General features: G+C 64.9%; 37 protein-coding genes and 1 pseudogene. 19 read left to right on the top strand and 19 right to left on the bottom strand.

From position 1 onward, the window contains the following. Positions 1 to 152: 152 nt before the first annotated feature. Both pabB and VNC39_RS14720 read right to left on the bottom strand, forming a co-directional pair. Positions 153 to 1,484, bottom strand: coding sequence for an aminodeoxychorismate synthase component I (gene pabB / locus VNC39_RS14725; RefSeq protein WP_325400404.1), 1,332 nt, complete (start codon positions 1,482 to 1,484; stop codon positions 153 to 155). A gap of 57 nt (positions 1,485 to 1,541) precedes the next feature. Continuing rightward, complete coding sequence (locus VNC39_RS14720) at positions 1,542 to 2,735, bottom strand: GGDEF domain-containing protein (protein ID WP_325400403.1); 1,194 nt, start codon at positions 2,733 to 2,735, stop codon at positions 1,542 to 1,544. Between the two features lie 569 nt (positions 2,736 to 3,304). On the opposite strand from VNC39_RS14720, the gene VNC39_RS14715 reads away from it, so the two are divergent. Continuing rightward, positions 3,305 to 3,514: a dodecin gene (locus VNC39_RS14715; protein WP_325400402.1), complete on the top strand. Its 210-nt coding sequence runs from the start codon at positions 3,305 to 3,307 to the stop codon at positions 3,512 to 3,514. A gap of 148 nt (positions 3,515 to 3,662) precedes the next feature. On the opposite strand, the gene VNC39_RS14710 is transcribed toward VNC39_RS14715, so the two are convergent. The 3 genes from VNC39_RS14710 to mscL form a co-directional block, all read right to left on the bottom strand. Further along, entirely contained in the window at positions 3,663 to 4,925 is a 1,263-nt protein-coding gene (locus VNC39_RS14710) for a type III PLP-dependent enzyme (RefSeq protein WP_325400401.1), read from the bottom strand. Between the two features lie 462 nt (positions 4,926 to 5,387). Continuing rightward, positions 5,388 to 6,128: a response regulator transcription factor gene (locus VNC39_RS14705; RefSeq protein WP_325400400.1), complete on the bottom strand. Its 741-nt coding sequence runs from the start codon at positions 6,126 to 6,128 to the stop codon at positions 5,388 to 5,390. Positions 6,129 to 6,379: 251 nt separating this feature from the next. Then, positions 6,380 to 6,838, bottom strand: coding sequence for a large conductance mechanosensitive channel protein MscL (gene mscL, locus VNC39_RS14700; RefSeq protein ID WP_325400399.1), 459 nt, complete (start codon positions 6,836 to 6,838; stop codon positions 6,380 to 6,382). Between the two features lie 227 nt (positions 6,839 to 7,065). Between mscL and VNC39_RS14695 the strand changes: the two genes are divergently transcribed. Both VNC39_RS14695 and VNC39_RS14690 read left to right on the top strand, forming a co-directional pair. Beyond that, positions 7,066 to 7,455: a hypothetical protein gene (locus VNC39_RS14695; RefSeq protein ID WP_325400398.1), complete on the top strand. Its 390-nt coding sequence runs from the start codon at positions 7,066 to 7,068 to the stop codon at positions 7,453 to 7,455. Positions 7,456 to 7,506: 51 nt separating this feature from the next. Then, the gene (locus VNC39_RS14690; RefSeq protein WP_325400397.1) at positions 7,507 to 8,463 is read left to right on the top strand and encodes an acetyl-CoA carboxylase carboxyltransferase subunit alpha; all 957 of its coding nucleotides are present in this window, start codon (positions 7,507 to 7,509) and stop codon (positions 8,461 to 8,463) included. A gap of 49 nt (positions 8,464 to 8,512) precedes the next feature. Here VNC39_RS14690 and VNC39_RS14685 read toward each other — a convergent pair whose 3' ends face one another. Further along, positions 8,513 to 8,935, bottom strand: coding sequence for a hypothetical protein (locus VNC39_RS14685; RefSeq protein ID WP_325400396.1), 423 nt, complete (start codon positions 8,933 to 8,935; stop codon positions 8,513 to 8,515). Between the two features lie 112 nt (positions 8,936 to 9,047). Here VNC39_RS14685 and VNC39_RS14680 point away from each other — a divergent pair, with 112 nt between their 5' ends. The 6 genes from VNC39_RS14680 to VNC39_RS14655 all read left to right on the top strand — a co-directional run bounded on the left by VNC39_RS14680 (position 9,048) and on the right by VNC39_RS14655 (position 16,751). After that, positions 9,048 to 9,929, top strand: coding sequence for a glycine--tRNA ligase subunit alpha (locus VNC39_RS14680; RefSeq protein ID WP_325400395.1), 882 nt, complete (start codon positions 9,048 to 9,050; stop codon positions 9,927 to 9,929). Then, positions 9,922 to 11,922, top strand: a complete 2,001-nt coding sequence (gene glyS, locus VNC39_RS14675) for a glycine--tRNA ligase subunit beta (RefSeq protein ID WP_325400394.1) — start codon at positions 9,922 to 9,924, stop codon at positions 11,920 to 11,922. The genes VNC39_RS14680 and glyS overlap by 8 nt, the downstream gene beginning before the upstream one ends. Before the next feature lie 11 nt (positions 11,923 to 11,933). Further along, positions 11,934 to 14,603, top strand: coding sequence for a pyruvate, phosphate dikinase (ppdK, locus tag VNC39_RS14670; protein WP_325400393.1), 2,670 nt, complete (start codon positions 11,934 to 11,936; stop codon positions 14,601 to 14,603). Positions 14,604 to 14,823: 220 nt separating this feature from the next. After that, positions 14,824 to 15,660, top strand: a complete 837-nt coding sequence (locus VNC39_RS14665; protein WP_325400392.1) for a universal stress protein — start codon at positions 14,824 to 14,826, stop codon at positions 15,658 to 15,660. Between the two features lie 71 nt (positions 15,661 to 15,731). Continuing rightward, positions 15,732 to 16,148, top strand: coding sequence for a GNAT family acetyltransferase (locus VNC39_RS14660; RefSeq protein ID WP_325400391.1), 417 nt, complete (start codon positions 15,732 to 15,734; stop codon positions 16,146 to 16,148). A 174-nt stretch (positions 16,149 to 16,322) separates the two neighbouring features. Next, positions 16,323 to 16,751 carry a CHRD domain-containing protein gene (locus VNC39_RS14655; RefSeq protein ID WP_325400390.1) on the top strand — a complete coding sequence of 143 codons (429 nt, stop codon included), beginning with the start codon at positions 16,323 to 16,325 and terminating at the stop codon, positions 16,749 to 16,751. Between the two features lie 63 nt (positions 16,752 to 16,814). On the opposite strand, the gene VNC39_RS14650 is transcribed toward VNC39_RS14655, so the two are convergent. The 3 genes from VNC39_RS14650 to VNC39_RS14640 all read right to left on the bottom strand — a co-directional run bounded on the left by VNC39_RS14650 (position 16,815) and on the right by VNC39_RS14640 (position 19,776). After that, positions 16,815 to 17,393, bottom strand: coding sequence for a YqaA family protein (locus VNC39_RS14650; RefSeq protein ID WP_325400389.1), 579 nt, complete (start codon positions 17,391 to 17,393; stop codon positions 16,815 to 16,817). A gap of 239 nt (positions 17,394 to 17,632) precedes the next feature. Then, the gene (locus VNC39_RS14645; RefSeq protein ID WP_325400388.1) at positions 17,633 to 19,060 is read right to left on the bottom strand and encodes an ATP-binding protein; all 1,428 of its coding nucleotides are present in this window, start codon (positions 19,058 to 19,060) and stop codon (positions 17,633 to 17,635) included. Beyond that, positions 19,057 to 19,776, bottom strand: a complete 720-nt coding sequence (locus VNC39_RS14640) for a response regulator (protein WP_325400387.1) — start codon at positions 19,774 to 19,776, stop codon at positions 19,057 to 19,059. Before VNC39_RS14640 ends, VNC39_RS14645 begins: the two co-directional genes overlap by 4 nt. Before the next feature lie 305 nt (positions 19,777 to 20,081). On the opposite strand from VNC39_RS14640, the gene VNC39_RS14635 reads away from it, so the two are divergent. Further along, the gene (locus VNC39_RS14635; protein WP_325400386.1) at positions 20,082 to 21,203 is read left to right on the top strand and encodes a type III PLP-dependent enzyme; all 1,122 of its coding nucleotides are present in this window, start codon (positions 20,082 to 20,084) and stop codon (positions 21,201 to 21,203) included. 29 nt (positions 21,204 to 21,232) lie between these two features. Further along, positions 21,233 to 21,934, top strand: a complete 702-nt coding sequence (locus tag VNC39_RS14630) for a dienelactone hydrolase family protein (RefSeq protein ID WP_325400385.1) — start codon at positions 21,233 to 21,235, stop codon at positions 21,932 to 21,934. Between the two features lie 150 nt (positions 21,935 to 22,084). Here the strand turns inward: VNC39_RS14630 and VNC39_RS14625 are convergent, their stop codons facing one another. From VNC39_RS14625 to VNC39_RS14615, 3 genes are all read right to left on the bottom strand, one after another. After that, positions 22,085 to 24,250 (bottom strand): RNA degradosome polyphosphate kinase, encoded by a 2,166-nt coding sequence (locus tag VNC39_RS14625; RefSeq protein ID WP_325400384.1) that lies wholly within the window; start codon positions 24,248 to 24,250, stop codon positions 22,085 to 22,087. Between the two features lie 145 nt (positions 24,251 to 24,395). Further along, complete coding sequence (locus VNC39_RS14620; protein WP_325400383.1) at positions 24,396 to 25,064, bottom strand: chromosomal replication initiator DnaA; 669 nt, start codon at positions 25,062 to 25,064, stop codon at positions 24,396 to 24,398. Beyond that, positions 25,061 to 26,167, bottom strand: coding sequence for an AI-2E family transporter (locus VNC39_RS14615; protein WP_325400382.1), 1,107 nt, complete (start codon positions 26,165 to 26,167; stop codon positions 25,061 to 25,063). The genes VNC39_RS14620 and VNC39_RS14615 overlap by 4 nt, the downstream gene beginning before the upstream one ends. A gap of 127 nt (positions 26,168 to 26,294) precedes the next feature. Between VNC39_RS14615 and purM the strand changes: the two genes are divergently transcribed. The 3 genes from purM to VNC39_RS14600 all read left to right on the top strand — a co-directional run bounded on the left by purM (position 26,295) and on the right by VNC39_RS14600 (position 28,167). Next, a complete protein-coding gene (gene purM, locus VNC39_RS14610) occupies positions 26,295 to 27,332 on the top strand; it encodes a phosphoribosylformylglycinamidine cyclo-ligase (protein WP_325400381.1) in 1,038 nt (345 codons plus the stop codon). Continuing rightward, positions 27,329 to 27,916, top strand: a complete 588-nt coding sequence (gene purN, locus VNC39_RS14605; protein WP_325400380.1) for a phosphoribosylglycinamide formyltransferase — start codon at positions 27,329 to 27,331, stop codon at positions 27,914 to 27,916. Before purM ends, purN begins: the two co-directional genes overlap by 4 nt. An 83-nt stretch (positions 27,917 to 27,999) precedes the next feature. Continuing rightward, positions 28,000 to 28,167 carry a hypothetical protein gene (locus VNC39_RS14600; protein WP_325400379.1) on the top strand — a complete coding sequence of 56 codons (168 nt, stop codon included), beginning with the start codon at positions 28,000 to 28,002 and terminating at the stop codon, positions 28,165 to 28,167. Between the two features lie 148 nt (positions 28,168 to 28,315). On the opposite strand, the gene VNC39_RS14595 is transcribed toward VNC39_RS14600, so the two are convergent. The 7 genes from VNC39_RS14595 to VNC39_RS14565 all read right to left on the bottom strand — a co-directional run bounded on the left by VNC39_RS14595 (position 28,316) and on the right by VNC39_RS14565 (position 36,537). Then, positions 28,316 to 29,110, bottom strand: a complete 795-nt coding sequence (locus VNC39_RS14595; protein ID WP_325400378.1) for a S49 family peptidase — start codon at positions 29,108 to 29,110, stop codon at positions 28,316 to 28,318. Between the two features lie 199 nt (positions 29,111 to 29,309). Beyond that, complete coding sequence (locus tag VNC39_RS14590) at positions 29,310 to 30,521, bottom strand: cyclopropane-fatty-acyl-phospholipid synthase family protein (RefSeq protein WP_325400405.1); 1,212 nt, start codon at positions 30,519 to 30,521, stop codon at positions 29,310 to 29,312. Between the two features lie 264 nt (positions 30,522 to 30,785). Then, a complete protein-coding gene (gene rplI, locus VNC39_RS14585) occupies positions 30,786 to 31,349 on the bottom strand; it encodes a 50S ribosomal protein L9 (RefSeq protein ID WP_325400377.1) in 564 nt (187 codons plus the stop codon). A 13-nt stretch (positions 31,350 to 31,362) separates the two neighbouring features. Next, positions 31,363 to 31,638 carry a 30S ribosomal protein S18 gene (gene rpsR, locus VNC39_RS14580; protein WP_325400376.1) on the bottom strand — a complete coding sequence of 92 codons (276 nt, stop codon included), beginning with the start codon at positions 31,636 to 31,638 and terminating at the stop codon, positions 31,363 to 31,365. Next, on the bottom strand, positions 31,638 to 32,111 hold the full coding sequence (rpsF, locus tag VNC39_RS14575) for a 30S ribosomal protein S6 (RefSeq protein ID WP_325400375.1): 474 nt from the start codon (positions 32,109 to 32,111) through the stop codon (positions 31,638 to 31,640). The genes rpsR and rpsF overlap by 1 nt, the downstream gene beginning before the upstream one ends. Before the next feature lie 350 nt (positions 32,112 to 32,461). Next, a complete protein-coding gene (locus VNC39_RS14570; RefSeq protein WP_325400374.1) occupies positions 32,462 to 35,002 on the bottom strand; it encodes a bifunctional acetate--CoA ligase family protein/GNAT family N-acetyltransferase in 2,541 nt (846 codons plus the stop codon). Beyond that, positions 34,999 to 36,537 (bottom strand): acetolactate synthase large subunit, encoded by a 1,539-nt coding sequence (locus VNC39_RS14565; protein WP_325400373.1) that lies wholly within the window; start codon positions 36,535 to 36,537, stop codon positions 34,999 to 35,001. Before VNC39_RS14565 ends, VNC39_RS14570 begins: the two co-directional genes overlap by 4 nt. A 158-nt stretch (positions 36,538 to 36,695) precedes the next feature. On the opposite strand from VNC39_RS14565, the gene VNC39_RS14560 reads away from it, so the two are divergent. The 5 genes and pseudogenes from VNC39_RS14560 to VNC39_RS14540 form a co-directional block, all read left to right on the top strand. Further along, positions 36,696 to 38,195, top strand: coding sequence for a replicative DNA helicase (locus VNC39_RS14560; protein ID WP_325400372.1), 1,500 nt, complete (start codon positions 36,696 to 36,698; stop codon positions 38,193 to 38,195). 205 nt (positions 38,196 to 38,400) lie between these two features. After that, positions 38,401 to 39,477 carry an alanine racemase gene (alr, locus tag VNC39_RS14555; protein WP_325400371.1) on the top strand — a complete coding sequence of 359 codons (1,077 nt, stop codon included), beginning with the start codon at positions 38,401 to 38,403 and terminating at the stop codon, positions 39,475 to 39,477. Beyond that, a complete protein-coding gene (locus tag VNC39_RS14550) occupies positions 39,474 to 40,259 on the top strand; it encodes an MlaE family ABC transporter permease (protein WP_325400370.1) in 786 nt (261 codons plus the stop codon). Before alr ends, VNC39_RS14550 begins: the two co-directional genes overlap by 4 nt. Beyond that, positions 40,256 to 41,026 carry an ABC transporter ATP-binding protein gene (locus tag VNC39_RS14545; protein WP_325400369.1) on the top strand — a complete coding sequence of 257 codons (771 nt, stop codon included), beginning with the start codon at positions 40,256 to 40,258 and terminating at the stop codon, positions 41,024 to 41,026. The genes VNC39_RS14550 and VNC39_RS14545 overlap by 4 nt, the downstream gene beginning before the upstream one ends. A 169-nt stretch (positions 41,027 to 41,195) precedes the next feature. Further along, a pseudogene (locus VNC39_RS14540) lies at positions 41,196 to 41,296 on the top strand (IS1595 family transposase); the annotation flags it as partial.

The following is a 41,296-nucleotide window of genomic DNA, read 5'->3' as shown; positions in this document are numbered from 1 at the left end:
AGGCAAGGGAAGCAAGCACTACTTTTTGTGAACAAAAAGTAGCAAAAAAACTTTATTATGCTGGGCCATGGGCGTTGGCCCCGACACAGCCCATGGCCCAGCACAAACAAAAGTTTTTGGTGCCGCTTTTTTCAAAAAGCGGCTGCTTTCTTTCATTCGTTGCCAGCCGCCAGCAAGGGCGCCGCTTTCAGCCGCATTTCCGCATATTCGGCCGCGGGGTCGCTGTCCCACACAATCCCACCGCCGGCCTGGGCGAACAGGGCCTCCTTGGTGGCAACGATGCTGCGGATCATCACCGAGCTGCCCATTGCGCCGTCGAAGCCGAGCCAGGCGAGCGTGCCGCAATAGGCGCCGCGGGCGGCGGTTTCGATTTCGTCGATGATCTGCATGGCGCGATATTTCGGCGCGCCGGTGATCGACCCGGCGGGAAAGCTGGCCCGGAGCAGATCGATGGCGCCGAGGCCGGGCTTGAGCCGGCCTTCGACGACCGACACCAGATGCTGGGCGCTGGCGAAACGCTCCAGCGCGCAGAGCGACGTGACTTTCACGCTGCCGGTGGCGCAGACGCGGCCGAGATCGTTGCGCATGAGATCCGCGATCATCAGGTTCTCCGCGCGGTCTTTGGGCGATCGGCTGAGTTCCTGGCCCAAGGCTTCGTCCTCGTCCGGGGTCGCACCGCGGCGAATCGTGCCCTTGATCGGCCGGGTTTCGACCCTCCCGTCCGGGGCAAGGCTGAGAAAGGCCTCGGGCGAGGCGCTGATGATCGCCACGTCGTCGTCGCAGCTCAGAAAACTGGCGAACGGCGCAGGGCTGCGGCGGCGCAGCGCGGCATAAAGCCCGGCGGCGGAAAATTGTGCGGGGCGGCGCGCCCGGAAGCGGTGCGTGAGATTGGCCTGAAAAATATCGCCGGCGCCGATATAGGCCCGCACTTGCTCGACCCGCGCGCGATAGCCGGCTTCGGTCCATTCCGGCTGCCAGTCCAGCGCCACGGCCGGCGGCAGTTTCGCCGGTCGCGCCAGTCGTGCCGCGAGTGCCGCGAGGCGCTGGGCGGCGGGCGCGCCCGGCCGGTCATGGCCGATGAACCAGAGGCGGCGGCTGCGATGGTCGAAGCCCAGCACGGTGTCGTACAGGCCGAACCAGGCATCGGGCAGGCCCGCCATGCGCGGATGGCGGGTGGCGATGCCCGCCGCGGCGACGCCGAGCTCATAGCTGAGGAACCCGACCGCGCCGCCGATGAAAGGCAGTGGCGCGGTGGCCAGGGGGCGCGCCGGGCGGTGGCGGTCCAGCCAGGCGGCGAGGGGGATGAAGGGGTCGCCGGACCCGGCGGGGAGGCTGAGGATCGAGACCGGATCCAGGCAGAGATAGGAGATGCTGGCGCGCGGATCGTTCGTGGCCGCGCTGTCGAGAAACGCCACATAAGGCTCGCCGGCGCAGGCGGCGAAGCTGTCGAGGGGGGCGCGCCAGGGGAGCTCGGTGACCAGCATCGGCCCCCGTTTCGCACAATTGCGTAGGGCGATCCATCGGCCGCGGGCCGCGGCAGGTCAGGGGCTGGCGGGGAGCAGTTCCGGACGCTCCTGGAAATCCGCCGCGTGGCAGGCCCGGTCGCGCCCCTCTTTTTTGGCGCGGTACAAGGCCCGGTCGGCGGCTTCCAGGAGCGCGGTTGCGGTCATCTGGTCGGCCTCCGGCGTCAGCCAGGCGACACCCACGCTGACGGTGACGAAACCGTTCGGCCGCCTGGCATGCCTCAGCCGCAGGTCGCGCACGGCCGTCAGCAGGCGCGTGGCGACCACGTGCGCCGCGCGGGCGCCGGTGTTGGGCAGCAGAATGGCGAATTCCTCGCCGCCATAGCGGCCGACCATGTCGCCCGGCCGGCAGGTCGCCAGAAACACGTTGGACAGCGCCCGCAGGCACTTGTCCCCCGCCGGATGGCCGTAGAGGTCGTTATAGCCTTTGAAATCGTCGGCATCGATCATGATCAGCGCCAGGGTGCGGCCATTTTTGACGGCCCGGTCGAAATGCCGATGCAGGCTTTCCTCGAAATGCCGCCGGTTGGCGACCCCGGTCATGAAGTCGCTGCGCGCCGCCAAATGGTGCCGCCGATCGGAGACTTCCTTGCTCAGCGCGATCAGGCCCAGGCCGAGCAGGATGGTGAAGACGAGGACATCGATCATAACCGGTACGGCGCCCGGCATGTGCAGGAAGGGCGGGTTGCCCGAATGGGCGTTGCCAAGGTCCATCCGGACGCGGCTCACGGCCATCAAAGCCTGGAGCGCGTACAGGCCCAGCAGCCAGCCGCGGATGCCGAGCGCGCCCAGGCGCATCAGCCAGATCTCGCGCATGGTCAAGAGAATGAGTGTCACGACGTAGAGCCCCGAGATGCCGATGCGCAAATCCATGTTGTCGCGGAGCTGAGGGGTCAGGCACACCACGCCCCAGGTCACGATAGGTGCCAGGGCCACGTCGAAGCGGGCCGGGCGCATGCGCAGGGTACGGCAGCCGGTCCAGATGGCCCCATAAAAGGCGAACACCAGCGCATTGCCGATGATGATGGCGGGTAGGAAGGGCAGGAGTGCGCGGCTGACCAGGCCGAGACAAGACAGCAAGCATGCCGCCGCGATCCACAAAATCGCCTTCTGGCCGCGATCCTGCAGCCAGATCGGCACACAGGCGATGCTCATCACCGACAGTACCAAGAGCGTGGCGAGAAGCAGCGTTTTCGGATCCAGGGTTATCATCGTCACTATCTACCAATCAGTCCCGACCTGGAACCGAAATTTTTCATAAAGCTAACGAAACGTTATGTCACGTTAATTCTTTTGAGGTTCTTTTGTGGTCTATGCGTTTGGTCAAGTCATTTTAATTTTTTCCGCTATTTTGCTTGATATTCTATTATGCATTGTTAATTTATTGCGACATTGGCGTGGTCGCCTTGTCTTGGGGCTCTCGTGTGTAGTGCATCATGTGGGGTACGGGAAGGAAAACTTCCTGGTTATTGTTTGATTTTTCTTCAGTGTGGATGAGGTTTTATATAGAAAAAATATCGAAGATAATTATTTCGAATGAAGAATATTACATTTCTATTTGCGGTGGTTGGCGTGATGGTGCGGAAAATTTTTGGTTGTCTTCTGGGTTGTTGGTGTGAATCAACTTATGCGTGAAGCACGATTTTTTGATGTGGCGGGTTTCTGTTTAAAAATGAACGGTGTGGAGCTAATCAAGTTGCAGGTTCTTGTCTTTCGAGGGGCTGCCCGGCATGGTGGCCTGTCTTGCCTGTCGCGACCGGATAACTCGAGGAGAATCCGCTATGTCCCAACATGTTTATAAAAAAATCGAATTGGTCGGCTCGTCGTCGGAGGGGATCGAAGAGGCGATCAGCAGCGCCATTTCCCGTTGCGACGAAAGTGTGCGCAATCTGCGCTGGTTTGAAGTAACGCAGATTCGCGGTGAAATTGCCGGTGGCAAAATCGCTTATTACCAGGTGGCGCTCAAGGTCGGCTTCACCTTGGACGAATAGGCTCATTCATATGGCGTGAGCCAACATCACCCGGCCGGCTCGACTCATGCGGCCCTGCGCGCAGGCATGGGGGCGGCGCGCCATGGCCGATAACCGCGGTGATCGAGCGGCGCGTCGCCAACAACCGAGGCCTCACGGGGGCGTGGTGTCAGGCGGCGCGGGCGATGGCTGATTCCACGGCCTCATAGCCGGCGGTTTCCAGCATCGCCGGATCGGACACTTCCACCAGCGTCGCGCGGTCGAACCCGTTGAACGCCGTGCGCAGGCAGGCGCCGTAAGCGCCGAGCTGGCCGATTTCGATCCAGTCGCCTTCGGCCACATCGTCCGGCAACATGAACGGGCCGCGCATCACGTCGAAAGAATCGCAGCTCGGTCCGAACAGGCCGAACGCGGCGAGCGGTGCTGCGCCGGCCTCATGGTTGGCGCGGAGCAGCTTGGTGGGGAAGCGGAAGCCGAGCGCCCCGGCATCGGCGAGTGCGCCGTACACGCCGTCATTCACATACAGCATGTTGTGTTTGCGCAGCTGTACCTGCACCACCACGGACCCGCCACCGGCCACCAGGGCGCGGCCGGGTTCGGCCCAGAGTTTCACGCCGCGCAGGCCGAGCTGCTCGAACGACGCGGCGATCTCCGTCATGAAAGCGCCGAGGGGCGGCGGGGTTTGGTCCGGATAGGCGACCGGAAATCCGCCGCCGACATCGATCACATCCACCGGCACACCGGCGCGCTGGATGGCCAGCCCGGCCAGGGCCATCGCGTCGCGCCAGGCCAGCGGATCCAGGCATTGCGAGCCGACATGGAAGGCGATGCCGAGCCGGCCGGCCACCGGCCGCGCCGCCTGCAGCAGCGCGACCGCGCTGTCGAGCGAGGCGCCGAACTTGCTGGAGAGATCGATCGCTGCCTTGGTTGCGGGCAGGGCCAGGCGCACGAACAGGCCCGGCCGGCCCGAGGTCGTGCATTCGCCGGTGATCTCAAGGATTTTCTGCAATTCGGCCGCGGAATCCAGCACGAAATCGCGGACGCCGTGGACCAGCCAGGCTTCGCGGATCGCCGCGCGGCCCTTGACCGGGTGCATGAAATGAATGTCCGCGTCGGGAAACAGGCGGCGTACCAGCGTGACCTCGGAGATCGAGGCGCAGTCGAAATGCCGAACTCCGCCGGCCCAGACGGCGCGCAGGACCGCCGGCTCCGGGTTGCATTTCACCGCATAGAGCACGTCGCCGGGGAAGGCGGCGATGAAGGCGGCGGAGGTGGCGGCGATCACCTCCGGGCGCAGGCAGTGCAAAGGTACTTCGGGGCGGAGCCATTTCACCATGTCGGCGACGCAAGGCCGCGCGCTCGCGGTGTCGGGTCGAAGCGAGATGAAATGGTGCGGCGGACGCACGGTTTCGTATTTCTGAATCAGGCTCATGGCAAAAAATCCTCGCAAACCCTCGGCCGGCCGGTGCCAGGCCGCGACATGTCTAGAATATGGGAACAGCCGCGCGTCAGCTCAGGCTGTGCCGCGGTGTCTCGGATATGCGCGGACTTCGCATCGATAACGTCCGGTCAACCAACATAGCCGTCTCCCAATTGATCCCGGTCCTGCGGACCGACCCTCGACCTACCAGGATGCGTCTCGTCGTTGCTGTACCTCGGTCGCCCAGGTTCGCGGCACGTGCGATGCATCAAGCTTTCCGTGAAAGCCGAAGCGGACTTAGGGCAGTTTTGTTTCGATGTGATACGTTAAAAACTCATAGCGGAGGCCGAATTTTTGGGGCACTCGGCGCCTCCGGTCGCGAGGCTGCCGGGCCGCCGCGCGGCGATCCTTCAGGCGCGCCGGCACACAGGGATTGCCAGGCCGGGCGGGGCTGGAAGGCTTGCGGGACGGTGCCTAGGCGATGGCCCGAAGCGGTTGGGGCGCCGGCAGGGGATGACGCGCCTTTTCGCGTCTGGCATCCGGTTGATGGTCGATCACCATATAGCCGCGGCCCCAATTGGTCTCGATGAAATCGTCGACGCCGAGCGATTGCAGCTTCTTACGGATCTTGCAGATGAAGACGTCGATGATTTTCGGGTTCGGTTCGTCGAGCCCGCCATAGAGATGGTCGAGGATCACTTCCTTGCTGAGGACCGCGCCTTTGCGCAAAGCGAGGATTTCCACGATCTGATACTCTTTTTTGGTGAGCGTGACCGGCTTGCCGTTGGCGTAGATCTTTTTCGCGTTCATGTTGATTTCGACGGCGCCGATGCGCAGCGCGTTGTCCTGGAAGCCGTGGCTGCGGCGAACCAGATTTTGCACTTTCATGAAAATTTCTTCGTGCGACAATGCGTCGACGATCAGATCGTCCGCCCCGGTCTGGAGCACGCGCAAGCGTGCGGCTTCGGTCATATTGCGGGTGATCGCGACCAGTGGCGCGCGCACGCGGGTCTGGCGCAGATTCCGCACGAGGTCGAGTTCGCCCATCCGCTGCTCGGACAAGCGCAGCAGGATTACGTCGTACTCATAGAACTTCACCAGATCGAGCGCCTCGTCCACGTCGTGTGTCTCATCGACGACGGCCAGACGTGAACGCAGGAACGGGGTCAACGGGTCTTTTTTGTTGGATATTGCTTCAAAAGAGAGAATTTTCACATCAGCCTCCGTTTTGTTAATGCAACGATACAACTCGGAGGGGTGGGCGTCAATCATTTTGCGCTAGAATCGCGTGTCGCGTGCAAAAATTAAGAATATATCGCCGAAATTTATCGCCTTTAGGTTGCGCCGCGCCGATGCCGCCCGGCGGGCCAACGCGCGCATCGTCACGATGCGCGCGTTGGCCCGAATTTCTGTCTCCATTTCAGCTCGTTGCGTCGAACCGCGTGGCTGGGGGCACGGCGCCGGGATCAGGGGCGGCTGGTCTTGAGCAGGTCGCGAATTTCTGTGAGCAGGGCTTCCGTCGGCGTGGGCGCCACGTCGGCGGGCGGCGGCGCCTTGTAGAGCTTCTGGAGCAGCCGGACCATCCAGAAGATCGCTGCGGCGATGATCAGGAAATTGATGACCGCGTTCAGGAACACGCCGTAATTGACGGTTACGGCGCCGGCCTTCTGCGCTTCCGCCAGGGTCGGCTCCACCGCGCCCCGCAGCGTGATGAAATGATTGGAAAAATCCACGCCGCCGGTGAGCAGGCCGAGGAGCGGGGTGATGAGGTCTCTGACCAGGCTGTTGACGATGCCGGTAAAGGCGGCCCCGATCACCACGCCGACGGCCAGATCGACGACGTTGCCGCGCAGGATGAAGGCTTTGAAATCGTCGAACCAGCTTGGTTTGGACAGAGCGAACCGGGTGTGCAGCAAATCTGACATGTCGGTCTCCTTGGGAAAGCAGCCTCTGTTGGTCGGTGGTGCACGGCCGCGTTGTCGGGCGGCCGCTGACATTTGCATTTAGCCCATTCATCGCCCTGAGGAAGGCTCCGGCCTAACTTTCGGGCGTCCGATCGCCGGCATTGTGCCGGTCGGCGCGCCGGACGTGATAGCGCTTGCCCGGCGCGGCCACGGTTTGGGAAAAGGGAGCGGCAAATGAGGAGAGTGCGATGCGGAGCGGGATTCTAGTCACTGGTCTGGCCCTGCTGCTGGCGGGGTGCGGCTCCGGGACCGGGCGGCTTTCCGGAGGTGCTGCGGGCGGTGCCGCCACCGGTGCGGTCATCGGCCTGGTCGGCGGGCCGATCGGTGTTGTGGTCGGGGCCGGCATCGGCGCCGGGGCGGGCGCCATGACCTCGAGCAACACCACGCCCAAGCAGGTCGATCTCGGCCCGCCGCCGTGGGAGCGCGGGCAGGCGCAGGCTGAGGCCCGCCCGGAGCGGGCTGCACAGGCCGCTCCGGTGGAGGCGCCGCCGGCCCAAACCGATCCGTCCGCGCCGATTCAACCGCGGCCGGATGCGGCGCAGCCGGTTCAGGCGCAGTCGCTCCCGCCGCCGCGTTAGCGGGGCCGGGCGGCTTCCTTCCGCGAAGATATGTGCTAAACGCCGGGACCCATGCGCCAATTTCTGGAATTCGAAAAACCCGTCGCCGAGCTCGAAAGCAAGATCGAGGAATTGCGGCGCATGTCGTCTCCCGGCGAGATCAACATTGCCGACGAGGTGGCGCGGCTTTCGGCCAAGGCCGACAGCCAGCTGCGCACCCTCTACGCCAGGCTAACCCCGTGGCAGAAGACTTTGGTGGCAAGGCATGCGGAGCGGCCGAAGGCGGCGCGGGTCATCGCCGCGCTGATCACCGATTTCACGCCGCTGGCCGGTGACCGCGCCTTTGCCGACGATGCCGCGATCATCGGCGGCATGGGTCGTTTTCGCGGGCAGCCGGTGATGGTGATCGGCACCGAGAAGGGCACCGATACCGAGAGCCGCATTAAATATAATTTCGGCATGGCCAAGCCCGAGGGCTACCGCAAGGCGCGGCGGCTGATGGAACTGGCCGGACGCTTCAATCTGCCGATCCTGACCTTCGTGGATACGTCCGGGGCGTTCCCCGGCATCGAGGCCGAGGCGCGTGGCCAGGCCGAGGCCATCGCCCGCGGCATCGAGGCGTGCCTGTCGGCGCCGGTGCCGCTGATCGCAACGATCATCGGCGAGGGCGGGTCCGGCGGCGCCATCGCGCTCGCCGCCGGCAACGCCGTGCTGATGATGGAGCATGCGATCTATTCGGTGATCTCGCCCGAGGGCTGCGCCTCGATCCTGTGGCGCGACGCCGCGCAGGCGCCGGTGGCGGCCGAGGCGATGCGCCTCACCGCGCAGGATCTGCGCCGGCTGGGGTTGATCGACGAGGTGGTGGCCGAGCCGCTTGGCGGCGCCCATCGCGACCCGGAAACAGCGATCGCCAATCTCGGCAACGCCCTCGCCCAGGCCCTGGAGCCGCTCAAATTCCTGGCCCCGGAATCGCTGCGCGCCCGCCGCCGTGAAAAATTCCTCGCCATGGGCAGGCTCGGGCTCGGCTGAGGATGAGAAAAGGGCCGCTTTTTGAAAAAAGCGGCGCAAAAACTTTTTGTTACTCCGGGCCGGTGGCGGTGAAGGCGGCGCGGGCCAAACTGTCCCGTTTCGAGCGGCCGTTGAGCAGGCCGATCGCGGCCACCAGGCCGAGCGCCAGACCGATGATGCCGGTGGCGGCGTTGTACTGCATCACCGCGGTGATGCCGACGGCGATCGCCAGCATGCCCGGCCAGCGCCGGCCGAAAGCGAAACCGACCGAGCCGCAGAGCAGTGCCGCCCAGCCGAACGCCTGCTGATATTGCAGCCACATCAAGGCGGCGCGGTGCGCGCAGAATACCGGCGCGTTCGCGGCGCTACACAGGCCGATGGCCATGAGCGGCACGACCGCAAGCTTGCGGAATGCAAACATGCCGCCGCCGATCAGCGCGAGCAGTGAGAGCCCCATCCAGTCTTCCGCGCGCGGGCGGATCAATTTCCTCATACGCGGCGCTTCCTCACTTCTCGTCGGGACGTCGAGCTTGCGGTGGTTGCTCTCGGTCGTCCAGGGCCGTATTGCTGCAATGCATTACGTTTCAATCAGTATTACACGGTTCATGACAAGCCACACCAGCAAGAAATCTGCCAAAAGTTTTCAGGATATCATCCTGACCCTGCACAATTTCTGGGCGCGCCAGGGCTGTGTGATCCTGCAGCCCTATGACGTGGAAATGGGGGCCGGCACCTTTCACCCCGCCACCACTTTGCGCGCTTTGGGGCCCAAGCCATGGCGCGCGGCCTATGTGCAGCCTTCACGCCGGCCGTCGGATGGGCGTTATGGCGAGAATCCGAACCGGCTGCAGCATTATTACCAGTATCAGGCGCTGCTGAAGCCGAGCCCGGACAACATCCAGGATCTGCTGCTGGAGAGCTATGACGCCATCGGCATCGACCGCAAGCGTCATGATATACGCTTCGTCGAGGATGACTGGGAAAGCCCCACGCTCGGCGCCTGGGGGCTGGGCTGGGAAGTGTGGTGCGACGGCATGGAGGTGACGCAGTTCACCTATTTCCAGCAGGTCGGCGGCATTGCCTGCGTCGCCCCCTCGGCAGAGCTCACTTACGGGCTGGAGCGGCTGGCGATGTATGTGCAGGGCGTCGAGAACGTGTACGATCTCGATTTCAATGGCGCCGGCGTGACCTATGGGGATATTTTCCGCCGCGCCGAGCGCGATTACAGCAAATATAATTTCGAGCTGGCCGATACCGCGATGCTCATCCGGCATTTCGAGGATGCCGAGCGCGAATGCGCCGCCCTGGTGGCGGAGCGCGTGGCGCAGCCGGCTTATGATCAGTGCATCAAGGCGAGCCACGCCTTCAACCTGCTGGATGCGCGCGGCGTGATCTCGGTGGCCGAGCGCGCCGCCTATATCGGCCGGGTGAGAAACCTGGCGAAGGCATGCGCGGAAATCTGGTTGACGGGCGAAGAGAATGCTTGAGTTTTTCCTGGAACTTTTTTCGGAAGAGATCCCCGCCCGGATGCAGGCGCAGGCGGCGTCCCAGCTTGCCGCCCTGGTTGCGGAAAGCCTCGCGCCTTTGAAACCTGCCGCCGCGCAGATTTATTACGGCCCGCGCCGGCTGGCCTTGCGCCTGCACGTGGCGGCGGAAGTGCCGGCCGCGCAACTTTCCGAACGCGGCCCTCGGGCGAGCGCGCCGGAGCAGGCGCTGGCCGGCTTCCTGCGCAAGCATAATGCAACCAAAGACCAGCTGGTTCAGGACGGCGATTTCTGGGTGCTGAACAAGAGCGTGCCGGCCATGTCCGCGCGCGAATTGATTTTCTCCGGGCTCCCGGCGGCGCTGGCGAAACTGCCCTGGCCGAAATCCATGCGCTGGGGTTCCGGCGGCGAATTCACCTGGGTCCGCCCGCTGCGCCGCATCGTTTGCCTCCTCGATGGCGAGATTGTTCCCTTCCAGCTCGGCCCTGTCACGGCGGGCAACGAGACCGAAGGCCACCGCGTGCACGCGCCGGGCGCCGTCGCGGTGTCGTCCGCCGCCGACTGGGAGCTGAAATTGCGCACGCATCACGTCATCGCGGACGCGACGGAGCGGCGCAAACTCATCGAAGCAGGCGTCGCCGCGCAGGCGGCGGCGCGCCAGCTCAGCGTCGCCGAGGATGGCGCGCTGCTCGATGAGGTGACGGGGCTGGTGGAATGGCCGGTGCCGCTGGTCGGCCGGATCGACGATGATTTCATGGATCTGCCGCCGGAAGTCCGCGAGCTCTCCATGAAGATCAACCAGAAATATTTTGCCTTGCGTGATGCAGGCGGCCAGCCGGCGCCCTATTTTGCGTTCGTGGCCAATCTGGCGGCCGACGATTCCGGCGCGGCGATCATCGCCGGCAATGAACGCGTTTTGCGCGCGCGCCTTTCCGATGCGCGGCATTTCTGGGATCTCGACCTGAAGACGAAGCTGGAAGCGCTGCTACCGAAGCTGGAGAAGATCACCTTCCATGCCAAGATTGGCACGCAACGCGAGCGTACGAAGCGGATCTCCGATTTGGCAGGGAAAATCGCCAACCAGCTCGGCGCCACCGCCGCCGAAGCGAACGACGCGGCACGCGCCGGGCTATTGTGCAAGGCTGACCTCGTCACCGGCATGGTTGGCGAATTTCCCGAACTGCAGGGCATTATGGGCGGCTATTACGCGGCCCGTGATGCGCATGAGAGCGCAACGATCGGCGCGGCCATTCGCACGCACTATCAGCCGAAAGGGCCGGGCGATGACGTGCCGCGCGGCCTCGTCGCCGTGAGCGTGGCGCTGGCGGACAAGCTCGACACGCTGATCGAGTTCTTCCGCATCGGCGAGAAACCCACCGGCTCGGGCGACCCGTTCGCGCTGCGCCGCGCCGCGCTGGGCGTGATCCGCATCATTCTGGAAAATGATTTGCGCCTGCCGCTTGCGTTTCTGGAACCTGATCTGCGCGATTTCATTCTCGAGCGCCTGCGCGTGAAATTGCGCGGCGAGGGCGAAAGGTTCGACATTCTCGACGCGGTGCTGGCCGGCGGGCGCAACGACGATCTGGTCGACATCATGCGCCGCGTGAACGCGGTGCGTGATTTTCTCGCAACGCCCGACGGCGCCAACCTGCTCACCGCCTATCGGCGCGCCGCGAATATTTTGCGCATCGAGAACGCCAAGGACGGCCCGCACGACGGCGAGGTGAGCGAAGCGCAGTTCGTGCAGGATGAGGAACACAGCCTCAACAATGCGCTGCATCAGGCCAAGGCCGACAGTCTGAGCAAATTCGCAAGCGGAGATTATGGATTCGCAATGAACGAATTCGCCGGATTGCGCGGACCGGTCGATGCGTTCTTCGATAAAGTCACTGTAAATGCCGAGATGTCACAAATTCGCCTCAATCGGTTGCGATTGCTGGCCAAGTTGCGTGACACGATGCATCAGGTTGCTGAGTTCGCGAAATTAGAAGGCTAAGGAGCAGAACGATGACCAAGTGGGTTTATAATTTCGGTGCCGGTGTGAATGATGGGCATGCCGGTTTGCGCAACCTGCTCGGTGGCAAGGGCGCCAACCTTGCCGAAATGGCGAGCATCGATCTGCCGGTTCCGCCCGGCTTTACCATCACCACCGAAGTCTGTACGTCTTATTACGATAACGATAAAAAATATCCGGCCGATCTGCGCGGTCAGGTGGATGCAGCACTCGCCCGCATCGAAACCGCCGTCGGCCGTAAATTCGGCGACAAGGACAAGCCGCTGCTGGTCTCGGTGCGCTCCGGCGCCCGTGTCTCCATGCCCGGCATGATGGACACCGTGCTCAATCTCGGCCTCAATGACAGCACCGTGCAGGGGCTGGCCGCCGGCTCCGGCGATGCGCGCTTCGCCTGGGATTCCTATCGCCGCTTCATCCAGATGTACGGCTCGGTCGTGCTCGGCGTCGATCATCACCGGTTCGAGGAAATCATCGAATCCGTCAAGCTCGATGCCGATGTGATTGAAGATACGGCGCTCACGCCTGAGGATTGGCAGCGCGTCGTGGAAGGCTACAAGCAGATGGTCGCGGAAGAGACCGGCAAGCCTTTCCCGCAGGATCCGGTGGACCAGCTCTGGGGCGCGATCGGCGCCGTGTTCGGCTCCTGGATGAATCCCCGCGCCAATACCTATCGCCGTTTGCACGACATCCCGGCGAGCTGGGGCACGGCGGTGAACGTGCAGGCGATGGTGTTCGGCAACATGGGCGATGACTGCGCCACCGGCGTCTGCTTCACCCGCGACCCTTCCACGGGTCTCAACGAATTTTACGGCGAATATCTCGTCAACGCCCAGGGCGAGGATGTGGTGGCCGGCATTCGTACGCCGCGCCCGCTCTCCAAGGCCTATGCCAAGCCGGGCGAGGTCAGCATGGAAGAGGCGTTGCCGCAGGCCTATGCCGAACTCAACAAGGTCCGCGATGTTCTTGAGAAACACTACAAGGACATGCAGGACATCGAATTCACGGTGCAGCAGAACAAGCTGTACATGCTGCAGACCCGCGCCGGCAAACGCTCGGCCGCGGCGTCGCTGCGCATTGCGGTGGAAATGGCCAATGAAGGGCTGATCGACCGCGACACCGCGATCATGCGCGTCAACCCGGCGTCGCTCGACCAGTTGCTGCATCCCACGCTGGATCCCAAGGCGGAGAAGAAGCGCTTCGCCAAAGGCCTGCCGGCGAGCCCGGGCGCGGCCTCCGGCGCCGTGGTGTTCTCGGCCGACGAAGCCGAACTGCGCGCGCATAAGGGCGAGTCGGTCATTCTCGTCCGCATCGAAACCTCGCCGGAGGATATTCACGGCATGCATGCGGCGCGCGGCATTCTCACCACGCGCGGCGGCATGACCAGCCACGCCGCGGTGGTGGCGCGCGGCATGGGCCGCCCCTGCGTCGCGGGCGCGGGCGGCATCAATGTCGATTACGGCGCGCAGACCCTGAGCGCCGACGGCGTTCTGCTCCGCGCGGGCGATATCCTGACCATTGACGGGGCGACCGGCGAAGTGTTCGCCGGCGCCGTGAAGATGATCGAGCCGAAATTGTCCGGCGAGTTCGGCACGTTGATGGGGTGGGCCGACGCCGCCCGCCGCCTCAAGGTGCGGGCCAACGCGGAGACCCCGCTCGACGCCGAGACCGCGCGCAAATTCGGCGCCGAGGGCATCGGCCTTTGCCGCACCGAGCACATGTTCTTCGACCCGCAGCGCATCGGCGCCATGCGGCAGATGATCATGGCCAAGGACGAAGCGGGCCGCCGCGCCGCCCTGGCCAAGCTGCTGCCGTTCCAGCGCGACGATTTCCGCGCTCTGTTCAAGATCATGGAAGGGCTGCCGGTCACCATCCGCCTGCTCGATCCCCCGCTGCATGAATTCCTGCCGCACGGCGAGGCGGAGCTGGCGGAAGTGGCCCACGCCTTGGGCATGAATGAAGCCGCGATCAAGGCGCGGGCGGAAGAACTTTCCGAGACCAACCCGATGCTCGGCCATCGCGGCTGCCGCCTCGGCATCTCCTATCCGGAAATCTACGAAATGCAGGCTCGGGCGATTTTCGAGGCGGCGATCGAGGTCGGCAAGACCGCCGCCGCGCCGGTGCCGGAGATCATGATCCCGCTGGTCGGCACGAAGCGCGAGCTCGACATCACCCGCGCGCAGATCGAGGCGGTGGCGAAGGACGTGTTCGCGGAGGCCGGGACCTCGATCGAATACAGCATCGGCACCATGATCGAGCTGCCGCGCGCCGTCCTGATCGCCGACCTCATCGCCGAGAACGCCGATTTCTTCTCCTTCGGCACCAACGACCTGACGCAGACCGTGTTCGGCCTCTCCCGTGACGATGCCGGCAAGTTCCTGCCGCATTATGTCGAGCAGGGCATCCTGACGAAGGACCCGTTCGTGTCGATCGACGTGGACGGCGTGGGCGCCATGGTGCGCATCGGCGCGGAGAAGGGGCGTGCCACCAAGCCGGGGCTGAAGCTCGGCATTTGCGGCGAGCATGGCGGCGATCCGGCCTCCATTGCCTTCTGTGAGGCGGTGAAGCTCGATTATGTCTCCTGCAGCCCATACCGCGTGCCGGTGGCGCGCCTGGCGGCGGCGCAGGCGGCCATCGAGGGGGCGCAGGCCAACTCCACGGACTAGAAGGAGAAAAAAGGAAGTAAGCGCTACTTTTTGTGAACAAAAAGTAGCAAAAAAACTTTGTTATGCCGGGCCATGGGCGTGTCGCCGACACAGCCCATGGCCCAGCGTAAAAAAAAGTTTTTGCGGCGCTTTTTTCAAAAAGCGCCTGCTTTCTTACTGTCGCGTCCCCATCAAATCGCCTAATATTCCGTTCCGGGTTTCATAACAGCGGAGCGGCGCTATGAGCGATGCGACGGGTTACGCGACCATGATGGTCCGGCTGCAACTGGCGGACGACAACACTGCCTTATTGAGTGTTGCCATCGGCCTTGCCAAGCGTTTCGAGGCGCGGCTGATCGGTGTGGCGGTGTGCCGGCCGATGCAGATCGTCTATGGCGACGGGTATGTGATGGGCGACCTGATCCGTGCGGACCAGGAACAGATCCAGCGCGACCTGCACGATGCGAAACAAGTTTTCGACAATGCGGTCCAGGGGCTGCAGGCGGAATGGCGCGGTACGGAAATTTTCGCAGGCATTCCGGGCTATCTTGCCGAGGCGGCGCGCGCCGCCGATCTTGTCATCATCGGCCATGACCGCGGCGCGTCGCTGCTCGATCCGGCGCGCCGGGTGGAGAATTCCGACCTGGTGATGCAGGCCGGCCGGCCGGTGCTGGTCGTGCCGCATGACGTTGCGGCGCTGAAGCTGGACCATGCGCTGGTGGGGTGGACGGACACGCGGGAAACCCGCCGCGCCGTGCGCGACGCGCTGCCGTTCCTCGCGCGCGCCGGGCAGGTGACGCTGGTGGCGGTCGTTCCGCCGGTCGAACTGGACGCCGCGACGAAGCGGCTCGCCGATGTTCAGGCATGGTTGCAGGGCCATGGCATCAAGGCCGGCGCGCTCACCGCCGCCGCCACCGGCGATGACGCCATTCGCCTCAATGCCATCGCGCGCGAGCACAAGGCCGACCTGCTCGTCGCCGGCGCCTATGGCCATAGCCGGTTGCGTGAATGGGTGCTGGGCGGGGTGACGCATGACCTGCTGCTCCGCGCCGAGCGCTGCGTGCTCGTCTCGCACTGAGAGCGCCGGCGCCGTCTTGCCCCGTCGGTTGGTTCGGCTACTGAAGGGGCCTAACTTTTTCAGGATGTTTCATGCCGTTGACGATTAGACGGGCTACCGCTGATGATGAGCCGGCGGTGGTGGCGCTGTGGCGCGCGTGCGACCTGGTGGCGAGCTATAACGATCCGGCCGCCGATTTCGCGTTCGCCAAGGCTGGTGCCTGCTCGGATGTTCTGGTGGGCGTAGATGAGGCCGGCCGCATCAAGGCGAGCGCGATGGTCGGGCATGACGGGCACCGCGGATGGCTCTATTATGTCGCCTCGGATCCGGAATCGCGCGGCGCCGGATTTGGCCGCCAGATCGTGACGGCGGCGGAGGCTTGGCTGCGCGAACGCGGGGTCGTCAAGGCGCAACTCCTGGTGCGCGAGACCAACACCAAGGTGGTCTCGTTCTATGAGCGTCTCGGCTTCGAGGTGGCGCCGCGCGTGGTCATGGGGAAGTGGCTTTGACCGCGCATAGGCTTTTCAGAAGGAAGAACATTGCATGACATGGCGAGTCCGGAACGGTTGGGCGCCTCGCGCACTGGACGGAATCGCCATAGTTAGGTGTACTGACCACCGTCACAAGCCGTGCCATGCCGGCAGCGCGACAACCACCATCCACGTTGAATGAGGAGATACAACATGAATCTTAGCCCCCGCGCGCTGGCCCCCTTGGCCGCCGCTATGCTGCTCGCGGCTGCGCCGCTGGCCCAGGCCAAGCTGGTGAAGTTTTCCGGCACGTTCGGCCCCGAACATGGCACCACCACGACGCCGACCGGCCATGTGCGCGGCGTTCTGGATACGGCGACGGACAAGGTTACGTACCATATCTACTATGCGCATCTTTCCGGCCCGGTGCTGATGGCGCATTTCCATGGTCCGGCCATGGCCGGCCAGGAAGCCGGTGTGATCCTGCCGATCCCCGGCCCCTACCATAGCGGCATGCACGGCACGCTGACCGCCAGCCCGGACACGGTCAAGTACCTGCTCGCCGGCCAGACCTATGTGAACCTGCACACCGCCGCCCATAAGGATGGCGAGGCGCGCGCGCAGATCACCCCCGCCGGCTGAGTCAACGAGGGAAGCGGTTCCGCCGCTTCCCTCGCCAATGCGCGGGCGGGCGGATGCGCCGTTTCAGGCGTATTTCAGGACCAGGAACCCGGCGACCAACAGCACGGCGAAGAGCCCTGTCACCAGCCCGAGCCGCCGTTCGATGAAGGCCTGGGCGGGCGGGCCGAATCTCCGCAGCAGGACAGCTTCCAGAAAGAACCGCCCGCCGCGGGTCACCAGGCTGGCCGCCATGAACACCGGAAAATTGAAGGCCGCGGCGCCGGCGGCGAGGGTGACGATTTTGTAGGGGATCGGCGTCAGCCCTTTGATCAGAATGATCCACACGCCGTATTGCGCGAATTTCTGCTGAAACGCCACAAAGGCAGCGTGGTAATGGTAGAAATCAATGATCGGCTGCGCCAGTTTCGTAAACAGCTCGAAACCGATCAGATAACCCAGTGCGCCGCCCAGCACGCTGCCGGCGGTCGCCAGCGCCGCCAGCCATAGCGCCCGGCGCGGCTGCGCCAGCGCCATCGGGATCAGCAGCGCATCCGGCGGCAGCGGAAAAAAGCTCGCTTCCGCGAAAGCAATCGCGAACAGCCAATAGGGTGCGGCGGGTCGCCCCGACAGGGCGATGACACGGTCATAGAATTGGCGGAGCATGGCTTTGCCTGCCACAGGCATCCGCGCGCGGCAAGCAAAGAAAGGAAGGCTACTTTTTGTGAACAAAAAGTAGCAAAAAAACTTTGTTATGCTGGGCGGAGGGGCTGAAGGTTCCGGCGGTGCGTAGCACCGTTGGAATAGTCCCGGAGGCCATGGGCGTTGTCGGCGATAACGCCCATGGCCCAGCATAATAAAAGTTTTTGCGCCGCTTTTTTTAAAAAGCGGCCGCTTCCTTAAACTTATACCGGCAGCGTCACGCTGGCCCGCAGGCCGCGCTCCGGCAGGTTCAGGAGCGTGATGTCGCCGCCATGGGCGCGGATGATGTTGCGGGCGATCGACAGGCCGAGGCCGGAGCCGCCGGTCTCGCGGTTCCGGCTGGTTTCCAGCCGCCGGAACGGTTCGAACACGGTTTCCACATCTTCGATGGCGATGCCCGGGCCGTCATCGTCGATGTCGATCTGCGCGAACTCCTTGGTCCGCGGGTGCAAGGTTACCCGCGCCGCGTCGCCATATTTCAGGGCGTTGCCGATGAGGTTGGTAAGCGCGCGTTTCAGGGCCAATGGCCGGGCCTGGATGGTCAGATGGTCCGGGCCGGAAAATTCCAGCGTCTCGGCCAGCTCCGGCGCGCCGTCCGCGGTCTCGTCGAGAATTGTGCGGAGCAGGCTGGCCAGGTCGATGCGGACCAACGGCTCGGCGGTGGTGATGTCGCGGCCGAAGGCCAAGGTGGCGGAAACCATCGCTTCCATCTCGTCCAGATCGGCCAACATTTTCAGCCGCTGCTCCTCATCCTCCATATATTCGGCGCGCAGCTTGAGCCGGGTGATCGGCGTGCGCAGATCATGGCCGATGGCGGTGAGGAGAAAGGTCCGGTCTTCGACGAAACGGCGGATGCGCGCCGCCATGGTGTTGAACGCGTTCGCCGCGGTGACGATCTCGATCGGCCCGACCTCGGGGAGGGGGGGCGCGCTCACCACGTCGCGGCCCAGCCGCTCGGCGGCGTCCGCCAGCGTGCGCACCGGCACCAGAAGCCGCCGTACCGCCCAGACGATCATCACCGCGCCCAGGACCATCATCACGACGAAGGCCGTGGCGAAGCCCGGCGAGCGCCATGGCGCCGGCGACGGCAAAGACGAGGTGAGGGTGAGCCACATGGAGGGTGGCGGCAGCAGCCCCGGGGGGAACAGGAATTCCGGCGGAATCGGCTGGCCCATGTCCGGCGGCAGCATCGGCAGCAGGTCGTAGGGCAGGCCGTCCGGCAGGCCGAAGCTGATGATCATGCGGTGCCCGGCGCTGAGCAGCAACAGTCCGCGGACATGGATGCTGCGCGGAATTCCATAGGCATAGATGCTGGCGCGGATGATCTGCCGTGCCGCCAGCGGCAATTCGTGGTCGCCCACCGGCGGCAGGGAGCTCAGCGTCAGCCTGTCGCCGGAGGACAGCGCCTCGTGTGCCACCAAAGCCTGGCGTTGGGCGGGCTCGGCCGAGGCGATATGCCGGTAGATGATCACCGCGCGGGTCGCGAAATTCCGTTCCTCTTCGATCCGTTCCAGCGAGATCTGGTTCAGCGTGTGGATCAGCAGGCCGAGCAGCAGGATCAGCGCGAAGCCCACCAGCAGGATCAGGATGGTGCGGCCGGCGAGACTCCTCGGCGCCAGGCTCGGAATCAATGGCGCTCGACAGGGGTGGAGAGCACGTAGCCGCCGCCGCGCACGGTTTTGATCAATTGCGCGTTGCGGCCATCATCCTCGAGTTTGCGGCGCAGCCGCGAGACCGCGACATCGATGGCGCGGTCGAACGGGCCGGCCTGACGGCCGCGCAGCAGGTCCAGCAGCATGTCGCGCGTCAATACCCGGTTCGGGCGGTCCAGCAGCGCCACCAGCAGATCGTATTCGCCGCCGGTGATGGCCACCTCCACGCCATTCGGGTCGAGCAGCCGGCGCCGCGCGGTCTCCAGCGTCCACCCGGAAAAACTATATGTCTTGGCGGCGTTCTCGGCGTGGCGCTCTTCCGAGTCGCTGGTGCGGCGCAGCACTGCGCGGATGCGCGCCAGCAGCTCGCGCGGGTTGAATGGCTTGGTCACATAATCGTCGGCGCCGAGTTCCAGGCCGATGATGCGGTCGGTCTCCTCGGCCAGGGCGGTGAGCATGATGATCGGCACCTTGGTCTCGGCGCGGAACCAGCGCGCCACCTCCAACCCGCCTTCGCCGGGCATCATCAGGTCCAGGACAACCAGTTGGAAATGCCCGTTCGCGAAGGCCCGGCGTGCCTCCTTGGCGTCGCGGGCGGTGGTCACGCGCAGGCGTTGGCGTTCCAGGAATTTTCCAAGAAGGTCACGGATTTCGCGGTCGTCATCGACCACCAGAATATGCGGTAAGGCGTCCATGGCTGTTACAATAGCGTCGCACCCTGGCGTTGGGCAGTCTATGTTGCAATTGGTGACAATTGGTGAGGACATCGCAACGATCGCAGAAAGTCTCTTGCGTCCCGGAAAAACTCGCCTTATTGGCGGCATCACGCAGCAACGCACGTGCCTCTGCCGGTCTTTCTCATGAGGATTGGTTACGCAACGACGTCAAGCGTTCTGGCAGCACTGTCCAGGGAAACCCGGAAGTTGCTGGTTCGTTAGACCGTTTCGAAACCGCGCCCGTCGCTTTGTCCAGGCGGGCCTTCATAGGAAAGGTGAGTGCGATGACTCCGAAAATCGCATCATTTCTGGATGCCAGCCCGGCTACGCCCTGCCTGGTGGTCGATCTTGACCGCGTCGACGCCAATTACGAGGCGTTGCGCGCGGCGCTGCCGGCGGCGAAAATCTATTATGCGGTGAAGGCCAATCCGGCGCCGCAGATCCTCACCCTGCTCGCGGCCAAGGGCGCGTGCTTCGATGCCGCCAGCCTGCCGGAAATCGAGGCCTGCCTGAAAGCCGGCGCGCCGGCTTCGGCCATCAGCTTCGGCAACACGGTCAAAAAGGCCACCGCCATCGCCGCGGCCTATAAATATGGCGTGCCGCTCTATGCCTTCGACTCCATTGAAGAGCTGGAGAAAATCGCCCACCGCGCGCCGGGGGCGAAAGTCTATTGCCGCATCGCCGTTGCCAATGAGGGTGCCGACTGGCCGTTGACGAAGAAATTCGGCACCACCGTGGAGCGCGCCCGCGAGCTGATGCTCGCCGCACCCGGCCTTGGCCTCGTGCCGCATGGCCTGTCCTTCCATGTCGGCAGCCAGCAGACCGCAACGCCGGCTTATGAGCTGGCCATCGCCAAGGTCGCCATGCTGTTCACCGACCTCAAGGCCAGTGGGCTGGAGCTGAAGATGCTCAATCTCGGCGGCGGCCTGCCGGTGAACTACCGTGAGGACGTGCCCGGCCTGGAGATTTTCGGCGACGCCATCATGGACACCCTGATCGCGCATTTCGGCAACGACCTGCCGGAGATCCTGATCGAACCGGGCCGCGCCGTCGTCGGCAATGCCGGCGTGGTCGCCTCCGAGGTGGTGCTGGTATGCCGGCGCATGGCGGCTGACGAGCGCCGCTGGGTGTATCTCGATATCGGCCGCTTCGGTGGCCTGGCGGAAACTGAAGGCGAGGCGATCCGCTATCGCATCACCGCCGGCAACGGCGCCACCGGGCCGGTGGCCCTGGCCGGCCCGAGCTGCGACGGCGTCGACATCATGTACGAGAAAACCCCCTACCAGCTGCCGCTCGACCTGCAGGCCGGGGACCGCGTGCTGATCCACGATACCGGGGCGTATGTGACAACTTACGCAAGTCGTAACTTCAATGGTTTCGCTCCGCTCGAAGAGCATTATCTGTAGGGCCTCTTCACAGGGTAAAGGAACCTCATATGCGTGAAATCAAGCTCAAGGCGGCGGACGGTGCGGGCGAATTCTCGGCTTTTGTCTGGGAGCCGAAGAACAAGGAATCGGCTGGCGCCGTCGTGGTGATCCAGGAGATTTTCGGCGTGAACGACGCGCTGCGCGAGACCGCCGCCAGCCTCGCGGAGATGGGTTTCATCGCCATCGCCCCGGATCTGTTCTGGCGCCAGCAGCCGGGCGTGGATCTGACCGACAAGACCGAGGCCGAATGGCAGAAGGCGTTCGCGCTGATGAACGGCTTCGACCAGGATAAAGGCGTCGAGGATCTGAAGGTGACGCTGGACGCCGCCCGCAAACTCCCGGGCAGCAACGGCAACGCTGGTACGATCGGCTTCTGCCTCGGCGGCCGCCTGGCGGTGATGATGGCGACCCGTTCCGACGCCGACGTGAACATCTCCTATTACGGCGTCGGCCTCGATGGGCTGGTGCCGGAATTCGACAACATCCAGGCGCCGCTGCTCATGCACATCGCCGAGAAAGACGAGTACTGCCCGCCGGAAGCGGTGGAAGCGGTGCTCGACGGCGCCGAGGACAATGAGTTCATCGACGCGTTCGTCTACCCGGACGTGCACCACGCTTTCGCCCGCGTGAACGGCGTGCATTACGATGCGCGCGCCGCCACCATCGCGAATGGCCATTCCGCCGAGCTGCTGGCTGAAGTGCTCGGCTGAGTAGGTAAGTAAGCGCTACTTTTTGTGAACAAAAAGTAGCAAAAAAACTTTGTTAAACTGGGCCCGCGCCGTTTCAACGCCTCAGGCCCAGCGTAAACAAAAATTTTTGCGCCGCTTTTTTTAAAAAGCGGCTTCTTACTTGCTCGCTTCCTAATCGACCCGCCGCTTATAGCGCCCGCGCGTCCGTTCCGGCTGCAGCCCGCCATGCAGCGCCGAGCCGCGCCCGGACAAAGACGGGTTGGTCATGAAATACTCATGCGCCGAGGCGGGCGGATCGCCCGGGGTCACGCGCACCCAGCTGCCGTCCGGCCGCAATTCTGAGGATTGCGCGTCGTCGCGCAGATTCACCACCATGATCTGGTCGAGAATCTGCGCATGCACGGTCGGGTTATGGATCGGCACGAAGGTTTCCACGCGCCCGTCCATGTTGCGCGCCATCCAGTCGGCGCTGGACATGAACACTTTGTTTTCCCGCGAAGGCAAAGCGTGGCCGTCGGCGAACACGCAGATGCGCGAATGTTCGAGGAAGCGCCCGACGATGGATTTCACCCGGATCGTCTCGGAGAGGCCGGGTACGCCCGGCCGCAGGCAGCAGATGCCGCGCACGACGATGTCGATCGGCACGCCGGCGCGTGAGGCCTCGTAGAGCTGATCGATCAGCCGGTCGTCCACCAGCGAGTTCATTTTCAGCCAGATGCCGGACGGCTTGCCGGCCTGGGCGTTGGCGATCTCGGCTTCGATCAGCGCGCCGAGGGTCTTGCGGATGGTCAAAGGCGAGAAGGCGAGTTGTTCCATCTCTTCCGGCCTGGCGTAGCCGGTCATGTAGTTGAACAGCCGGGCGGCGTCGCGCGTGAGCGACGGGTCGCAGGTGAAGAAGGAGAGGTCGGTATAGATCCGCGCCGTGATCGGGTGGTAGTTGCCGGTGCCGAAATGCGCGTAGGCCCGCAGGCTGCCGCTCTCGCGCCGCACCACGTAGGACATTTTCGCGTGCGTCTTCAGGCCGACGAAGCCGAACACCACCTGCACGCCGGCGGCTTCCATCGAGCGGGCGAGGCGGATATTCGCTTCCTCGTCGAAGCGCGCGCGCAATTCGACCATCGCGGTCACCGATTTTCCGGCCTCCGCCGCCTCGATCAGCGCCTTGACGATCGGTGAATCGCGGCTGGTGCGGTAGAGCGTCTGCTTCACCGCCACCACCGCCGGATCGGCCGCCGCCTGACGCAGAAACTGCACCACCACGTCGAAGCTTTCGAACGGATGGTGGACGAGAATGTCCTTGGAACGGATCGCCGCGAAGCAGTCGCCGCCAAAGTCGCGGATGCGCTCGGGGAAGCGCGCGGTGTACGGCGGGAAAAGCAGGTCCGGCCGGTCGTCGACGATCATCTGCTTCACGTCCACCAGGCCGATAATGCCGGTCTCGGTCGTGACCCCGTCGGCGGGCGCATCGATCGCGTCGATCACCAGGTCGCGCAGATCGTCCGGCATGTCGGCCTGCACCGTGAGCTGGATGGCGACGCCGCGCCGCCGCCGCTTCAGCGCGGTCTCGTAGGATTGCACCAGGTCCTCGGCTTCCTCCTCGAACTCCACGTCGGTATCGCGGATCAGCCGGAACAGGCCCGAGCCCTGCACCTGGAAGCCGGGGAACAGCCGGTGCATGAAAATCCCCATCAGCTCCTCGAGCATGATGAAGCGGATCGGCTTGCCGTCGACCTTCGGCAGGCGCACGAAGCGCTCGACCTGGGCGGGCATCGGGATCAGCGCCGACATCTGGCCGTGATCGTCGTCGCGCGTCAGCTTCAGGGCCATCACCAGGCCCATGTTGGGGATGAAGGGGAACGGGTGCGCGGGGTCCACGGCCAGGGGCGTGAGCACCGGAAAGACCCGCTCCATGAAATAATTGTCGAGGAAATTCGCATCGTCGAGGGCGAGTTGCGCGGCGCCGTAAATGACCATGCCGGCCTGCGCCAGGAGCGTGCGGACCTGGGTGAAGGCGGCCTGCTGGGCGATCATCAGCTCGCGCGCGCGGGCGTTGATCGCCAGCAATTGCTGGGCCGGCGTAGCGCCGTCGGCCGAGCGTTCCAGCACGCCGGCGCGGGCCTGGCCGATCAGCCCGGCGACGCGGACCGAGTAGAATTCGTCGAGATTCGATGCGCTGATGGAGACGAAGCGCAGCCGCTCCAGCAGCGGATGATGCGCGTTCTCGGCCTCGGAAACGACCCGGAAATTGAAGTCCAGCCAGGACAGCTCGCGGTTAATGAAGCGGGCGGGGCTGTCCTTGGCGACCTCGGGAAAAGGCAGGGGCGTGGTCTGGTCCATGGCGGCGTCCTATGAGCGGTTGCCGTCGTCCGTCCGGCGCGGCGAATCAATGGGTCGGAGGTCAGCCTAAGTCGGTACGTCGCCGTTGCAAAGATGTCCGTCCCCGTTGCAAGAAGACCGTTGCGAGAATGTTGCAAGAATTAGGTCAAAGATCTTGTCGAAGGTCTTCTCCAAGATCCTGGAGCAATTCCGCCGCCAAAGCACGGGTCAGCCGGGCGCCGCGGTCGAAGGCGACGCGGTCCAGCCGGGCCACCGCCTCGCGCATCGCGGCGGCGGTGCGCGGCAAATGGGTCAGCAGATAGTTGCGCACCGCGATGCCGAGCGCGAGCTGCCGTTCCGCCGTCAGCCGGGTCAGCAGTAGCGCCAGCAATTCATCCTCCGGGGCGCGGATTTCCACCACCTCGGAGGCGCGCAGCCGGCTGCCAAGATCGGCGAGCTTGTAGGATTGCCGTGCGGGCGGCGTGCGCGCCGTCATCAGCACGGGGAACCCCTCCTCGGCGGCGCCGTTGAGCAAATGCAACAGCGTGCGCGGGTCGGGGACGATGTCCGCATCGTCCACGGCGACCGGGCCGGCCGGGCGGATGAGCCCGTGCAGCGTGCCGCCGTCGAGTTTCGTGGCCCCATGCGCGGCGGCCCAGATATGCAGCAGATGCGTCTTGCCGCAGCCGGCTTCGCCCCACAGCACCAGCCTTCCATTGCTCCAGCTTTGCGGCCGCTCCAGCCAGTCCCGCGCCAGCGCATTGGAGGGCGCGCCGCAAAAATCTTCCGCCGCGAACCCCTGCATTTCCAGGAACGGCAAAGTCAGCTGCCTCACGATGGCGGGGCGTCCAGATAAAGCGGGCTGTGCAAATAGCGGCGCAGCCAGAAGCGGGCCAGCACGCCGAGCGTCGCGGTGACCGGCACCGCCAGCATCACGCCGAGAAAGCCGAACGCCGCCCCGCCGGCGAACAGCGAGAAGATCACCCACACCGCCGGCAGCCCAACGCGGTCGCCGAGAAAGCGCGGTTGGATCACATAATCATTGAGGGCCTGGCCGAAGGCGAACACGGCGACCACGGAAATCACGCTGTGCCAGCCCGGCGCCTGGCTGAGCGCCAGCAGAATCGCCGTGACGGCGCCGAACAGCGTGCCGACATAGGGGATGAAGGACAGGAACCCGGCGGCGAGCCCGACAACCAGGCCTTGTTCCAGCCCGACGATGGTCAGCCCGACCGCATAGACCAGCGCCAGAACCAGGCAGCAGATCGCCTGGCCGCGGATCCAGGCGGCCAGGATGCGGTTCACCTCGATCGCCTGGGCGCGGATCACCGCCTCATAGGGGCGCGGCAGCCAGCTATCGACATGGCGGATGATCGCCGGCCAGTCACGCAGGAAGTAGAAGGTGACGATCGGCGTGATGATCAGCAAAGTGAGGATGTTCACCACCGCGAAGCCGCTGCCGATGATACGGGTGGCGGCGGTGCCGAAGAAGGAGACGATCGTGCCGGCCTGGTTGGCGGCGATGTCGCGCAGCTTCTGGCTGATCAGCCCGGGACCGAGCCGCATCTGAACCACGGCGAGGAGATGGCCGAAAGTGTTCTGCGCCGTCTTGATATAGCTTGGCAGGTTGCTGACCAGCGCCGCCGCCTGGGCGGCGATCACCGGATAAAGCAGCAGAATGAACAGCACGCCGGCCATGATCACGGCGATCAGCAGCAGGAAGGTGCCAAGCGGGCGCTTGAGGCCGATCCGCTCCAGCCGGGTCACCGCGGGGTCGAGAAAATACGCCAGTCCCGCCGCCACCACGAAGGGCATGAGGATCGAGGAGAACAGGCGCAGAAGTTCCCACAGCACCAGCAGCACCACCGCCACCAGGGCGATGCGCTGCCACTGCGTCTTGTGCGCCGACAGGTTGTTTGGCTGCGACCCGTTCACCATGGGCGAAGAATTGGCGCCGGAAGCGCGGCCGGTGATTGCGCGCCGCGCCTGCCTGTGTTGAAACGCGGCTGAATTTGGACAGCAAACTGCGAAGTCATGACATTGGCTTAGCGCATCGGAGGCTGATATGACCAGCGTGACGTACCGCGATGCGGGCGTGGATATCGAGGCGGGCGACGCCCTTGTTGAGGCGATCAAGCCATTGGCGAAAGCGACGGTCCGCGCCGGGGTGATGGGCGGTCTCGGCGGCTTCGGCGCGCTGTTCGATCTCAAAGCCGCGGGCTTCACGGATCCGGTTCTGGTCTCCACCACGGACGGCGTCGGCACCAAGCTGAAAATCGCCATTGAGACCGGCATTCATGACCATGTCGGCATCGATCTGGTGGCGATGTGCGTCAACGATCTCGTGGTGCAGGGCGCGGCCCCGATGTTCTTCCTGGATTATTACGCCACCGGCGCGCTGGAGGTGACGGCGGCGCAGCGCGTGATCGCCGGCATCGCCGAGGGCTGCCGCATCTCCGACTGTGCCCTGGTTGGCGGCGAGACGGCGGAAATGCCGGGCATGTATGCCAAAGGCGACTATGACCTCGCCGGCTTTGCCGTGGGCGCGGCCGAGCGCGGCAAGCTGCTGCCGGCCAATGTCGGCCCGGGCGACGCGATTATCGGCCTGCCTTCCTCGGGGGTGCATTCCAACGGGTTTTCCCTGGTGCGCAAGATCGTCGCCCTGGCGGGGCTCGACTGGCACCAAGCCGCGCCGTTTGCGCCCGGCAAGACATTGGCGGAAATCCTCATGACGCCGACGCGGATCTATGTGCGGTCGATGCTGGCGCTGCATCAGGCCGGGCTGCTGAAGGGCGCTGCGCACATCACCGGCGGCGGCCTGCCTGGGAACCTGCCCCGCGCGCTGCCCGAGTCCTGCGGCGCATTGCTCAACGGGCCGTGGGAGATGCCGGCCATCTTCCCCTGGCTCGCCCGTGCTGGCAATGTCGCGCCGGAAGAGATGCTGCGCGTGTTCAATTGCGGTGTCGGCATGACCCTCATCGTTTCCGACGCCGAAGCGGCGATGAAGCTGCTGCGCCAGCAGGGCGAGACCCCCTTTCGTCTCGGCCAGGTCACCGACCGCCCGGGCATCGAGATTTCGGGCACGGAACGCCTGTTCGCATGAGCGTAAGGCCGCGCGTCGCGGTGCTGATCTCCGGCCGCGGCTCGAACATGCAAGCCTTGCTGGACGCCGCAAAGGCGCCGGATTACCCGGCCGAGATCGCGCTGGTGCTGTCCAACAAGCCGGAGGCGGCGGGGCTGGACATTGCGCGCGGGTACGGCGTGATGGCGCAGGCGATTCCCAGCAAGCCCTTCGGCCGCGACCGCGAGGCGCATGAGCGCGCCCTCGACGCAATGCTGCGGGAGCGGGACATCGCCATCGTCTGCCTCGCCGGCTATATGCGCATCCTCACCCCCTGGCTGGTCAATCGCTGGTCCGGGCGCATGCTCAACATCCATCCCAGCCTGCTGCCCGCCTATAAAGGGCTGGACACGCACGCCCGTGTGCTGGCCGCAGGCGAGGCGCGGCATGGCTGCACCGTGCATCTGGTGACCGACGGCATGGATGAAGGGCCGATCGTCGCCCAAACCGAGGTGCCGGTGCTGGCCGGCGACACGGAAGCGAGCCTGGCCGCCCGCGTGCTCGCCCAGGAGCATCTCCTCTACCCCGCCGCTTTGGCGAAACTGGCCCGGACGGTGACGCCGTAGCGCGGCTGTTTTGGCTTGAAACCGACGCGCGCAACGCTCATGCTCCGGCTGGCGCAACGAAAAATAAGCCGGGGGATCAATGAATGGCGACTGAAACCAACCAGGGTTCATCTTCGACCCTGCCGACCGTGGAAGACATGAACAACGCCTCCAAACGGGGCTGGGACGCGTTCACGAAATTCCTGGCCGGCAATGTGGCGCTGACCGTTTTGGTGCTGGTGCTGATCGCGCTGCTGACGGTGTGGCGGTAGGCAAGGAGAGAAAGGAAGCGCTACTTTTTGTGAACAAAAAGTAGCAAAAAAACTTTGCTAACTTTGGGCCCGTGCGGTTTCACCGCCTCAGGCCCAGTTTAAAGAAAGTTTTTGCGCCGCTTTTTTCAAAAAGCGGCTGCTTTCCTTCTTATCGCAGCCCGGGCACGTAGATGCGTTCCTCGGCCACGTCGAGCGCCGATTCCACGGCTGTACGGGTGATCAGGCGCAGCAGGCCGCGTGGGGGGCGCGGGTGCAGCCAGACCGGCCGGGCTTTCTTGCCGCCGAGTTCCTTCACCAGCGTGTCGATATCGGCGAGCCCGTCGATCAGCCCCAGTTCCTTGGCGCGGGCGCCGCTCATATAGCCGCCGTCGAATATTTTCGTTTCGTCAGCGGTGAGCCGCGCGCCGCGCCGCTCGCGCACCCAGGCTTTGAACATGCCATGGGCCTCTTCCAGGAGGTCGCGGGTGAATTCCGCGTCTTCGGGGCGCAGCGGCGAGAACATTTCCATCCGCGCCTTGTTTTCCCCCGCGGTGAACAACCGGCGTTCGATGCCGTGCCGCGCGATGAATTTGTCGAGTCCGAACCCGCCGGTGATCACGCCGATCGAGCCGACGATGGAGAGGCGGTTGGCGTAGATCTTGTCCGCGGCGCAGGCGAGCCAATAGCCGCCCGAGGCGCCGACATCGCCGATCACCGCGGTCACGTTTACCCCGCTCTCCACGGCCTTGCGGCGGATGAACTGGCCGATCAGGTCAGACTGTGCCGCCGAACCGCCGGGGCTCTCGATCGCCAGCAGCAGATGTCTGGATTTTTTCGCAAGCTGGAAGCCGCGTTCAATCGGCGCGGTGTAGGCGCTGAGATTGATCATCCCCGGCCGGGCGGCGATGATGCCGCGCAGCACGAGGACGGGGATTTTCGGTTTCGACCAGGGAAACAGGTTCATGCCCCCGAGTGTAGAGCGGCCCCGTGCCGTTGCAACGTCACAGGCCCAGACTCAAAAAAGTTTTTGCGCCGCTTTTTTCCGGAGGCGGATGATTTTAGAGCGGATCGCGTAGCGATCCGCTCTAAAATCTGAATCCGCCTCCAGATAAATAAGTTAGAGCGCGATGTATCATCGCGCTCTAAAAGCGGCTGCTTTCTTTCTACTCCGCGGCGGCGGAAAGCCGGTTCGCGGCGCGTTCGGTTTCGAACATGTAGTCGCGGGCCAGCGGCACGGCATTCTGGTCGCGCACCATCTGGATCTGGAAGTTCATGTGATCGGACAGGCGGAAGGAGAGTTCGGAACCGGAAAGGTAGAACTCGAACATCCGGCAGAAGCGCTCATCGTACAAAGCGGCGATGGTGGCGCGGTTGGCGGCGAAGCGGCGGCGCCAATGCGCCAGCGTCATCGCGTAATGCAGGCGCAGGATTTCGATATCCGTGGTGCGCAGCCCCGCGCGCTCCAGCGGCCCCAGGACTTCCGACAGCGCCGGCGAGTAGCCGCCGGGGAAAATATATTTGGCGATCCAGCTATTGGTGGCGCCCGGCCCGTCGAACCGGCCGATCGAGTGCAGCAGCATCACGCCGTCCGGCTTCAGGCAGCGTTTCACGGTTTCGAAGAAGGCCTGGTAATTCGGCACGCCGACATGTTCGAACATGCCGACCGAAACGATGCGGTCGAACTGGCGCTGCATCGCCCGATAATCGACCAGCTCGAATTTCACGCGGTCGCTGAGGCCGGCGGCGGCGGCGCGGGCCTTGGCCGCGGCCAGCTGCTCCTCGGAGAGGGTGATGCCGGTGACGCGGGCGCCGAACTCCTGGGCCAGCGTCAGCGCCATGCCACCCCAGCCGCAGCCGATGTCCAGCACTTCCAGATCCGGGCGGTCGAGTTTCAGCTTCGCCGCGATATGGCGCTTCTTGGCGATCTGCGCTTCTTCCAGGGTTTCATCGCCACGCGCGAAATAGGCGCAGGAATATTGCCGGTCCTGGTCGAGGAACAGCGAATAGAGCTGGCCGTTCAGGTCATAATGGTGCGCGACATTGTTCTTCGAGCGCACCGCGTTGTTGGCCTGCAAAAGCGGGCGCAGGACGCGCAGGAACTTGGCGTTGAACTCCAGCGCCGGGATTTTGTAATCGTTGGTGTTGTCCATCAGCACGACCAGCACGTCGTGGATCGACCCGCTCACCGGCACCAGCGTGCCGTCCATATAGCATTCGCCGACCGCCATGCCCGGATTCAGCGCCAGGCGGCGCAACGCGGCGTTGCTGGTGATCCGAATGCCCGTCTGGGTGCCGGCGGCGTTACCGTAATGGCTCTGCGATCCATCGGGCCAGACGACCTGGAAGCCGCCGCGGCGAATCGCGCCAGCTAACATCCTGTCCAGCAAATTCTTGAAGAGCCAAGCCACGTCTCTCTCCGTTCGATTGGTCAACGGTCACCAGGTAACCTGCACGTAATTAAGTGTCACGCTGATAAAAAAAAAGACCCTGAAACGGGAACGGCCCCTGCATTTCGTGCAGGGGCCGTTCTATTTAATATGCCGATCGAAACGACCGGTAGAGCTCTAAGCTATCTATCTAGAGGCGGATTCAGATTTTAGAGCGGATCGCTACGCGATTCGATCTAAAATCATCCGGCTCTAGGCCTGCTCGGCCGGGGCCTCTTCCTCACCGAAGAGCGGGCCCAGTTCCGGACGCTCTTCCGGCTCGGCAGTGATCGCCTCGCCGCGCGCCTGCTTCTCGGCTTCTTCGAGAGAGCGGGCCACGTTCACCTTCACGTCGATGATGACTTCCGGGTGCAACGCAACGCGCACCGCGGCGATGCCCAGCATCTTGATCGGGTGGTTGAGCACGACCTGCGAACGCTCGATGGCGAGGCCCGCGACGGTGCTGGCTTCGGCGATGTCGCGGCTCGAGACCGAACCGTACAGCGCGCCGGACTCGGAGGCCTGGCGGATCAGCGTGACGCTGAGGCCCTGCACGCGTTCGGCGACGCGCTCGGCCTCGTCGCGACGCTTCAGGTTCTGCGCCTCGAGATGGACGCGTTCACGTTCGAAACGCTCGCGGTTCGCCTTGGTGGCGCGCACGGCCTTGGCCTGCGGCAACAGATAGTTGCGCGCGTAGCCGGGCTTCACTTTCACGACTTCGCCCATCTGGCCGAGCTTCTCGACGCGCTGGAGCAGAATCAGTTCAACAGCTGCCATGGTCCTGTCTCCCTTAGGTCAGCACGTAGGGCAGCAGCGCCAGGAAGCGCGCACGCTTGATGGCCTTCGCCAGCTCACGCTGCTTCTTGCCGGACACCGCGGTGATGCGAGACGGAACGATCTTGCCGCGTTCGGAGAGGAAGCGGGACAGCAGACGCACGTCTTTGTAGTCGATCGCCGGCGCGCCCGGACCCGAGAACGGGCAGGACTTCTTGCGGCGGAAAAACGGGCGGCGGGCGCCCACGGCCGGGCGGCGCGCCGCCGGGTTCAGTTCGGTGGTTTCGGACATCAGCCTTCCTCCTCGACGCTGTAATCGTCACGGTCGGCGCGGAACTCGTCGCGTGCGCGGAATTCCTCGCGTTCATCGAAGCCGCGCTTGCGGCCGCTCTCAAAGCGCCCGGCCGGCTTCGGCCCACGGAAGGTCCGCTCGCGGTCGTCGGATTTGCGGGACAGGATCACCGAGGGCTCCTCGGAGATTTCGTCGACGCGCACGGTCATGAAACGCAGCACGTCTTCATTCAGGCTGAGCTGGCGCTCCATTTCCCGAATGGCGGTCGGCTGGGCGTCGAGGCCAAGCAGCACGTAATGGCCCTTGCGGTTCTTTTTGACGCGGTAGGCGAGGTTGCGCAGACCCCAATATTCGCGCTTCTTGACGGCACCGCCGTCAACTTCCAGCTGCGCGATCACGGCATCGGCGACGGCGTCGGCCTGTGCCTGGGTGATTTCGCTGCGGGCAATCACCACAGTTTCATATAACGGCATATGTGCTCCCTTCGGTTGGTTTTCAGCTCCGGTCCAGGTCTGGACCTCCCATGAGCGGGACGAGCAATAGCCGGGCGCGATGCCACGCACCCGGCAGGGGAGGCGAGCCTGTCGCACGAATCGGCGCGATTGGCAAGGGAAGGAAGCAGCCGCTTTTTGAAAAAAGCGGCGCAAAAACTTTTGTGACGCTGGGCGGAGGGGCTGAAGGTTCCGGCGGTGCGTAGCACCGTTGGAATAGCCCTGGAGGGCATGGGCTGTGTCGACGCCAACGCCCATGACCCAGAGTAATCAAAGTTTTTTTGCTTCTTTTTGTTCACAAAAAGAAGCGCTTGCCTTCCTTTCTCTTGGGCTTAGCTCAGCGTCAGCCTGGCCTCCATCAAGTCGGTCTCGCCCGGGATATGCGCGAGGGTGAAGCCGAGCCGCTGGACGAAAGCGAGCATCGGCGCGTTGTCGGCCAGGATCTGGCCGGAGACGTCGGCGACGCCCTGGGCTCGGCCCCAGTCGAGCACCGCGCGCATCAGCGCCGTGCCCAGGCCCAGCCCCTTGGCCGCCGGCTCCACCGCCACCGCGAACTCGGCCTGCGTGCCGTCGGTGTCGCTGCGCACCAGCCGTGCCGTGCCGGCGGTCTCGCCGGTGGATTCGCGCACGGCGATGATCGCCATCTCCCGGGCATAGTCGATGTCCGTGAGGCGGTTGATTTGTTCGGGCGGCATGCTGCGGATCGCCGAGAAGAAGCGGTAGCGCAGATCCTCGACGGTGAAGCGACCGAGCATCGCGGCATGGGCGTCGGCATCCTCCGGGCGGATCGGCCGCAGCAGGAAGTTCTGGCCCTTGGCCGTGTAATGGCTGATCAACTCGCTCGGATAGGGCGAGATCAGCAGCGGCGGCCGCTGGGCGCCTCGCGGGCGCAAGGTGATGCGGGCGCTGGCGGCGACCACCCCGCGTGCGTGCGCGAAAACCGGGTCCAGCTCCAGCGCCAGGATCTCCGGCCGGTCGATGATGAGCTGGCTCACGCGCACGATCGTCGCGGCCACGGCCTCGAGATCGGCCGCCGGGCTGCCGCGATGCGCGGCCAGCGAGGCGGCGGCGGCGGAGCGTGTGATCAGCGCCCGGGCCAGCACCAGGTTGAGCGGCGGCAATTCGGCGGCGAGACCGGAGACATCCTCAGGATCGCCGGCGCCGACGCCAAAGCCGATGACCGGCCCCAGGATCGGGTGGTCGCTGACGCGGATGCGCAGCGGCCGCCCGTTTGCCTGCGTCTGCACCAGGAACGCAGTGGTGGCCAGCGTCGGGTCCTGGGCCGCGAGCCGGGTGCGCATTTCCGTCACCGTGCGGTGCACGGCCGAGGCGTCCGGCACGTCGAGGGCGATCGAGCCGGCCAGCCGGTTCACCGGCATGCTGGGGTGCACCGCCTTGAGCACCACGGGAAAGCCGAGTTCGCGTGCCGCCGTGGTGGCTTCGGCGGGGGTGGTGACAAGCCGGCTCGGCAGCACCGGGATGTGATAGGCGGCGAGCACCGCCAGCGCTTCGTCCTGCACCAGCGCCTCCTGGCCGGCTTCATAGGCCTGTTCGACCAGCGTTTTCGCGGCCGCCTGGTTGGGTGGCATGCGCAGCACGGCGGAGGAGGGCAGCTCGCGCGCGGCGGCGCGGTTCTCGCGGTTGCGCAGCAAATGGCGGAACCCGGAAATCGCTGCTTCCGGCGAGTCGAAGCTGGCCAGCCCCGCCGCCGCCAGCTTGTGGCGGTGCGCGAGCCCGTTGGCCTCGCCGAGCGCGGCGATCAGCAACGGCACGGTGACCGTCTTCGCGCAGGCGATCAGCGCCTCGATGGCCACGCTGTCATCGCCACCCGACGGTGTATGCACCACCAGAATGCCGCCGACCTCGGGCGCCGACGAAAGCAAGGCGGCCAGATCGGCGAGCCGGGTCGGCACATCGCCGGTATGGAGCAGGCCGGTCTGCGGGGGTGGCGCGCCCGTGCTCATGGCCAGCACCTGCTGTGTTTCCGGCGAAAACGACGCCAGGGAGATGCCGTTGTCCAGCGCGAAATCCGCCGCCAGCCGGCTCGCCGCGAATGAGTTGCCGATGATGGCCAGGCTCTCGCCGCGCGCCGGTTTCACCCGGGTCAGCGTTTCCGCGGCGGCGAGCAATTCGCCGATCGAATTGGTCAGCAGCACGCCGGCGCGGGAAAAGGCGGCCTCCAGCGTGTTGCGCAAATTGCCCTGCCGGTCGCGCAGCCGCACCCCCGGGGCGATGGCCACCACCGGGCGCAGCCTGGCCGCGGCGCGGGCAGCCGAGTGGAACAGTTTCGGGTCGCGCAGTCGGTCGATCTCCAGCAGGATCGCGGTGGTGCCCGGATCGCGCGAGAGATGGTCCAGCACCAGGCCGAAACCGATATCGCTGTTGCCGCCGATGCCGACGATGTGGCTGAAGCCGACGCTGTTCGGGACAGCCCAATCGATGATGGTGCGCGCCAGTGCCGGCGACTGGCCAATCAGGGCCAGCCGGCCGCGCGGCGGCGTGAGGGTGAAAATCGAGGCGTTGAGGCCGAGGCCGGGCAGCACCATGCCGTAGGAATGGGGACCGAGCACGCGGATGCCGGCCTCTTTGGCGAGGCGCGCCAGGTCCGGCGTGTCGCAGAGCACGAGCGCGCCGCGCGCGCCGCGTGCCGCATGGCGCCTCAGCGCTGCCCCGACATCTTCCGGCGCGTCGGCGACGAGCGCCAGGTCGACATGCTCCGCCTCGTCTTCGAGGGCGATCGTGCCGGCGAAATTTCCCGCGCGCAGATGCGTGAGCACGGTCTGGCCGAGCGGCGTCTCCGCGCCGCTCAGGCCGACGCTGGCGGGATGAAAGAACAAAGCAGGGTCGAAGCGGCGTTTCGAAGGAATATTCATATCATCAGTTCGATCAAATAGGGGCCGGAGCGGTCGAAGCTCGCGGCCAGCAGGGTGTTGAGGTCGTCGAGCGAAGCGGCGCGCGCCGCCGGCACGCCCATGCCCCCGGCCAGCTGGCACCAGTCCAGCGCGGGGCGGGACAGGTCCATCATGTCGAGGGCGGTGCGGCCGGGATTGGCGCCGACATTGGCGAGTTCGCCGAGCAAAATGGCATATTTGCGGTTGGCGAAGATGATGGTGGTGATATCCAGATGTTCGCGCGCCTGGGTCCAGAGCGCGGACAAAGTGTACATCGCGGAGCCGTCCGCCTGTAGCCCCACCACCCGCCGGCCGGGGGCGGCGACGGCGGCGCCGACGCTCATCGGCAGTCCGTCGCCGATCGCGCCGCCGGTCAGCATCATCCAGTCATGCTTCGGCGCCGCGTGCGTGTTGGCGAAGAAGCCGCGCCCGAAAGAGATCGCCTCGTCGATGATGATGGCGTTGTCCGGCAGCAGCGCGGCGAGTGACTGGGCGAAGCCTTCCGGCGTCACGGCGCCGGCGGCCATTTGGGGGCGCGGCGCGGCGGCGGGCACGGTGACCGCAGGGGTGCCGAGATAGGCGCGCAGGCTGGCCAGTGCCGCCGGGCCGTCCTGGTCCGGCCCGGCCAGCACATGCACCTGGCAGGCGGTGGGGTAGAGCCGGCCGGGCTTGTCCGGATAGGCGAAAAACGACACCGGCTCGCCGGTGTCTACCAGCACGATCTGTTTGATGCCGGCGAAGGCCGCGATGCCCTCATCGATCGGGTAAGGCACGCGTTCGACCGGCACGCGCCCCTGGCCGCGGGCGATGCGCGCGGTGGAGCGTTCGGCCAGCAGCCGCGCTCCGGTATGCTGTGTGATGCGCCAGGCATCCAGCAGCGGCGCTTCGCCCAGGCTGCGGCCGCCGACCAGCAGCAAGGTGGGCAGGCCGTTGGTGAGCATCGAAGCGGCGGTTTCCACGGCGCGGGTGGAAACCGGCCTGGCCGGTGCGGGCGCGGCGGCCTGCGCCACCACACCGCCTTCGTCCCAGGCGGTGTCGGCCGGTAGAATCAGTGTGGCCACGCGGCCGGGATAGGTGTGCGCTGCTTCGATCGCGGCGGCGGCGCTTGGCCCCACTTCCGCGGCACTGCGGGCGCGGTGGACGAAGGCGGAGACGGGCGCGGCGAGCCCTTCGACATCGGCGGTCAGCGGCGCGTCCAGCGGGCGGTGGTAGTTCGCCTGGTCGCCGACGATGTTCACCACGCCCGAGAAAGCGCGCCTTGCATTGTGCAGATTGGACAGGCCGTTGGCGAGGCCCGGTCCGCAATGCAGCAGCGTCGCGGCGGGCTTGCCGGTGACGCGGTAATACGCATCGGCCGCACCGGTCGCCACCGCTTCGTCCAGGCAGAGCACGCAGCGCAGTCCTGCGATGCGGTCGAGTGCTGCGACGAAATGCATCTCGCTGGTGCCGGGGTTGGCGAACACGGTGTCGACCCCAGACTTGAGCAAGGTGTGGACAAGAGCTTCGGCGCCATTCATGCAGTTGATTCCCTCAAAATTCGAAACAACGTCGCGTTAATGCACAGGTTTTCCACAATGTGGGGCCAAGTTGTCCACGGAGTGATCCACTTGTCTAACCATTGTCTAATGCCCGACCTAGAAGACAGCGATGGCGGAGATGGTTTATGTGTCATCGGATGACTTCGATTGATACCTCACTTCTCGGTCTTTCCCAACGGCTGCCGCCCAGCAACAGCCAGGCCGAGCAGGCGCTGCTCGGCGCGCTGCTGGCCAATAACAAGGCCTATGAGCGGGTTTCCGAATTTCTCACCCAAGAGCATTTCGTCGACCCGGTGCATGCCCGCATCTACCAGGCCATCGCCCGCCGCTGCGAGGCCGGGCAGATCGCCGACCCGGTCACGCTACGCGGCGAGTTCGAACATAGCGGCGTGCTCAACGAAGTCGGCGGTACCGCCTATCTGGCGCAGCTGCTCTCCTCCATGGTCGGCATCATCAATGCCGGCGATTACGGGCGGGTGATCCGCGACGCCTGGCTGCGCCGACAGCTGATCGATATCGGCGAGACGGTGGTGAACCGCGCCTTCGGCGCCGACCCGGAGCTGGACGGCGCGGGGCAGATCGAGGCCGCCGAGCAGACCCTGTTCAACCTCGCCACCAATGGCGGCGGCGAAGGCAAGGGCTTCACCTTCAAGGAGGCGCTGACCGAGGCGATCAACATCGCCTCGAAGGCCTATAAGAACCAGGGGGCGGTCTCGGGGCTCGATACCGGCCTGCGCGATCTGAACAAGCGCACCGGCGGTCTGCACCCCTCCGACCTCGTGATCCTGGCCGGCCGTCCCGGCATGGGTAAGACCGCCTTGGTGACTAAGATCGCGTTCGGCGCCGCCAAGGCGATGCTGGCCAATGCGCGCGTGGAAAACCCCAACGCCCTGGCGCAGCAATGCGTTGCCGTCTTCTCGCTGGAAATGAGCGCCGACCAGCTCGCCACGCGTCTCCTCGCCGAGGAGGCGCGGGTGTCGGCGGACAAAATCCGCCGCGGCGAGATCTCGGCGCGGGATTTCGATAATTTCGTGAAGGTCAGTCGGGACATTTCCGATGTGCCGATCATCATCGACGACACCCCGGCAATCACCCTCTCGGCGCTGCGCACGCGCTGCCGCCGGTTGCAGCGCACCCAGGGGCTCGGGCTGGTCATCGTCGACTATCTGCAACTGATGCGCCCGGCCGCGGGGACACGGCCGGAGAGCCGCGTGCTCGAAATCAGCCAGATCACGCAGGGTTTGAAGGCCATTGCCAAGGAGCTGGCGGTGCCGGTGATCGCGCTGTCCCAGCTCTCCCGTTCGGTGGAAAGCCGCGACGACAAACGCCCGCAACTCTCCGACCTGCGCGAATCCGGCTCGATCGAGCAGGACGCCGACATGGTGATGTTCATCTATCGCGACGAATATTATCTGGCGCAGCGCGAGCCCAAGATCACCGCCTTCGAGCGCGACGACAAATATCAGGAGGCCATGGAGAAATGGAAATCCGACATGGCCGCCGTGTACCAGAAGGCCGAACTGATCGTCGCCAAGCAGCGCCATGGTCCCACCGGCAAGATCGATTTGTTCTTCGAGGGCGAATTCACCCGCTTCGCCGATCTCGACCAGGTGCATGATCGGGATGCGCCGTTTTAGCGAAAGGAAGTAAGCAGGCGCTTTTTGAAAAAAGCGCCGCAAAAACTTTTTGTTTACGCTGGGCCTGAGGCGGTGAAACCGGACGGGCCTGAAGTAAACAAAGTTTTTTTGCTTCTTTTTGTTCACAAAAAGAAGCGCTTCGCCTTTGCCTCCCGCTTGAGGCCATGCCAGACCAGTTACATGCAATGCCTCGGGAACATCTGAAGTGACCGCGCTGTTGGAAATCGATCTCGACGCGATTGCCGCCAACTGGCGGGCGCTGGACGCCATGCATGCCGGGCACACCGCGGGCGTGGTGAAGGCCGATGCTTACGGGCTGGGGGCGACGCACGTGGCGCCCAAGCTGCTCTCCATCGGCTGCCGGCATTTCTTCACGGCGCATCTTTCCGAGGCGCTTTCCATCCGCGTCCTGGTGCCGGGCGCCATGCTGGCGGTGCTGAACGGCATTCTGCCCGGCGAGGCGGCGGAATTTTCCGCGCGCGGCATCGTGCCCGTGTGTGGCGCGCTGCACGAGCTGGCGCTGTGGCGCGCCGAGGCGCAGCGGCGCGGAGAGGCGCTGCCGGTGATTCTGCATGTCGACACCGGCCTGGCGCGGCTCGGGCTTTCGGCGCTCGAACTGGCGCGGCTGCGCAACGATTCGGGGCTGCTGGACGGGCTCCGGGTCGAGTATGTGATGACGCATCTGGCCTGCGCCGATAGCCCGGACGACCCGATGAACGCGCGCCAGGCTGCCGCCTTCGCCGCCGCCATGCGGCAGTTCCCCGGCGCCAAAACCAGTTTCGCCAATTCCTCCGGCATGTTTCTCGGCCCGGTCTTCGGGTCCGACCTGGCCCGTCCGGGAGCGGCCCTCTACGGCATCGATCCCGGCACCGAAAGGGGCAGAAATCCGATGCGGCCGGTGCTGCGGCTGAGTGCGCCGATTTTGCAGATCCATGAGGTCGCGCCCGGCGAATCGGTCGGTTATGGCGGCGACTGGACGGCGCAGCGGCCAAGCCGCATCGCCACAATCGGCGTCGGCTACGCCGACGGGTTTCATCGCTCGCTCGGCAACCGCGCCACCGCTTATTTTGACGCTACCCCGGTGCCGCTGGTAGGCCGGGTGTCGATGGATCTGACCACGTTCGACATCACCGGTCTGCCCGGCCTGCAACCGGGCGACCGCCTGACATTGATCGGGGACCGGCACGGGCCGGACGAACTGGCCCGGGAAGCCGGCACCAACGGTTATGAGATCCTCACCTCTTTGGGGCGCCGTTACCAACGGCGGTATGGCGGCGCATGAAGTTTCTGCTGAGTCCGGTTGCCGGCATCGGGGCCACGGTGCTGGGAATGCTCGCGTGGCTGGGCGAGTTGACCCTGTTTGCTCTGTCCGGCCTCTCGCATATCTGGCGGCCGCCTTTCTATCCCCGCCTGGTCGGCCGCGCGTTCATGGAGATCGGCTTCTACTCGCTCCCCGTGGTGGCGCTCACCGCTTTGTTCACCGGCATGGTGCTTGCGCTGCAATCCTATACCGGCTTTTCCCGCTTCGGCGCGGAAAGCGCGATCGCCAGCGTGGTGGTGCTCTCGGTCACCCGCGAGCTCGGGCCGGTGCTGGCCGGGCTGATGGTGGCCGGGCGGGCCGGGGCGGCGATGGCCGCGGAACTGGGCACCATGCGCGTGACCGACCAGATCGACGCGCTCTCCACCCTCTCCACCGAGCCGATGAAATATCTGGTGGCGCCGCGGCTGCTGGCCGGGATCATCGTGCTGCCGCTGCTGGTGGTGCTGGCGGACATTATCGGCGTGCTCGGCGGCTTTCTCGTCGCCACGCAGAAACTCGGCTTTACCCCGGACACGTACCTGATCAGCACCTTCACCAATCTGCGCAGCAACGACGTGATCTCCGGCCTGATCAAGGCGGCGGTGTTCGGCTTCATCATCGCGCTGATGGGCTGCTTCCAGGGCTACCGCTCCCGGGGCGGCGCGCAGGGCGTGGGCGCCGCCACCACCGCGGCGGTGGTCAGCGCTTCGATCATGATCCTGGCGCTGGACTATGTCTTGACCCAGGTGCTGTTCTCCAAATGACCCAGCCGAAACTCCGCATTCGCGGGCTCAAGAAGGCGTTCGGCGACAAACGGGTGCTGGATGGGATCGATCTCGATCTCATGCCCGGCACCGGCACGGTGGTGATCGGCGGCTCCGGCACCGGCAAATCGGTGCTGATCAAATGCATTCTCGGCCTGGTCACGCCCGATACGGGCATCATCGAGATCGACGGCGAGGACGTGCTGAAGGCGCCGCGCCACCGCGCCCGGCAATTGCGCGCGCAGATCGGCATGCTGTTCCAGAACGGCGCATTGTTCGACAGCCTGCCGGTCTGGGAGAATGTCGCGTTCGGCCTGTTGGCGGGGAAAAAAATCCGCCGGGCGGCGGCGCGGGACAAGGCGGCCGAGGTGTTGGCCCAGGTCGGGCTGGATGCCTCGGTGGGCGCGCTTTCGCCGGCGGAGCTTTCCGGCGGCATGCAGAAGCGCGTGGCGCTGGCGCGGGCCATCGCCGCGGAACCGGCGATCATGTTCTTCGACGAGCCGACCACGGGGCTCGACCCGATCATGGGCGCGGTGATCGACGAGCTGATCGTCGATTGCGTCAAGCGGCTCGGCAGCACCTCTCTCTCGATCACGCACGACATGGCGAGCGCGCAACGCATCGCCGACCGCGCGGCGATGCTCTATGAGGGCCGCGTCTCCTGGTCCGGCCCGGCCGCGGACCTGCTCACCACCGCCGACCCGGTGGTCGACCAGTTCACCCACGGCCGCGCGCAGGGGCCGATCAAGATGGCGCTAAGGCGGTAAGAGAAGGCAAAGAGAAGCGAAGCAAGAAAGTGCTACTTTTTGTGAACAAAAAGTAGCAAAAAAACTTTGTTATGCTGGGCCATGGGCGTTGTCGGTGACACAGCCTCTGGTCCAGCATAACAAAAATTATGGGGCTGTCCCAGATCCTGAGCGGATCTAGGATGGTTTTATGGACCTAAGGTACTGTCGTTTAACGGAAAAACAGCAAGATCGTCTGGCTGAGTTTTTTGTGGCTGGCGTGACGGCACGTACGGCGGCGGATTTGCTGGG

Source organism: Acidocella sp. (assembly GCF_035535915.1).
Lineage (GTDB): Bacteria > Pseudomonadota > Alphaproteobacteria > Acetobacterales > Acetobacteraceae > Acidocella.
This window is presented reverse-complemented; position numbering and strand designations above follow the sequence as displayed.

What these genes read in the sequence shown, in the direction of transcription:
- pabB (WP_325400404.1), bottom strand. Translation starts at nt 1,484, where the DNA reads ATGCTGGTCACCGAGCTCCCCTGGCGCGCCCCCCTCGACAGCTTCGCC.
- VNC39_RS14720 (WP_325400403.1), bottom strand. Translation starts at nt 2,735, where the DNA reads ATGATAACCCTGGATCCGAAAACGCTGCTTCTCGCCACGCTCTTGGTA.
- VNC39_RS14715 (WP_325400402.1), top strand. Translation starts at nt 3,305, where the DNA reads ATGTCCCAACATGTTTATAAAAAAATCGAATTGGTCGGCTCGTCGTCG.
- VNC39_RS14710 (WP_325400401.1), bottom strand. Translation starts at nt 4,925, where the DNA reads ATGAGCCTGATTCAGAAATACGAAACCGTGCGTCCGCCGCACCATTTC.
- mscL (WP_325400399.1), bottom strand. Translation starts at nt 6,838, where the DNA reads ATGTCAGATTTGCTGCACACCCGGTTCGCTCTGTCCAAACCAAGCTGG.
- VNC39_RS14695 (WP_325400398.1), top strand. Translation starts at nt 7,066, where the DNA reads ATGCGGAGCGGGATTCTAGTCACTGGTCTGGCCCTGCTGCTGGCGGGG.
- VNC39_RS14690 (WP_325400397.1), top strand. Translation starts at nt 7,507, where the DNA reads ATGCGCCAATTTCTGGAATTCGAAAAACCCGTCGCCGAGCTCGAAAGC.
- VNC39_RS14685 (WP_325400396.1), bottom strand. Translation starts at nt 8,935, where the DNA reads ATGAGGAAATTGATCCGCCCGCGCGCGGAAGACTGGATGGGGCTCTCA.
- VNC39_RS14680 (WP_325400395.1), top strand. Translation starts at nt 9,048, where the DNA reads ATGACAAGCCACACCAGCAAGAAATCTGCCAAAAGTTTTCAGGATATC.
- glyS (WP_325400394.1), top strand. Translation starts at nt 9,922, where the DNA reads ATGCTTGAGTTTTTCCTGGAACTTTTTTCGGAAGAGATCCCCGCCCGG.
- ppdK (WP_325400393.1), top strand. Translation starts at nt 11,934, where the DNA reads ATGACCAAGTGGGTTTATAATTTCGGTGCCGGTGTGAATGATGGGCAT.
- VNC39_RS14665 (WP_325400392.1), top strand. Translation starts at nt 14,824, where the DNA reads ATGAGCGATGCGACGGGTTACGCGACCATGATGGTCCGGCTGCAACTG.
- VNC39_RS14660 (WP_325400391.1), top strand. Translation starts at nt 15,732, where the DNA reads ATGCCGTTGACGATTAGACGGGCTACCGCTGATGATGAGCCGGCGGTG.
- VNC39_RS14655 (WP_325400390.1), top strand. Translation starts at nt 16,323, where the DNA reads ATGAATCTTAGCCCCCGCGCGCTGGCCCCCTTGGCCGCCGCTATGCTG.
- VNC39_RS14650 (WP_325400389.1), bottom strand. Translation starts at nt 17,393, where the DNA reads ATGCTCCGCCAATTCTATGACCGTGTCATCGCCCTGTCGGGGCGACCC.
- VNC39_RS14640 (WP_325400387.1), bottom strand. Translation starts at nt 19,776, where the DNA reads ATGGACGCCTTACCGCATATTCTGGTGGTCGATGACGACCGCGAAATC.
- VNC39_RS14635 (WP_325400386.1), top strand. Translation starts at nt 20,082, where the DNA reads ATGACTCCGAAAATCGCATCATTTCTGGATGCCAGCCCGGCTACGCCC.
- VNC39_RS14630 (WP_325400385.1), top strand. Translation starts at nt 21,233, where the DNA reads ATGCGTGAAATCAAGCTCAAGGCGGCGGACGGTGCGGGCGAATTCTCG.
- VNC39_RS14625 (WP_325400384.1), bottom strand. Translation starts at nt 24,250, where the DNA reads ATGGACCAGACCACGCCCCTGCCTTTTCCCGAGGTCGCCAAGGACAGC.
- VNC39_RS14615 (WP_325400382.1), bottom strand. Translation starts at nt 26,167, where the DNA reads ATGGTGAACGGGTCGCAGCCAAACAACCTGTCGGCGCACAAGACGCAG.
- purM (WP_325400381.1), top strand. Translation starts at nt 26,295, where the DNA reads ATGACCAGCGTGACGTACCGCGATGCGGGCGTGGATATCGAGGCGGGC.
- purN (WP_325400380.1), top strand. Translation starts at nt 27,329, where the DNA reads ATGAGCGTAAGGCCGCGCGTCGCGGTGCTGATCTCCGGCCGCGGCTCG.
- VNC39_RS14600 (WP_325400379.1), top strand. Translation starts at nt 28,000, where the DNA reads ATGGCGACTGAAACCAACCAGGGTTCATCTTCGACCCTGCCGACCGTG.
- VNC39_RS14595 (WP_325400378.1), bottom strand. Translation starts at nt 29,110, where the DNA reads ATGAACCTGTTTCCCTGGTCGAAACCGAAAATCCCCGTCCTCGTGCTG.
- VNC39_RS14590 (WP_325400405.1), bottom strand. Translation starts at nt 30,521, where the DNA reads ATGTTAGCTGGCGCGATTCGCCGCGGCGGCTTCCAGGTCGTCTGGCCC.
- rplI (WP_325400377.1), bottom strand. Translation starts at nt 31,349, where the DNA reads ATGGCAGCTGTTGAACTGATTCTGCTCCAGCGCGTCGAGAAGCTCGGC.
- rpsR (WP_325400376.1), bottom strand. Translation starts at nt 31,638, where the DNA reads ATGTCCGAAACCACCGAACTGAACCCGGCGGCGCGCCGCCCGGCCGTG.
- rpsF (WP_325400375.1), bottom strand. Translation starts at nt 32,111, where the DNA reads ATGCCGTTATATGAAACTGTGGTGATTGCCCGCAGCGAAATCACCCAG.
- VNC39_RS14570 (WP_325400374.1), bottom strand. Translation starts at nt 35,002, where the DNA reads ATGAATATTCCTTCGAAACGCCGCTTCGACCCTGCTTTGTTCTTTCAT.
- VNC39_RS14565 (WP_325400373.1), bottom strand. Translation starts at nt 36,537, where the DNA reads ATGAATGGCGCCGAAGCTCTTGTCCACACCTTGCTCAAGTCTGGGGTC.
- VNC39_RS14560 (WP_325400372.1), top strand. Translation starts at nt 36,696, where the DNA reads ATGACTTCGATTGATACCTCACTTCTCGGTCTTTCCCAACGGCTGCCG.
- VNC39_RS14550 (WP_325400370.1), top strand. Translation starts at nt 39,474, where the DNA reads ATGAAGTTTCTGCTGAGTCCGGTTGCCGGCATCGGGGCCACGGTGCTG.
- VNC39_RS14545 (WP_325400369.1), top strand. Translation starts at nt 40,256, where the DNA reads ATGACCCAGCCGAAACTCCGCATTCGCGGGCTCAAGAAGGCGTTCGGC.